General features: G+C 59.8%; 55 protein-coding genes and 1 pseudogene (1 of these 56 cut by a window edge). 26 read left to right on the forward strand and 30 right to left on the reverse strand.

What is annotated here, in order from left to right:
- Positions 1-37 precede the first annotated feature (37 nt).
- The gene (locus tag AC30D7_RS13495) at positions 38-235 is read right to left on the reverse strand and encodes a YbdD/YjiX family protein (RefSeq protein ID WP_490134388.1); all 198 of its coding nucleotides are present in this window, start codon (positions 233-235) and stop codon (positions 38-40) included.
- Positions 236-250: 15 nt separating this feature from the next.
- Entirely contained in the window at positions 251-2317 is a 2067-nt protein-coding gene (locus AC30D7_RS13500; RefSeq protein WP_490134389.1) for a carbon starvation CstA family protein, read from the reverse strand.
- 160 nt (positions 2318-2477) lie between these two features.
- Here AC30D7_RS13500 and AC30D7_RS13505 point away from each other — a divergent pair, with 160 nt between their 5' ends.
- A complete protein-coding gene (locus tag AC30D7_RS13505) occupies positions 2478-2846 on the forward strand; it encodes a PilZ domain-containing protein (protein WP_064620492.1) in 369 nt (122 codons plus the stop codon).
- A 67-nt stretch (positions 2847-2913) separates the two neighbouring features.
- Here AC30D7_RS13505 and radA read toward each other — a convergent pair whose 3' ends face one another.
- The 3 genes from radA to katB are packed head-to-tail and all read right to left on the reverse strand — an operon-like array spanning position 2914 to position 6480.
- Positions 2914-4281, reverse strand: coding sequence for a DNA repair protein RadA (gene radA / locus AC30D7_RS13510; protein ID WP_019581287.1), 1368 nt, complete (start codon positions 4279-4281; stop codon positions 2914-2916).
- Positions 4282-4326: 45 nt separating this feature from the next.
- Positions 4327-4881 (reverse strand): ankyrin repeat domain-containing protein, encoded by a 555-nt coding sequence (locus AC30D7_RS13515; RefSeq protein ID WP_490134390.1) that lies wholly within the window; start codon positions 4879-4881, stop codon positions 4327-4329.
- Between the two features lie 57 nt (positions 4882-4938).
- Complete coding sequence (gene katB / locus AC30D7_RS13520; protein WP_490134391.1) at positions 4939-6480, reverse strand: catalase KatB; 1542 nt, start codon at positions 6478-6480, stop codon at positions 4939-4941.
- A 285-nt stretch (positions 6481-6765) separates the two neighbouring features.
- Here katB and mscL point away from each other — a divergent pair, with 285 nt between their 5' ends.
- Positions 6766-7179 (forward strand): large-conductance mechanosensitive channel protein MscL, encoded by a 414-nt coding sequence (mscL, locus tag AC30D7_RS13525; protein WP_019581290.1) that lies wholly within the window; start codon positions 6766-6768, stop codon positions 7177-7179.
- A 44-nt stretch (positions 7180-7223) separates the two neighbouring features.
- Here the strand turns inward: mscL and AC30D7_RS13530 are convergent, their stop codons facing one another.
- Positions 7224-8000 carry a ferredoxin--NADP reductase gene (locus AC30D7_RS13530; protein WP_490134392.1) on the reverse strand — a complete coding sequence of 259 codons (777 nt, stop codon included), beginning with the start codon at positions 7998-8000 and terminating at the stop codon, positions 7224-7226.
- Between the two features lie 296 nt (positions 8001-8296).
- On the opposite strand from AC30D7_RS13530, the gene AC30D7_RS13535 reads away from it, so the two are divergent.
- Together AC30D7_RS13535 and AC30D7_RS13540 are read left to right on the forward strand one after the other, a co-directional pair.
- Positions 8297-9007 carry an autoinducer binding domain-containing protein gene (locus AC30D7_RS13535; RefSeq protein ID WP_490134393.1) on the forward strand — a complete coding sequence of 237 codons (711 nt, stop codon included), beginning with the start codon at positions 8297-8299 and terminating at the stop codon, positions 9005-9007.
- A gap of 173 nt (positions 9008-9180) precedes the next feature.
- Entirely contained in the window at positions 9181-10305 is a 1125-nt protein-coding gene (locus AC30D7_RS13540; protein WP_490134394.1) for a methyltransferase, read from the forward strand.
- 71 nt (positions 10306-10376) lie between these two features.
- Here AC30D7_RS13540 and AC30D7_RS13545 read toward each other — a convergent pair whose 3' ends face one another.
- Genes AC30D7_RS13545 through AC30D7_RS13555 form a run of 3 tightly spaced genes read right to left on the reverse strand, consistent with a single transcriptional unit; the run spans position 10377 to position 13052 of the window.
- Positions 10377-10544, reverse strand: a complete 168-nt coding sequence (locus tag AC30D7_RS13545) for a DUF2474 domain-containing protein (protein WP_490134395.1) — start codon at positions 10542-10544, stop codon at positions 10377-10379.
- A gap of 57 nt (positions 10545-10601) precedes the next feature.
- Entirely contained in the window at positions 10602-11609 is a 1008-nt protein-coding gene (cydB, locus tag AC30D7_RS13550) for a cytochrome d ubiquinol oxidase subunit II (protein ID WP_105343715.1), read from the reverse strand.
- A gap of 3 nt (positions 11610-11612) precedes the next feature.
- A complete protein-coding gene (locus AC30D7_RS13555) occupies positions 11613-13052 on the reverse strand; it encodes a cytochrome ubiquinol oxidase subunit I (protein WP_490134396.1) in 1440 nt (479 codons plus the stop codon).
- Between the two features lie 527 nt (positions 13053-13579).
- Between AC30D7_RS13555 and AC30D7_RS13560 the strand changes: the two genes are divergently transcribed.
- The 3 genes from AC30D7_RS13560 to AC30D7_RS13570 all read left to right on the forward strand — a co-directional run bounded on the left by AC30D7_RS13560 (position 13580) and on the right by AC30D7_RS13570 (position 15542).
- On the forward strand, positions 13580-14824 hold the full coding sequence (locus AC30D7_RS13560) for an MFS transporter (protein WP_490134397.1): 1245 nt from the start codon (positions 13580-13582) through the stop codon (positions 14822-14824).
- A gap of 137 nt (positions 14825-14961) precedes the next feature.
- Entirely contained in the window at positions 14962-15240 is a 279-nt protein-coding gene (locus tag AC30D7_RS13565; RefSeq protein ID WP_019581298.1) for a type II toxin-antitoxin system RelE/ParE family toxin, read from the forward strand.
- 14 nt (positions 15241-15254) lie between these two features.
- On the forward strand, positions 15255-15542 hold the full coding sequence (locus tag AC30D7_RS13570) for a HigA family addiction module antitoxin (protein ID WP_019581299.1): 288 nt from the start codon (positions 15255-15257) through the stop codon (positions 15540-15542).
- 5 nt (positions 15543-15547) lie between these two features.
- Here AC30D7_RS13570 and AC30D7_RS13575 read toward each other — a convergent pair whose 3' ends face one another.
- Together AC30D7_RS13575 and AC30D7_RS13580 are read right to left on the reverse strand one after the other, a co-directional pair.
- Positions 15548-16099, reverse strand: a complete 552-nt coding sequence (locus AC30D7_RS13575) for a DJ-1 family glyoxalase III (protein WP_490134398.1) — start codon at positions 16097-16099, stop codon at positions 15548-15550.
- A gap of 67 nt (positions 16100-16166) precedes the next feature.
- Complete coding sequence (locus AC30D7_RS13580; RefSeq protein ID WP_490134399.1) at positions 16167-16622, reverse strand: DUF4879 domain-containing protein; 456 nt, start codon at positions 16620-16622, stop codon at positions 16167-16169.
- Between the two features lie 225 nt (positions 16623-16847).
- Between AC30D7_RS13580 and AC30D7_RS13585 the strand changes: the two genes are divergently transcribed.
- Complete coding sequence (locus tag AC30D7_RS13585) at positions 16848-18143, forward strand: NCS2 family permease (protein ID WP_105343705.1); 1296 nt, start codon at positions 16848-16850, stop codon at positions 18141-18143.
- Entirely contained in the window at positions 18140-19219 is a 1080-nt protein-coding gene (gene trmA / locus AC30D7_RS13590) for a tRNA (uridine(54)-C5)-methyltransferase TrmA (RefSeq protein WP_305410214.1), read from the forward strand. The genes AC30D7_RS13585 and trmA overlap by 4 nt, the downstream gene beginning before the upstream one ends.
- Before the next feature lie 52 nt (positions 19220-19271).
- Here the strand turns inward: trmA and AC30D7_RS13595 are convergent, their stop codons facing one another.
- Positions 19272-19718, reverse strand: coding sequence for a DUF2442 domain-containing protein (locus AC30D7_RS13595; RefSeq protein ID WP_490134400.1), 447 nt, complete (start codon positions 19716-19718; stop codon positions 19272-19274).
- Positions 19719-20180: 462 nt separating this feature from the next.
- On the opposite strand from AC30D7_RS13595, the gene AC30D7_RS13600 reads away from it, so the two are divergent.
- The 3 genes from AC30D7_RS13600 (at position 20181) to AC30D7_RS13610 (ending at position 22523) form a co-directional block, all read left to right on the forward strand.
- Positions 20181-21092, forward strand: a complete 912-nt coding sequence (locus tag AC30D7_RS13600) for a LysR family transcriptional regulator (RefSeq protein ID WP_490134401.1) — start codon at positions 20181-20183, stop codon at positions 21090-21092.
- A 130-nt stretch (positions 21093-21222) separates the two neighbouring features.
- Positions 21223-21663, forward strand: a complete 441-nt coding sequence (aroQ, locus tag AC30D7_RS13605; protein ID WP_007937291.1) for a type II 3-dehydroquinate dehydratase — start codon at positions 21223-21225, stop codon at positions 21661-21663.
- A 5-nt stretch (positions 21664-21668) separates the two neighbouring features.
- Complete coding sequence (locus AC30D7_RS13610) at positions 21669-22523, forward strand: shikimate dehydrogenase (RefSeq protein WP_490134402.1); 855 nt, start codon at positions 21669-21671, stop codon at positions 22521-22523.
- A 109-nt stretch (positions 22524-22632) separates the two neighbouring features.
- On the opposite strand, the gene AC30D7_RS13615 is transcribed toward AC30D7_RS13610, so the two are convergent.
- Both AC30D7_RS13615 and quiC read right to left on the reverse strand, forming a co-directional pair.
- Positions 22633-23310, reverse strand: a complete 678-nt coding sequence (locus AC30D7_RS13615; RefSeq protein ID WP_019581305.1) for a TetR/AcrR family transcriptional regulator — start codon at positions 23308-23310, stop codon at positions 22633-22635.
- Between the two features lie 103 nt (positions 23311-23413).
- Positions 23414-25315: a 3-dehydroshikimate dehydratase QuiC gene (gene quiC, locus AC30D7_RS13620; RefSeq protein WP_490134403.1), complete on the reverse strand. Its 1902-nt coding sequence runs from the start codon at positions 25313-25315 to the stop codon at positions 23414-23416.
- 491 nt (positions 25316-25806) lie between these two features.
- Between quiC and AC30D7_RS13625 the strand changes: the two genes are divergently transcribed.
- Together AC30D7_RS13625 and AC30D7_RS13630 are read left to right on the forward strand one after the other, a co-directional pair.
- On the forward strand, positions 25807-27144 hold the full coding sequence (locus AC30D7_RS13625; protein WP_490134404.1) for an MFS transporter: 1338 nt from the start codon (positions 25807-25809) through the stop codon (positions 27142-27144).
- 96 nt (positions 27145-27240) lie between these two features.
- Positions 27241-28863, forward strand: a complete 1623-nt coding sequence (locus AC30D7_RS13630) for a methyl-accepting chemotaxis protein (protein ID WP_490134405.1) — start codon at positions 27241-27243, stop codon at positions 28861-28863.
- 6 nt (positions 28864-28869) lie between these two features.
- On the opposite strand, the gene AC30D7_RS13635 is transcribed toward AC30D7_RS13630, so the two are convergent.
- From AC30D7_RS13635 to AC30D7_RS13650, 4 genes are all read right to left on the reverse strand, one after another.
- Entirely contained in the window at positions 28870-29748 is an 879-nt protein-coding gene (locus AC30D7_RS13635) for a DMT family transporter (protein ID WP_064620533.1), read from the reverse strand.
- Between the two features lie 117 nt (positions 29749-29865).
- On the reverse strand, positions 29866-30681 hold the full coding sequence (locus tag AC30D7_RS13640; protein WP_490134406.1) for a sugar phosphate isomerase/epimerase family protein: 816 nt from the start codon (positions 30679-30681) through the stop codon (positions 29866-29868).
- A gap of 2 nt (positions 30682-30683) precedes the next feature.
- Positions 30684-31739 (reverse strand): Gfo/Idh/MocA family protein, encoded by a 1056-nt coding sequence (locus tag AC30D7_RS13645; protein ID WP_490134407.1) that lies wholly within the window; start codon positions 31737-31739, stop codon positions 30684-30686.
- A 245-nt stretch (positions 31740-31984) separates the two neighbouring features.
- Positions 31985-32761 (reverse strand): IclR family transcriptional regulator, encoded by a 777-nt coding sequence (locus AC30D7_RS13650; protein ID WP_018925796.1) that lies wholly within the window; start codon positions 32759-32761, stop codon positions 31985-31987.
- Positions 32762-32933: 172 nt separating this feature from the next.
- Here AC30D7_RS13650 and AC30D7_RS13655 point away from each other — a divergent pair.
- The 3 genes and pseudogenes from AC30D7_RS13655 to AC30D7_RS13665 all read left to right on the forward strand — a co-directional run.
- A pseudogene (locus tag AC30D7_RS13655) lies at positions 32934-34640 on the forward strand (FAD-dependent oxidoreductase); the annotation flags it as partial.
- Positions 34641-34824: 184 nt separating this feature from the next.
- On the forward strand, positions 34825-35718 hold the full coding sequence (gene ypfJ / locus AC30D7_RS13660) for a KPN_02809 family neutral zinc metallopeptidase (RefSeq protein WP_096479511.1): 894 nt from the start codon (positions 34825-34827) through the stop codon (positions 35716-35718).
- Complete coding sequence (locus AC30D7_RS13665) at positions 35718-36680, forward strand: alpha/beta fold hydrolase (RefSeq protein WP_490134408.1); 963 nt, start codon at positions 35718-35720, stop codon at positions 36678-36680. The genes ypfJ and AC30D7_RS13665 overlap by 1 nt, the downstream gene beginning before the upstream one ends.
- 32 nt (positions 36681-36712) lie before the next feature.
- Here the strand turns inward: AC30D7_RS13665 and AC30D7_RS13670 are convergent, their stop codons facing one another.
- The 3 genes from AC30D7_RS13670 to AC30D7_RS13680 all read right to left on the reverse strand — a co-directional run bounded on the left by AC30D7_RS13670 (position 36713) and on the right by AC30D7_RS13680 (position 38851).
- Complete coding sequence (locus AC30D7_RS13670; RefSeq protein ID WP_018925792.1) at positions 36713-37306, reverse strand: HAD family hydrolase; 594 nt, start codon at positions 37304-37306, stop codon at positions 36713-36715.
- The gene (gene tesB, locus AC30D7_RS13675; RefSeq protein WP_019581316.1) at positions 37303-38172 is read right to left on the reverse strand and encodes an acyl-CoA thioesterase II; all 870 of its coding nucleotides are present in this window, start codon (positions 38170-38172) and stop codon (positions 37303-37305) included. The genes AC30D7_RS13670 and tesB overlap by 4 nt, the downstream gene beginning before the upstream one ends.
- A 109-nt stretch (positions 38173-38281) precedes the next feature.
- Positions 38282-38851, reverse strand: coding sequence for a GNAT family N-acetyltransferase (locus tag AC30D7_RS13680; protein WP_490134409.1), 570 nt, complete (start codon positions 38849-38851; stop codon positions 38282-38284).
- 90 nt (positions 38852-38941) lie between these two features.
- Here AC30D7_RS13680 and AC30D7_RS13685 point away from each other — a divergent pair, with 90 nt between their 5' ends.
- Both AC30D7_RS13685 and AC30D7_RS13690 read left to right on the forward strand, forming a co-directional pair.
- A complete protein-coding gene (locus tag AC30D7_RS13685) occupies positions 38942-39862 on the forward strand; it encodes a histone deacetylase family protein (protein ID WP_490134410.1) in 921 nt (306 codons plus the stop codon).
- Positions 39863-40143: 281 nt separating this feature from the next.
- A complete protein-coding gene (locus AC30D7_RS13690) occupies positions 40144-41385 on the forward strand; it encodes a TIGR03862 family flavoprotein (protein ID WP_490134411.1) in 1242 nt (413 codons plus the stop codon).
- 134 nt (positions 41386-41519) lie between these two features.
- Here AC30D7_RS13690 and rhlE1 read toward each other — a convergent pair whose 3' ends face one another.
- Positions 41520-42854 (reverse strand): RNA helicase RhlE1, encoded by a 1335-nt coding sequence (rhlE1, locus tag AC30D7_RS13695; RefSeq protein WP_086945927.1) that lies wholly within the window; start codon positions 42852-42854, stop codon positions 41520-41522.
- Between the two features lie 65 nt (positions 42855-42919).
- Positions 42920-43852, reverse strand: coding sequence for a drug/metabolite exporter YedA (gene yedA / locus AC30D7_RS13700; protein ID WP_490134412.1), 933 nt, complete (start codon positions 43850-43852; stop codon positions 42920-42922).
- A gap of 163 nt (positions 43853-44015) precedes the next feature.
- Here yedA and AC30D7_RS13705 point away from each other — a divergent pair, with 163 nt between their 5' ends.
- Entirely contained in the window at positions 44016-44462 is a 447-nt protein-coding gene (locus tag AC30D7_RS13705; RefSeq protein ID WP_019581322.1) for an Lrp/AsnC family transcriptional regulator, read from the forward strand.
- A 131-nt stretch (positions 44463-44593) separates the two neighbouring features.
- On the opposite strand, the gene AC30D7_RS13710 is transcribed toward AC30D7_RS13705, so the two are convergent.
- The 3 genes from AC30D7_RS13710 to AC30D7_RS13720 form a co-directional block, all read right to left on the reverse strand.
- A complete protein-coding gene (locus tag AC30D7_RS13710; RefSeq protein WP_490134413.1) occupies positions 44594-45205 on the reverse strand; it encodes a 3'-5' exonuclease in 612 nt (203 codons plus the stop codon).
- 22 nt (positions 45206-45227) lie between these two features.
- Positions 45228-45707 (reverse strand): LabA-like NYN domain-containing protein, encoded by a 480-nt coding sequence (locus tag AC30D7_RS13715; protein ID WP_490134414.1) that lies wholly within the window; start codon positions 45705-45707, stop codon positions 45228-45230.
- 159 nt (positions 45708-45866) lie between these two features.
- Positions 45867-46640, reverse strand: a complete 774-nt coding sequence (locus AC30D7_RS13720; RefSeq protein WP_490134415.1) for a DUF2076 domain-containing protein — start codon at positions 46638-46640, stop codon at positions 45867-45869.
- 177 nt (positions 46641-46817) lie between these two features.
- On the opposite strand from AC30D7_RS13720, the gene AC30D7_RS13725 reads away from it, so the two are divergent.
- Positions 46818-47492 (forward strand): YciC family protein, encoded by a 675-nt coding sequence (locus AC30D7_RS13725; protein ID WP_490134416.1) that lies wholly within the window; start codon positions 46818-46820, stop codon positions 47490-47492.
- Between the two features lie 75 nt (positions 47493-47567).
- Positions 47568-48647 (forward strand): endonuclease/exonuclease/phosphatase family protein, encoded by a 1080-nt coding sequence (locus AC30D7_RS13730; RefSeq protein WP_490134417.1) that lies wholly within the window; start codon positions 47568-47570, stop codon positions 48645-48647.
- A gap of 149 nt (positions 48648-48796) precedes the next feature.
- Here AC30D7_RS13730 and hrpB read toward each other — a convergent pair whose 3' ends face one another.
- The gene (hrpB, locus tag AC30D7_RS13735; RefSeq protein WP_490134418.1) at positions 48797-51313 is read right to left on the reverse strand and encodes an ATP-dependent helicase HrpB; all 2517 of its coding nucleotides are present in this window, start codon (positions 51311-51313) and stop codon (positions 48797-48799) included.
- A 97-nt stretch (positions 51314-51410) separates the two neighbouring features.
- On the opposite strand from hrpB, the gene AC30D7_RS13740 reads away from it, so the two are divergent.
- Both AC30D7_RS13740 and AC30D7_RS13745 read left to right on the forward strand, forming a co-directional pair.
- The gene (locus AC30D7_RS13740; protein WP_019581328.1) at positions 51411-51830 is read left to right on the forward strand and encodes a hypothetical protein; all 420 of its coding nucleotides are present in this window, start codon (positions 51411-51413) and stop codon (positions 51828-51830) included.
- A gap of 29 nt (positions 51831-51859) precedes the next feature.
- Positions 51860-52756: a cation diffusion facilitator family transporter gene (locus AC30D7_RS13745; protein ID WP_019581329.1), complete on the forward strand. Its 897-nt coding sequence runs from the start codon at positions 51860-51862 to the stop codon at positions 52754-52756.
- On the opposite strand, the gene AC30D7_RS13750 is transcribed toward AC30D7_RS13745, so the two are convergent.
- Positions 52750-53892, reverse strand: a complete 1143-nt coding sequence (locus tag AC30D7_RS13750) for a DUF6515 family protein (protein ID WP_028938846.1) — start codon at positions 53890-53892, stop codon at positions 52750-52752. The genes AC30D7_RS13745 and AC30D7_RS13750 overlap by 7 nt on opposite strands.
- Before the next feature lie 448 nt (positions 53893-54340).
- On the opposite strand from AC30D7_RS13750, the gene AC30D7_RS13755 reads away from it, so the two are divergent.
- Together AC30D7_RS13755 and AC30D7_RS13760 are read left to right on the forward strand one after the other, a co-directional pair.
- Positions 54341-54820, forward strand: coding sequence for an Lrp/AsnC family transcriptional regulator (locus AC30D7_RS13755; protein ID WP_007937367.1), 480 nt, complete (start codon positions 54341-54343; stop codon positions 54818-54820).
- A 209-nt stretch (positions 54821-55029) separates the two neighbouring features.
- Positions 55030-55239 carry a DUF2788 domain-containing protein gene (locus AC30D7_RS13760; RefSeq protein WP_007937369.1) on the forward strand — a complete coding sequence of 70 codons (210 nt, stop codon included), beginning with the start codon at positions 55030-55032 and terminating at the stop codon, positions 55237-55239.
- On the opposite strand, the gene AC30D7_RS13765 is transcribed toward AC30D7_RS13760, so the two are convergent.
- Positions 55234-55869: a pseudouridine synthase gene (locus tag AC30D7_RS13765; protein ID WP_490134419.1), complete on the reverse strand. Its 636-nt coding sequence runs from the start codon at positions 55867-55869 to the stop codon at positions 55234-55236. The two genes, AC30D7_RS13760 and AC30D7_RS13765, sit on opposite strands and share 6 nt — an antisense overlap.
- 71 nt (positions 55870-55940) lie before the next feature.
- On the reverse strand, positions 55941-55960 hold the final stretch of the coding sequence (gene amn / locus AC30D7_RS13770; protein WP_490134420.1) for an AMP nucleosidase. Its footprint extends 1480 nt past the window's final position; the window shows 20 of its 1500 coding nt (coding positions 1481-1500); the start codon falls outside the window, past its right edge; it ends in the stop codon at positions 55941-55943.

The raw sequence follows: 55960 nt of genomic DNA on the forward strand, positions 1-55960 counted from the left end.
GTGCCCCTACAGTGGTGTGTTGCCTAAACCGCAAACATCAACAGCACTTCGGTCCACCCTTGCCACCGTAACGAGCCTCCTGGCGCTCGCGAAAGAACGCCTCGTAACTCATCACCGGTTTGTCCGGGTGTTTGGTTCGCATATGCTCGACGTAAGTGTCGTAGTCGGGCATGCCGACCATCAGGCGCGCGGCCTGACCGAGGTATTTACCGAGGCGACTCAGGTCATTGAACATGGTGCAATCCTCAGGTTACGCATCCGGCTGAGCCTGGAATGGCGACTCTTTATCCGTGCGTTCTTTGGTGCCCCAGGCGGCAATGCCGACCTTGAGCGCATAGAACAGGATGCTGAACACCACGAACAGGAACAGTGCGGTCAGCGTTGCGTTGGTATAAGCGTTGTAGATCACGTGCTGCATCTGCTCGATGCTCTTGGCAGGCGCAAGGATCTGCCCACCGGCCAGGGCATCGCTGTACTTCTTCGCCAGCGACAGGAAACCGATCGCCGGGTTGGCATCGAACAGCTTGATGAAGCCTGCGGTGGTGGTGCAGATCAGCAGCCACACGGCTGGCAGCATGGTGACCCAGATGTAGCGTTGGCGTTTCATTTTGATCAGCACGACAGTTGCCAGCATCAACGCGATACCAGCCAGCATCTGGTTGGAGATACCGAACAGCGGCCACAAGGTGTTGATGCCACCCAGCGGATCGATCACGCCTTGGTACAGCAGGTAGCCCCACATCGCCACACAACCGGCGGTGGCGATCAGGTTGGCGGTCCAGGATTCGGTGCGTCTCAGCGCCGGTACGAAGGAGCCGAGCAAGTCCTGCAGCATGAAACGTCCGGCACGGGTACCGGCGTCGACCGCGGTGAGGATGAACAGCGCTTCGAACAGGATCGCAAAGTGGTACCAGAACGCCATGGTGTTTTCACCCGGCAGCACGCTGTGCAGAATCTGCGCGATACCGACCGCCAGCGTCGGCGCACCACCGGCACGGGCCAGGACGGTGGTTTCACCGATGTCCTTGGCCACTGCTTGCAGGGCTTCCGGAGTAATCGCAAAACCCCAGTTGCTGACGGCTTGTGCCACCGCCACCACATCACCGCCGACGACCGCCGCCGGACTGTTCATGGCGAAGTACACGCCCGGTTCGATCACCGAAGCGGCCACCATCGCCATGATCGCCACGAAGGATTCCATCAGCATGCCGCCGTAACCGATGTAGCGAGCGTTGACTTCGTTATCCAGCAGCTTCGGCGTGGTGCCGGAGGAGATCAGCGCATGGAAACCCGACACTGCGCCACAGGCGATGGTGATGAACAGGAACGGGAACAGCCCACCCTTCCACACCGGCCCGGTGCCGTCGATGAACTGGGTCAATGCCGGCATTTTCAGCTCGGGCATGGTGATCAGAATACCGATCGCCAGTGCGACGATGGTGCCGATTTTGAGGAAGGTCGACAGGTAGTCACGTGGCGCCAGAATCAACCACACCGGCAACACCGCCGCCACGAAGCCGTAGCCGATCAGCATCCAGGTGATTTGCACGCCGGTAAAGCTGAACGCCTTGGCCCAGACCGGGTCAGCGGCGATCTGCCCGCCCAGCCAGATCGAACCCAGCAGCAAAAGCACGCCGATCACCGAGATTTCACCGATGCGGCCCGGGCGGATGTAGCGCATGTAGATGCCCATGAACATCGCGATCGGAATGGTCGCCATCACCGTGAAGATGCCCCAAGGGCTTTCGGCCAGTGCCTTGACCACGATCAGCGCCAGCACCGCGAGGATGATGATCATGATCAGGAAGCAGCCAAACAGCGCGATGGTCCCGGGGATGCGGCCCATTTCTTCACGGACCATGTCGCCCAGGGAACGGCCGTTGCGGCGGGTGGACATGAACAGGACCATGAAGTCCTGAACCGCACCGGCCAACACCACGCCGGCAATCAGCCACAGCGTACCGGGCAGATACCCCATCTGCGCCGCCAACACCGGACCGACCAGCGGCCCCGCGCCGGCGATGGCTGCGAAGTGGTGACCGAAAAGGATGTGTTTGTTGGTCGGCACGTAGTCCAGACCATCATTATTGAGCACGGCGGGGGTAGCCCGACGCGAATCGAGTTGCATCACATTGTTAGCGATGAACAGGCTGTAGTAGCGATACGCGACCAGATAAATGGCCACGGCGGCGACCACGATCCACAAGGCGTTGATCGCCTCGCCTCGACGCAATGCCACTACGCCCAGGGCGCACGCTCCTACGACTGCCAGCAGCAGCCAGGGTAAGTGGCGTAGCGGGCTATTATTATTTTTCATTTTATGATTCCAGCCAGAGTGGACAAGAAAGACAGCCATCTCGAGTTTAGCGCTACTGGCGGCAAAGACCATAGTTCGACATCAGTCTAGAGCCATCACTGTGCTGGCAGCCTTCGGCAATGCAGGTCTATAGTCAGCGAACCTTTACGAGGATTGCGCCATGAGCGAACAACCTGCCGATCGCCGCCGCTTCAGACGTATTGCGTTCGATGCACGAACCGAGCTGAGCCAAGGGGAATTCACCTGGCCGGTGCGGCTGATTGACCTGTCGCTCAAGGGACTGCTGGTCGAGAAGCCCGAGCCATGGCTGGGTAATCGGGAATGGCATTTTTTGGTCGACATTCATCTCAACGATGACCTCGCCATCAAGATGGATGTGCAACTGACCCACGATGACCATGGCCAGCTCGGGTTCGTCTGCAAACACATCAGCCTGGAATCCATCGAGCGCCTGCGGCGGTTGATTGAGTTCAACCTGGGCGATCCCCGGGAACTAGAGCGCGAATTGGGTGCCCTGATCGAAGCCTGAAGGCCTCCCCCTTCCATTGTGGGAGCGAGCCTGCTCGCTCCCACAGGGTTTGTGTCCCGTTTACGGTTTATTCGAACAGTGCGTCGAGGGCCTGTTCCAGGCGCGTCACGGCGATAATCTGCAACCCCGGCGGCGGCTCTTTCGGCGCGTTGCCCTTGGGTACGATGGCGCGTTTGAAGCCGTGCTTGGCCGCCTCTTTCAAGCGCTCCTGGCCACTCGGTACCGGGCGTACTTCACCCGACAACCCGACTTCGCCAAACACCAGCAGATCGTGCGGCAGCGGCCGGTTGCGCAAACTGGACATGACCGCCGCCATCAGCGCCAGATCAGAAGCGGTTTCCAGGACCTTCACTCCGCCGACCACGTTGAGGAACACGTCCTGATCGTGGGTCGGGATGCCGCCGTGGCGGTGCAAAACCGCCAACAACATGGCCAGGCGATTCTGATCCAGACCGAGCGTCACCCGACGCGGGTTGGCCAGATGGCTGTCGTCCACCAGCGCCTGGACTTCCACTAGCATCGGCCGGGTGCCTTCCCACGTGGCCATGACCACGCTGCCCGGGACTTCTTCCTGGGCGCGTGTCAGGAAAATCGCTGAAGGGTTGGAGACTTCTTTCAGGCCTTTGTCGGTCATGCCGAACACGCCCAATTCGTTGACCGCGCCGAACCGGTTTTTCACCGCCCGCAGCAAACGCAGGCGCCCATCGGATTCGCCTTCGAAATACAGAACGGTGTCGACCATGTGCTCCAGCACTCGGGGGCCGGCCAGCGCACCTTCTTTAGTGACATGGCCCACGAGGAAAATCGCCGTGCCGCTTTGCTTGGCATAACGCACCAGCAATGCCGCACTTTCGCGCACCTGGGAGACACCACCCGGTGCCGACTGCAGTTGCTCGGTGAAGATCGTTTGAATCGAGTCGATCACCATCACCTTGGGCTTTTCCTGCCGGGCGGTGGCAATGATGGTTTCAATGCAGGTTTCAGTCATCACCCGCAGTTGATCCTGAGGCAAGCCCAGCCGCCGGGCACGCATGGCCACTTGTTGCTGGGACTCTTCGCCGGTGACATACAACGCCGGCATGCTCTTGGCGAGGTTACACAAGGTTTGCAACAAAATGGTCGATTTGCCGATGCCAGGGTCACCACCGATCAGCACCACCGAGCCATCCACCAAGCCGCCGCCCAAAACACGATCCAGCTCACTGGACGCCGTGGAGAAACGCGGAATCTCTTCGACGCTGACTTCGGCCAGGGTTTTGATCTGCGCCTGCTGGCCGGTCCAACCGGTGCGACCGCTGGGGGCTGCGGCGCCGCCACTCTCCACCATGGTTTCGGTCAGCGTGTTCCAGGCCCCGCATTCGCCGCACTGGCCGGCCCACTTGGGGAAGGTTGAGCCACACTCGGTGCAGCCGTACATGCGCTTGGCCTTGGCCATCTGAACTCCCGGCAAAAACCGCGATGATAGCTCAGCTGACGCGGATCAGCGCGGCGCCGCCGTGCGGATTTCACCGCTGGCCAGACGCGCGGCACTGTTGCCCAACGGATCCTCGGCGTTCAGGTCCGCCCCTTTGGCCTTGAGTGCGTCGAGCAACTCGACGCGCTTGAACAACCCGGCATACATTGCGGCAGTCTGCCCGGCGCCGTTGCGTTGGTCGGGGCTGCAATTGGCGGCCAGCAGGGTACGAGCGATCTGCACTTCGCCTTTGAAAATCGCGCCCATCAGCGCGGTATTGCCGCGTTGATCCTGAGCGCAGGCGTCCGCACCAGCCGCGAGCAAGCGCTCCACGGCGGCACTCTGGCCGTGATAAGCGGCCAGAATCAGCGCGGTGTACCCCTTGCTGTCGCGGGTGTCGAGGGGATAGCCGGCCTCGATGAAGGTCTCGAGCATCGGCACATCCCCCCTTCGGGCGGCATCGAAATAGTAATCCTGTAATTGCGCTTTCAGCGCCTCGGGGTCCTTCGAGACTTGCGCGTCAGGCCCGGCAAATACACCGAACGACACGCACGCCAGAAACACAGACAGATAAAAACGCATGGCGGGACTCCTTGGTCAGACGGGACCCCGTACGAGGCCCCGCTTCAGGCAGATAGATCAGTCGACCAGTTTGGCCGCCAACGCCTTGACCCGGGCCAGATCACCCTTGGCCACTTTGGTTACGCCTGTCCCGTATTCCGGGTCGGCCTTGTACAGGAAGGACAGGATGATGTGCTTGCTCTCGTCATCGGTGGTGGCCAGCGAGCCGCCGAAGCTGTCGATCAGGTCCTGACGTTCCTTCTGGTTGAACGAGCGATACAGATCGCCGGCCTGCTTGAAGTTCTGCTCACGCTGAATCTTCGCCTGCTGCGTGCTGCCCGACAGGGTCGACTGGCTGTAACGCGCGGTTTGCGGCTCCTCACGGGGCAGCAGACGGCTCGGCTGGTAATTCACCCCCGTGCTGCTGGCGCCGATGTTCATCGCACCATCCTGATTACCGTTGTTCACGGCGATTTTCGGTGCGTTGATCGGCAACTGCAGAGCATTGGCTCCCAGGCGATACAGTTGGGTATCGGCATACGAAAACACTCGCCCCTGCAATAAGCGGTCTTCCGAAGGTTCAATACCCGGAACCAAGTTGGCCGGCGCCATCGCCACTTGTTCGGTTTCCTGGAATACATTCGCCGGATTACGGTTCAACACCATTTGTCCAACTTTTCGCTCAGGAACACCCGGCCAGACTTTAGTGGCGTCCAATGGATCGAAATCAAACCTGGACAAATCTTGAGGATTTATAACCTGGACGTACAAGTCCCACTTCGGAAAGTCCCCCTTGTTAATATGGGCGACCAAGTCATTGGTCATATGACTGTAGTCTTTACCTTGAACGCTGCTAACTTCCTTGGGATCGAGATTTTTTATCCCCTGCAAACTTTTCCAGTGAAATTTCACATAGTGAACATCACCTTTGGCATTAACCAACTTGTAGGCATGTACACCGTTGCCGTCCATCTCCCGATAACTGGCCGGGGTGCCGGAGTTGGAATACAGCTCGGTCAAGGTGCGAGTGGCTTCAGGAACATGAGAGAAGAAATCGAAACGACGGGAGTCGTCGTCAAGGTTGGTGCGCGGGTCCGGCTTGAAGGCATGGACCATGTCCGGGAACTTGATGGCGTCCCGGATGAAGAAGGTCGGGAAATTGTTGCCGACCAGGTCCCAGTTACCGTCCGCGGTGTAGAACTTGGTGGCGAACCCCCGTGGGTCACGCAGGGTTTCCGGCGAATGGTTGCCATGGACCACCGCGGAGAAGCGCACAAATACCGGCGTGCTCTGGCCGCCGGCGAATACTTTGGCCTTGGTCAAGTCACTGAGATCGTCGGTCACGGTAAACGTGCCATGGGCGCCGGTGCCACGGGCGTGCACCACGCGCTCGGGAATGCGTTCACGGTCGAAACGCTGGAGCTTCTGGATCAACTGTACGTCTTGCAACAGCACCGGCCCGGTCGCGCCGGCGGTTTGCGAGTTCTGGTTGTCGCCGACAGCGGCACCGTTATCACGGGTCAATGTCGCAGCATTGATGGAGAAGGACAGCAGGCTGACGGTCAGAACGCCGAAGGTTCGACGGAGGGGAAAAGCCCCGAGGCCAAGGGGAGTTGTCATGGAAGTTTCCTCTGGTTTTATTAAGCGCATCCTGGTGCGCACCACAGAGGCTAGTGACCCAAAGGCCAAAACATAAATAGAAATCCAGTACCGGGGCGATAGCCAAAAGGTTCTGGAAAGCCCGGTCTAGAGCGGGTAGACGCGCGCGAATAGTGGCATTTTGTAAACTAATTGCTGGAAGATGTGTCGATAGACACGGGCATTGTAAGAAGGCGTTTCAAGCAAGGGACGTTTTGCTGATTTACACTGCGTTCACCAACCTCATCTGTAACAAGGAAATAACCTATGGGCGTGATAAGTGAGTTCAAGGCCTTCGCGGTCAAAGGTAATGTGGTCGACATGGCCGTCGGTATCATCATCGGCGCTGCCTTCGGCAAAATCGTTTCTTCGTTTGTCGGCGATGTGGTGATGCCGCCAATCGGCTTGCTGATCGGTGGGGTGGACTTCAGTGACCTGGCCATTACGCTCAAGGCTGCCAACGGTAATGTCCCGGCAGTGGTGCTGGCGTACGGCAAGTTCATCCAGAGCATGATCGACTTCATCATCGTTGCCTTCGCGATCTTCATGGGCGTCAAGGCTATCAACCGTCTGAAACGCGAAGAGGCCGTTGCGCCAACCCTGCCGCCGGTTCCGACCAAGGAAGAAGAACTGCTGAGCGAGATCCGCGATCTGCTCAAGGCTCAGAACAATCGGCCCTGATCGCTGATTGCCCAGAGAAACGGCGCCTTCGGGGCGCCGTTTGTTTACCAGTAGGTTTCCACCGCCACTTGGCCAGGTCGGCGGCTAAGGCTCAAGTGCATGTCCCGCTGTTTCAATAGCTTGCGCGTCTCATCGATCATCTGTGGGTTACCGCAGAGCATCACCCGTGAATGCTCGGCTGTCAGCGCTACACCGGCCGTCTGTTCCAGTTCGCCATTTTCCAGGAGTCTGGTGATCCGCCCATTCAAGGCACCCGGATGCTGTTCGCGGGTGACGGTGGGAATGAATTGCAGTTTGTGCACGTACTCGGTGAGATAGTCGCGCTGCACCAGCCCCGCAATCAGTTCCTGGTACGCAAGCTCCCGCGCTTCGCGCACGCTGTAGACCAGGATGATTCGTTCGAATTTTTCCCACACTTCGAAATCCTGCAGGATCGACAGAAACGGCGCCACGCCCGTGCCTGTGGATAACAACCAGAGATCACGGCCATCGACGAAGCGATCCAGCGTCAGATAACCGAAGGCCTGACGGTCGACCAGCAGCGTAGCGCCAGCTTCCAGCCGACTCAGTTCACTGGTGAATTCCCCTCCCGGTACAACAATAGAGAAGAATTCGAGGAACTCGTCATAGGGCGAAGAGACCATGGAATAAGCCCGCCACACCGTGCTGCCGTCTGCTTTGGTCACGCCCAAACGGGCAAATTGCCCAGCGCGAAAACGAAAGCCCGGATCCCTTGTGGTCCGCAGAGTAAACAGATTGGGAGTCAATGGCTGGACGTCAAGCAGCGTCTGGCGAGTGAATTTTTCTGCACTGGCAGTCATGGGTCGCTCCATTCAACAGATAACGCCAGTGTCCCGCAAAGCAGGCGGTGTAAACACCGATGATTTGTAATGTCTTTCATCCAAGTTATAAAACTTGTACAACAATTAAAACAAACACATGAAGGTTGGGACTTTGTCTTTGCACATAAAATAGCTAAGACCCGTTATGCCGCTCCACGCTTTTTTAAAGAACAAAATAGTTCAGCATCCATGTAAGAATTCTCCTACACTCTGGGACGTGCCGGATCTTGGATCCAATCGGCACCCCCCCAAGAAAGTCCGCCTGGAGTTACCAAATGAAAGCGTGGAAGGAGTCACAGATAACACAGCTTTCTTGTGCTCAAAAAATAGAGACCGCGTACGAGATATCGCTTAACCTCGTTAAAAATATGGGCTTTAAATTTTGTGCATTTTCAATAACATCCCCAACAACAGGAGCACACCTCCATAAGATAAATCTGAATAATTACCCTAGTGAATGGAACACGAAATATCAAAACGAGCATTACGATGCGATTGATCCAATACTAGCCCACTGCCATGAGTCCGAAGTGCCGATTCTCTGGCAAGAAGAAAGCTATTCAAAAACACCCAGGCTGTGGCAAGCGCAAAAAAGCCAGGGGTTGCACTACGGTTGGTCCCAATCCGTTCATGATAAGAACGGGCTTTGCAGCATGCTGAGCGTGGCCAGAACCCATTGCCCGATTACCGCATATGAACTGTACAAAAATCTGGGCTACGCGATGTTTATTGGCCGTCATCTGCACGGTCTTGTCGCGAAAGACCTGCGTGCGCCCTCGCAGAAGCCGGTCACGGTGCATTTATCATGCAGAGAAGTCGAAGTGCTGAAATATTCAGCCGTCGGCAAGACGGCATGCGAGATCGCAATCATCCTCAGGCTGAGTGAAAGCACAGTAAATTTCCATATAAAGGGCGCTATCCGCAAATTTGGCGTCAACAACAAGATTGCAGCGGTGATCAGCGCAGCAAGATCGGGGGTTATCTGAAACTGTTCGAATGAGAGAATCCCTGCGAGTAATCCGGACGAAAAAAACGTACCATTGCGATCCGTTCTGAGTGATGCCGTGGAAAGTTCCACGACGCTGTCCGCTCGGATGGTTCCGCCCGCTACAACGCCCCGAAGCGGCGGCCCCCCGTTGATTACCAGAGCCACCGCCTCATGCCCCTGCTCCAAACACCCTTCGCTCAACTCGACCTGATCCGCCAGCCAGAACAGCAGAGCGAACCGCTGCAAGCGTTTGATGCTGCGGACGAATACCTGCTCAATCATCTGGCCGAGCAACTACCGACAGCAGATACTCGCGTACTGGTACTCAACGACAGCTTCGGCGCATTGGCCGCCAGCCTGGCGGGCAAGGTCCGGGTGACCAGCAGCGGCGATTCATTCCTGGCCTTTCAGGGGCTCGAAAAGAACCTCATGCGCAACGACCAGCCGTTTGATGCGGTCCCGAAGGTGCCTGCCAGCGAAGCGTTCATCGGGCCGTTTGACCGGGTATTGATTCGAGTACCGAAAACCCTGGCGCTGCTGGAAGAGCAACTGATCCGGCTACACGGTCAATTGGCTCCCGGTGCTCAAGTGATTGCCGCCGCGATGGTCAAGCATCTGCCACGCGCCGCGGGTGATCTGCTGGAGCGCTACATCGGCCCGGTGCAAGCCTCACTGGCCGTGAAGAAGGCGCGGCTGCTGATCGCCACGCCAGAAGCCAAAGCACCTGCTGTGTCTCCCTATCCGACCCGCTATCGGCTCGACGAACCTGCCATCGAACTGCTCAATCATGCCAATGTGTTCTGCCGCGAAGGGCTGGATATCGGCACGCGGGCCTTTTTGCCGCACCTGCCGAAGAACCTGGGCGCAGCTCGGGTCGCCGATCTGGGGTGTGGCAACGGCGTGTTGGCGATCGCCAGTGCCCTGCAGAATCCTGAGGCCCGCTACACACTGGTGGACGAGTCGTTCATGGCCGTGCAATCGGCGGCTGAAAACTGGCGCGCGGCGCTGGGTGATCGTGACGTGATCGTGCGTGCTGGCGATGGTTTGGCGGGGCAGGAACCCCAATCCCTCGACGTGGTGCTGTGCAATCCGCCATTCCACCAACAGCAAGTGGTCGGCGATTTCCTGGCCTGGCGGATGTTCCAGCAAGCGCGCGAAGCGCTGGTGGTGGGCGGCGCGCTGTACATCGTCGGCAACCGTCATCTGGGCTATCACAGCAAGCTTGCGCGGCTGTTCCGCGGCGTCGAACAAGTAGCCGCTACTCCCAAGTTCGTGATTCTCAAGGCACGCAAATAAAAGCAGGCAAAAAAAACCCTCCGTCGCAGGAGGGTTAAAAATCCGTGCCGCAAGGCAACGGGATGGGAATTTCAGTGGGTGCTCAGGCCCGCGGCATTCATGAACATGCGCATCAGCGTGGCCACGATGAACAGTGCCCCAACGCTGCCGGCCCAGATCAACGCCAGCCAGCCGAGTCGTTGCCAAAGCGGCTTTTTCTCTGCGGCTTCGATTTCCTGCAAATCAGGTCTGCCAGCCATCATCGCGTTCTCCTCTGCAACGGCGCAGGTATCAACCTTGCGCCGTATTCGTATGGGCTAGTGGTAACCGTCTTCATGGGTGACCTTGCCGCGGAACACGTAGTAGCTCCAGAAGGTGTAACCCAGGATGAACGGGATGATGAACAGCGTGCCCACCAGCATGAAGCCCTGGCTCTGCGGCGGTGCGGCAGCGTCCCAGATCGAGATCGACGGCGGCACGATGTTCGGCCACAGGCTGATACCCAGACCGCTGTAGCCGAGGAAGATCAGCACCAGGGTCAACAGGAATGGCGTGTAATGCGCATTGCGAGCCACCGCGCGAATCAGACCGTACAAAGTTACCAGCACCAGAATCGGCACCGGCAGGAACCAGAACAGATTAGGCAGGGTGAACCAGCGTGCGGCGATCTCGGCGTGGGCCAACGGCGTCCAGATGCTGACGATGCCAATCACCGCCAGCAACACGAAGGCCAATGGTCGTGCCAGGTCATGCATCTGTTCCTGCAGCTTGCCCTCGGTCTTCATGATCAGCCAGGTGCAGCCGAGCAATGCGTAAGCCACCACCAGCGCCGCGCCACAGAACATCGTGAACGGTGTCAGCCAGTCAAGTGAGCCACCGGCAAACTGCCGATTGACCACCGGCAGCCCATCAATGAACGCACCCAATGCCACACCCTGGAAGAAGGTGGCGGCGATCGAGCCACCGATGAATGCCTTGTCCCATAGATGGCGCTTGGCGTCCTTGGCCTTGAAGCGGAACTCAAAGGCCACGCCACGGAAAATCAACCCGATCAGCATGAAAATCAGCGGCAGGTACAACGCCGAGAGCACCACCGAATAGGCCAGCGGGAAGGCGCCGAACAATGCCGCGCCACCCAATACCAACCAGGTTTCGTTGCCGTCCCAGACCGGGGCGACGGTGTTCATCATCACGTCACGGTCGGTCTTGCCCTTGATGAACGGGAAGAGAATCCCGATCCCCAGGTCGAAACCGTCCATGACCACGTACATCATGATGCCGAAGATGATGATCACGGCCCAGATCAGCGGAAGATCAATACCCATGATTCAAATCTCCTTGGTCAGGCTGTTGTTGTGATCAGCGTCACCATTGTCGTCGGCAGCGGACAGCGGACGGGCCGGCGTGCGTTTCTGGCCAGGACCACCCTCGTTGGTTTCTTTGCCTTCGTCGATCTTCGGCCCTTTGCGCACCAGGCGCATCATGTAGCCAAGACCGGCACCGAACAGCGCGAAATACACCACAACGAACATGATCAAGGTGATGCTCATCTGCACGAAACTGTGCCCGGAGGACGCATCCGCCGTGCGCATCAAGCCGTAGACCACCCACGGCTGGCGGCCAATCTCAGTGGTGAACCAGCCGGCGAGAATCGCGATCAGGCCGGATGGGCCCATCCACAGCGCCAGGTACAGGAACGGACGCGAGGTATACAGCGTGTCGCGCTTGCGCAGCCACAGGCTCCACAAACCGGTGAAGATCATCAGGAAACCCAGGCCGACCATGACCCGGAACGACCAGAACACGATGGTCGAATTCGGCCGGTCTTCAGGCGGGAACTCCTTGAGCGCCGGCACTTGTTTGTCCAGGGTGTGGGTCAGGATCAAGCTGCCCAGGTACGGAATCTCGACCGCAAATTTGGTCTTTTCGGCTTTCATGTCCGGCCAGCCGAACAGGATCAATGGGGTCGGTTCATCGCCGACATTTTCCCAGTGACCTTCAATCGCAGCGATTTTCGCCGGCTGGTGCTCGAGGGTATTGAGGCCGTGGAAGTCACCGATGACGGCTTGGATCGGCGCCACGATCAGCGCCATCCACATGGCCATCGAGAGCATGGTGCGGATGGCCGGGTTGTCCTTGCCGCGCAACAAATGCCAGGCCGCCGACGAACCAACGAAGAAGGCGGTAGCGACGAACGCCGCCGTAGCCATGTGCATCAACCGGTAGGGGAACGACGGGTTGAAGATAATCGCCAGCCAGTCCACTGGAATGACTTGGCCGTTGACGATTTCGTAGCCCTGCGGGGTCTGCATCCAGCTGTTGGAGGCGAGAATCCAGAAGGTGGAAATCAGGGTACCGATGGCGACCATGACCGTGGCGAAGAAGTGCAGCTTGCGCCCGACCCTGTTCCAGCCAAACAGCATAACGCCGAGGAAACCGGCTTCGAGGAAGAACGCGGTGAGTACCTCGTAGGTCAGCAACGGCCCGGTCACGGAACCGGCGAAATCCGAGAAGCGGCTCCAGTTGGTGCCGAACTGATAGGCCATGACCAGGCCGGACACCACACCCATGCCGAAGTTGACGGCAAAGATCTTCGACCAGAAATGGTACAGATCGCGGTAAGTGTCGTTGTGCGTCTTCAGCCACAGGCCTTCGAGTACCGCCAGGTAACTCGCCAGACCAATGGTGATGGCCGGGAACAGGATGTGGAACGAAATGGTGAACGCGAACTGAATCCGGGCGAGATCAAGTGCCTCCAAACCGAACATAAGTCTTCCTCTGTCAGGTAATACTGGCTGAAGGCTTGCGGCCTGCACCCACTGCCCCCACGGTTATGGAGTGTGGCGAATTTGAACTCGTTCTTTTTCTACCATCATCACAACGTAGGGAATCTGGCCATCTGGCCACCGGATCATTTCCACGAAGGGTCTTGATCTGGATCAAGCAACGTTGAAAGAGTAGTCGCATTTTTGCCGATGGACGGTGTGGTCTATTGCCGCGTGACAGGTTGCCTCACGGGTTTGGTCATGCGCTGCAATGCATTCCCTGTGGCGAGGGAGCTTGCTCCCGCTCGGCTGCGCAGCAGTCGTAAAACGGGGTAACGCGATGTGCCTGTGGTATGGGGTAGCAGGTTCGGGGCTGCTTCGCATCCCAGCGGGAGCAAGCTCCCTCACCACAGAGAGATTTGTATGTTCTGTGGGATCGGTGTCTAGCTAACTAAATTTTCCGTGCTCGCAACTCCCGGTTACAGGTTGGTGATAATCTCGCCCTTCCCCTCACCCAGACTTGCCTTCAGATGCCCAGCCAAGCGCCCCTGCTGTTACGTCATCACCGCCCTTTTATCGCGTTCTGGCTGGCTCGGGTATTTACCGCCAGCGGTTTTCAAATGCTGACCGTGGCCATCGGCTGGAATCTGTATCAACTGACCGGCAATGTGCTCGATCTGGGTCTGGTGGGTCTGGTGGAATTTGCCCCGCGGGTGTTGTTCATGCTGCACACCGGGCATGTCGCGGATCGCTATGACCGGCGCAAGGTCGCGGCGATCTGTCAGTCTGTGCAAGCGCTGATCGCCCTGTCGCTGGCCATCGGCAGCGCGACTGACCATGTCACCCGGGAGATGATCTTCATCCTCGCATTCCTGCTCGGCGCCGCCCGCTCCTTCGAGATGCCAACCACCCAGGCCTTGCTGCCGAGCATCGTGCCCAGTGCTTTATTCCCGCGCGCGGTTGCTGCCGCGCAATCTGCGCAGCAATCGGCCACCATCGTTGCCCCGGCGCTGGGCGGTTTGCTTTACGCCTTCGGCAGCGTCTGGGTGTATGGCCCGACGGTGATCCTCTACCTCATCGCCTGTGCGCTGATGCTTAACCTACCGGCTCGGCAGACACCGTTGAACAAGGGCAAGGCGACCCTGGATTCGCTGCTCGCAGGCATCCGCTTCATTCGCAGCCGTCCGGATATTCTCGGGGCGATTTCCCTGGATCTGTTTGCCGTCTTGCTGGGTGGCGCGACTGCGCTGCTGCCGGTGTTCGCCAAAGATATTCTGCTGACCGGCCCTTGGGGTCTGGGCCTGCTGCGTTCGGCCCCTGCGGTGGGCGCACTGCTGATGTCGCTGCTTCTGGCGCGATTTGCCGTGGAACGCAACGTCGGACGGGTGATGTTCACCGCCGTAGGCGTATTCGGTGTGGCGACCATCGCTTTCGGCCTGTCGACTTCGTTCTGGTTTTCCCTCGCCGTGCTGGTGGTATTGGGTGCGGCGGACATGATCAGCATGGTGATCCGTGCCTCGTTTGTGCAGTTGGAAACCCCCGACGAGATGCGCGGTCGGGTCAGTGCCGTGAATGGTTTATTCATCGGTGCTTCGAATCAGCTCGGCGAATTCGAATCTGGCTTGACGGCCCACTGGTTCGGCACCGTACCGGCCGTGGTGATGGGCGGCATCGGCACACTGATGGTGACCGGGGCCTGGGTCAAACTGTTCCCGACCCTGGCCAACCGCGACCGTATGCATGTACCGGGACCGGTGGAAGAAGTCAGGGCCTGAAGCTGATCAGGGGGGACAGGAATGTCCCACACCTGCATCCAAAAAAGGCCGGCAATCAGCACCAAGCATAAATTCTCCGACCAAGTGCAATACATAGATAGTGCATCAAGTGTAATGTATCGCCTTACACTCTGAGCATGATCAAATCCTTTCAGCACAAAGGCCTTCGTGGCTTCTACGAAACCGGTTCGACTCGTGGGATTCGAGCAGATCATGCGAAGCGTCTGGCTCGCATGCTGCAGTTTATGGATCGCGCAGCGACTCCCGACGACCTCGACCTTCCGGGGTGGCGATTACATCCGCTCAAGGGCGATCTGGTCGAATATTGGTCACTCAGTGTTTCGGGGAACTGGCGGGTTATTTTTCGTTTTATTGGTTCGGATATCGAACTGGTCGACTATCTGGACTATCACTGACAGGAGGCAGGACCATGCCCATGCACAACCCGCCACACCCTGGCGAAACACTTTTGATGGATGTATTGCCCGAGCTTGGCATCAGCGTCACCGAACTGGCCCGACACCTTGGATTCGCCCGCCCGCATCTTTCGCGAGTGCTGCACGGCCATGCGCCCATCAGTCCGGATCTGGCGGTACGCCTGGAGCGGGCTGGAATCGGTAAAGCTCGTATGTGGTTAGGCGTTCAGACCGACTACGATCTCTGGCAGGCGGAGCAGCGTGAGCAACCGCTCATCGAGCCGATTGCTGTCCACGCCTGATATTTCTAAACAAGCAATTCCCCCGCCACCGCCGACCGCGTGGCTTTGCCGCAGAGTTGCTCCACCAGCGTCAGCGCAAACTCCAGCGCGGCACCCGAACCCTGGGCGGTGATGCAATTGCCATCGACCACCACCGGTTGATCGACGAAGTTGCAGCCCGACAATTGATGGCTGACGGAGGGCAGGCAGGTCATGCGCCGCTGACGCAGCACGCCAAAAATTTGCAGCGCCAACGCCGGCGCTTCGGCAATGCCGGCGAACAAGCGTCCGGCGGCGACTTGGTCCTTGATCAATTGTTGCAGGGGTTGGTGGGCTGCCAAATGCTGCGCCCCTACGGCGCCGCCGGGCAAAACGATCAAGTCGAAGGGTTGGGCCAGCAAATCCACCAGCATCGCATCGGCGGTCAGGCGGGTGCCGCGCGCGCAGGTCAGCATGCGCCGCGACTCGATACTGGCCACCACCACTTCAACCTTGGCGCGGCGCAGTACATCGATCAGGGTCACGGTTTGCAGATCGTCGATGCCCTCGGCGAGGGTAATCAGGGCTCTAAAGGTCATGGGCGCGGTCCAGAGAATGATCTTTAAAGCGTAGTCAGCTTTCCTGACCCTTGTTCGAGCCTGGCCGTTACTTGATGTAAAGCTGCGTCGACATCGTGTTGCCCGGCGCGTTGATCGAGGTGTTGCGGAACGTGAAGATGCCGTCCTGCTTGCCTGCCAGGTTGAAGATGTACAGATAGCCGACAGTTTTTTTCCCGACTGAGCACTCGGTCAGGTTGCCGGTATCAAAAGCACAGACTGGGGTCCGGGTACCATCCACCTCGAAACCGTCCAGGGCAACATGGGCTTCGCGACCGTAGCCGACTTCCAGCACATACACCTTGATGTTCGGCCCCTGGTGATCGCAACGAGTCTGCTCCTGCTTGTCCGCAATATCTTCAAAGCCACAGTTGGGCGACTCGACCTTGAGCACCTTGACCTGACTCAGTGGTGGAGCCGTCGCTGCCAAGGCGGTTTGGGCACCCAGGAACAACGCGATCAACATTGCGAATGCGGCAACCACGCGCGTGCTCATGTACTTCATATTCCGTCCTTCCCTGCCCTAAAAAACAGCGCGCAGTATGGCGCAGTTCCCTTTTTGGCAAAACATCGACGACGATCGCTGCCATAAGCAGCCATGGCTCTACGCTGCTGGTATGATGCGCGGCTTTTTCCGACCCACAGAAAATTCCCAGGCGCCTACGGCGGTCTGTGCTTTGCTGTTGAGGTCGATACATTCACGGCGCCGGGCGCGCCACGGGGAGCAGACATGCTGGAAAGGCTGTTTCAACTCAAGGCACACAACACCAACGTGCGGACCGAGATTCTGGCGGGCGTCACGACCTTTTTGGCCATGGCCTACATTCTGTTCGTCAACCCGAGCATCCTCGGCGAGACCGGCATGGACAAGGGCGCGGTGTTTGTCGCCACCTGTCTGGCCGCCGCCATCGGCTCGACGACCATGGGCCTGATCGCCAACTACCCGATCGCCCTGGCACCGGGCATGGGCCTGAACGCCTTCTTCACCTATACCGTGGTCCTGCACATGGGCCATACCTGGCAAGTGGCGCTGGGTGCGGTGTTCCTCTCGGCGGTGATGTTTTTCCTGCTGTCGATCTTCCGCATCCGTGAATGGATCATCAACAGCATCCCGTTGGCGCTACGTTCGGCGATTGCCGCCGGCATCGGCCTGTTCCTGGCACTGATCGCCCTGCACAACGCTGGCATCGTCGTCAGCAACCCGGCGACCATGGTCGGCCTCGGCGACCTGAAGCAACCGGCGCCGATCCTCGCAACCCTGGGCTTTGCCCTGATCGTTGCCCTGGAGGCCCTGAAAGTGCGCGGTGCGGTGCTGATCGGCATTCTGTCGGTGACCATCGTTTCCATCCTGCTGGGCTTCAGCCCGTTCGGCGGCGTGATGTCGATGCCACCGTCGCTGGCGCCAACCTTCCTGCAACTGGACATCAAAGGCGCACTGGACATTGGTCTGGTCAGCGTGATCTTCGCCTTCCTGTTCGTCGATCTGTTCGATAACTCCGGCACCCTGATCGGCGTCGCCAAGCGCGCCGGCCTGATGGGCAAGGACGGCCACATGCCGAAAATGGGTCGTGCCCTGATCGCCGACAGCACCGCGGCCATGGCCGGCTCGTTGCTGGGCACCTCGACCACCACCAGCTATATCGAATCCGCAGCCGGCGTGAGTGCCGGTGGCCGCACCGGCCTGACCGCCGTCGTGGTGGCGATTCTGTTCCTGCTGGCGCTGTTCTTCTCGCCACTGGCCGCCAGCGTACCGGCCTTCGCCACCGCACCTGCCTTGCTGTTCGTCGCCGTATTGATGACCTCGGGGCTGGCGGAAATAGACTGGGACGACATCACCGTTGCCGCGCCAGTGGTAGTCACTGCGCTGGCTATGCCATTCACTTACTCCATCGCCAACGGTATCGCGTTCGGATTCATTTCCTGGACCGCCATCAAGTTGCTGTCCGGCCGTGGCCGTGAGCTGAACTCGGCGTTGGTGGTTCTGTCGATTCTGTTCGTGATCAAGTTAGGTTGGTTCAACGCATGACTTTTGATTCCCAGGCCTACGCCGTTCAGCTCGAAGAAAAGGTCACGCGCCTGCGTGATCTGCTGGCCCCGTTCGGTGCGCCCGAGCCTGCGGTGTTCGATTCGCCGCTGAAAAACTTCCGCCTGCGTGCCGAATTCCGCCTGTGGCGTGAAGCCGGCGAGCGCCACTACGCAATGTTTTCCCAGGAAGACAAACGCACGCCGATCCTGATCGAAGAGTTCCCGATCGCAAGCCTGCGCATCAACCAGTTGATGCCGCAGCTCAAGGCGGCGTGGCAAGCGAGTGCAGCCCTGAGCCACAAGCTGTTCCAAGTGGAGTTCCTGACCACGCTGGCCGGCGATGCGATGATCACCCTGTGCTACCACCGCCCGCTGGACGAGCACTGGCACGCGGCGGCGTCGAAGCTGGCAGCCGACCTGAACGTCAGCATCATCGGTCGCTCGAAGGGCAAACGCGAAGTGATAGGTCACGATTACGTGGTCGAGCAACTTGAAGTCGGCGGCCGTACCTTCAGCTATCGCCAGCCGGAAGGCGCGTTCACCCAACCCAACGGCACGGTGAACCAGAAGATGCTCAACTGGGCGTATGACGCCCTTGGCGATCGCCCGGATGATCTGCTGGAGCTGTATTGCGGCAATGGCAACTTCACTTTGCCGCTCGCTACCCGCGTGCGCAAAGTGCTGGCCACCGAAATCAGCAAGACCTCGGTCAACGCGGCACTCAGCAACCTGAGCGAAAACGCGGTGGATAACGTCACGCTGGTGCGTCTGTCTGCCGAAGAATTGACCGAAGCCCTGAACGAAGTTCGCCCGTTCCGTCGCCTGCACGGCATCGACCTCAAGAGCTACGAGTTCGGTAGCGTGTTCGTCGATCCGCCCCGCGCCGGCATGGACCCGGATACTTGCGAACTGACCCGGCGCTTCGACAACATCCTCTACATTTCCTGCAACCCGGAAACCCTCGCGGCCAACATCGCCCAACTGAACGACACTCACCGCATTACTCAATGCGCGATGTTCGACCAGTTCCCGTGGACCCATCACATGGAATCCGGAGTGTTGTTGACCCGTCGTTGATTGCAGCCGTTACACAGATCAGCCGTCCTTGGGACGGCTTTTTTGTGGGCGATCAAAGAGCCGTATCGACCTTGCGTGGGCGACCGCCCTTCTTGCCGTTGGCCCGAGCTGCCTCGGCTTTGGCGGCGCTACTCTGACGACCGTTGCGCGAGGCGATCACCGAGGCCGCCATAGCCATCAGCGGTTCGCTCGCCGAAATCAAACCGGCGATGGAGACCTGCAGATCCTTGTCTTCATGAAAAAGCGCGGCTCCGGCGAAACCGATTTTCAAACCGGCGAAATCCTCGGTCTCAAAACCATCGAACTCTGGATAGTTTTTCACTGGCAACAACACGCCGCTGCCATCCTCGAAACCGACGGCGAGACATGGATCAAGAAAGATCACCGTCGTTGCATTCAATCCACTGCGACGGCGCAATTCACCACTTTCAATTGCTTCATCCAGAGCGCCTTCGGTCACTGGATGATCCACCTGCATTTTTGCGCTTATCGTTTTCATAACTCGATCTCCACATCCTCCGGCGCTCCCATCAGGGCCAGCAAGGTCTTGTTGCTTTCTGGCTCATAGCGAGCCGAACCAATCATGTAAGTCGTGCTGGCAATCCTCTTCATCACGACCACTTCATTGCCCTGCCAAACATGACCACCAGTGATAAGCCTTTGTAGCGGCATACATTCATGCTAACCCATCAGTTAGGTTATAGAATTCAGAGATTCGCCATTCCTTGAAGAATCCGACAACTGGCGCTGATCGCTCGATCAACTGGCCACGTTTGAGCCTAGCGCCTCAGGTCGATCGGGCTCTGCTGATCAGGGCAAAAAGAGTAAGCAATCCTTTCACCGACAATACTTGGCCGGAGGTGAGTTCGGCATTGGCGGTTAAAACGTGCCCTGTATTTGTGCGCCCATCTTTGATAAACACCACCTCAGGCCTTTTATTTGATTCTTGGTGTAATCAATCATGCAGCGACATTTCGACGATCTTCAGCTCGGCAGCATCGAACTGTTTTGCCTGGCCGCCGAGGCCGGCAGCTTTACCGCCGCAGCCCTGGTGGCGGGTGTGACCCCGGCTGCGGTCAGCCGCTCGGTGTCGCGGATGGAAGAACGCCTGGGTGTGCGGCTGTTCGCGCGTACCACCCGCAGCGTCAAGCTGACCGACAGTGGTCGGCGCTATTTCGAGGAGTGTCGCCTGGCCCTTGCGCAATTGGTCGAGGCTCAACGCGAGGTCATGGGCCAACAGCAGGAACCCTCCGGCACCTTGCGTATCAGCATTCCCACCACCTATGCCCACCACCGCATCCTGCCGCTGCTACCAGCGTTTCGGGCGCGCTTTCCTGCTGTGAAAGTCGAGGTGCACATCAGCAATCGCAACATCGATTTCGTCGGCGAAGGCTATGACATGGCCATCCGTGTGCGGGCGATTCCCGACTCCGGGCTGATTGCCCGGCCGCTGGAGGACGCCGCGCTGGTGATGATTGCCAGCCCTGACTATCTCAAGCGTGCCGGCACACCACAGACCCTCGACGATCTGGAGCACCACGAATGCATCCAGTTCGAGCTACCCAGCAGCGGGCGGCGGATTGCCTGGCTGTTCAACGATAACGGCGTGCCTTTGGAGATTCTGGCCGAGGGCAATTACTGCTGCTCCGATGACGTACTGGGCGGCGTGACGCTAGCGAAACACGGTGCCGGGCTGTTTCAAACCTATCGCTTCATCGTCGAAAACGAACTGGCGGATGGCTCGCTGGTGGAAGTGCTCAAGCCCTATGGCGGACGCTCCCGCCCCTTCACGTTGCTGTATCCGCAAAGCCGCCATGTGCCGTTGCGGCTCAGGGCGTTTATCGATTTTCTGGTTGAGCGCCTTCCGCGCTGAATGTTCGATCACCGCACAGATAATCCCGGGCCGACGCCTCTTCAATTGACCTTATTAACCAGTTAGTACAATTTATCTCCACAGGCTGAGACCCTCGGCCAATGCCAAAAATAATAAGTGGAGAGACCCGATGTCCCCTATCGTTCTGGTGCTCAACGGCCCGAACCTGAACCTGCTCGGCACCCGTGAACCGGCGACTTATGGCCACGAAACCCTGGCGGATATTTCAGCGCTGTGCGGTCGCGCCGCTGAAGAGTTCGGCCTGAAGGTGGAGTTTCGCCAGACCAACCATGAAGGCGAACTGCTCGACTGGATTCATGCCGCCCGTGGCCGCTGCGCCGGGATCGTCATCAATCCGGCTGCCTGGACCCACACCTCGGTCGCCATTCGCGATGCGTTGGTCGCCAGCGAACTGCCAGTGATCGAAGTGCACCTGTCCAACGTCCATGCCCGCGAACCCTTCCGGCATCACTCCTTTGTCTCGTCCATCGCCACGGCGGTGATGTGCGGTTTCGGCAGCCACGGCTATCGTTTGGCGCTGGAGCATTTCAGCCAACGTTTGAAAGGTTAAGCGTGATGACACAGAACACCGTGGTATTGGCCGGGCTGATCGGCGCCGGCATTCAGGCTTCCCGCACTCCGGCGCTGCACGAGCACGAAGGCGATGCGCAGGGTCTGCGCTACCTGTATCGACTGATCGATCTGGATCAGCTGAAACTCGACAGCGGCGCCCTGCCCGACCTGCTGATGGCCGCCGAGCGGATGAATTTCACCGGGCTGAACATCACCTTCCCGTGCAAGCAGACAATCATCCCGTTGCTCGACGAATTGTCGCCGGAAGCCCGCGGCATTGGCGCGGTGAACACGGTGGTGTTGAAGGACGGGAAACGCATCGGCCACAACACCGATTGCCTGGGTTTTGCCGAAGGGTTTCGTCGCGGCCTGCAGGACGTTGCCCGTGAGCGTGTGGTGCAAATGGGCGCCGGTGGCGCAGGCGCAGCGGTGGCCCACGCGTTATTGAGCGAAGGCGTACAGCTGCTGAGCATTTTTGATGTGGATCACAGCCGGGCTCAGTCGCTGGCGAACAACCTCAATCAGCATTTCGGTTTTGGCCGCGCCGTGGCCGGTCAGGACTTGCCGGGCACGCTGGGTCAGGCTGATGGCCTGGTGAATACCACGCCCATGGGCATGAAAAAACTGCCAGGCATGCCGGTGCCGGTAGAGCTGCTTCGGGCGCAGTTGTGGGTGGCGGAGATCGTTTACTTCCCGCTGGAAACCGAACTGCTGCGCAACGCTCGCGCGCTGGGTTGCCGAACCCTGGACGGCGGCAACATGGCGGTGTTTCAGGCGGTGAAGGCGTTTGAATTATTCAGCGGCGTGGTGCCGGATGCCAAGCGGATGCTGGAGCATTTTCAAAGCATGAATGGTTGAAATGCAAAAGATCGCAGCCTCGTTTCACTCGACAGCTCCTACAGGGGTATGGGTACTTGTAGGAGCTGTCGAGTGAAACGAGGCTGCGATCTTTTAAGGACCCTGCAAATCAGGCCTGCAGATACCGCAACACCGACTCACAGATCATTTCCCGATGACGCTGCTTGATACTTTCGTCCGGCAAGTCGATCTGAAAGATCTCACCGAAGGTATGACGGTTCGACACGCGATAGAAGCAAAACGAACTGATCAGCAGGTGCACATCCAGCGGATCGAGACCGGCGCGGAATACACCCTCTGCGGCCCCGCGACGCAAAATCTCGCCCAGTGAATCGAGGATGGTGTTGTTCATCGCCTTGATCGCATCGGAGCGCTTCACATACTCGGCGTTGTGAATGTTCTCGATGCAGACGATACGCACGAAATCAACGTTGCGATCATGGTGATCGAAGGTGAATTCCACCAACCGCCGAATCGCCTCCACCGGTGCCAACTCGGCCAGGTGCAAGCGACTTTCGGTGCTGCGGATATCCCCGTAGAGCTTCTCCAGCACCTCGACGTAGAGCTGTTCCTTACTGCCGAAGTAGTAATAGATCATGCGTTTGGAGGTGTGGATGCGCTCGGCGATCGCATCGACGCGCGCACCGGAAAGCCCCTGCTGGACGAACTCGACAATAGCCTCTTGAAGGATGTTCTCGCGGGTTTTTTCCGGGTTGTTCTTGCGACTCTTGCGAGGCTCGGCAATTGGCTTTTCGGGCGCTACGGGGAGTTCTGAAATTATTGTCATTGCGGGCTCACGGCCATCACTGCACAAGTAGGCGATTATGGGCCGCCGCGCACAGTGAAGGAAGCCACGCGGCAGCGGTTTTGTACCCGTGTTTACGATTTTCCTACAACTTTGTCTGACGTACGCCACCACTTCGGGATTTGGCCATGGCCGCCAATCGCACGGCTACGTTGGCCGCGCCGTAACCCGCGTAGCCGTTTTTGCGCTGGATGACTTCAAAGAAAAACCGCCCTTCGAACGGCTCGGTGTACACGTGAAACAGCTCGCCGCCCTGGGCATCGCGGTCGTAGAGCACGTTGAAATACGCCAGCTCGCTGAGGAACTCGTCGTCGAAATCGAAGCGTGCGGCGAGGTCATCGTAGTAGTTGAGCGGGATATCCAGCAGCGGCACGCCCGCCTCCTTGGCGCGGCTGACTTCGGCAAAGATGTCGTCGCAATCGAAAGCGATGTGATGCACGCCAGAACCGCGATAACTCGACAACGCGTGTGAGATCGCGGTGTTGCGGTTCTCGGAAATGTTCAGCGGCAGGCGGATCGAACTGCAACGGCTGCGCAAGGCACGGCTCTTCACCAGACCATACGGGTCGGGCAGCACCACTTCATCGTCGGCTTCGAAATCCAGCAAGCTTTTGTAGAACAGCACCCAACTGTCGAGGCTGTCGGCGGGCAGTGCCATGGCCATGTGGTCGATGCGCTTGAGGCCACCGCTGGCCACGGCCGCCGGTTGCAGATTGAAGTCGGTGCCATAGACGTCGGCGTCCTGGTCCACCAGGTAAATCAGACTGCCGTCCGGCGCACGCACGGCGGCGAGTTCCAGCTCATTGGGGCCTACCAGCCCGCGATACGGCTGGCCTTTGTAAGCCACGGCTCGGGCCAACGCACTGGTGCTGTCCTTGACCCGCACGGCGGTGGCGCACAGCGATGGCCCATGGGCCTCGAAGAAACTGTGGGCGAAGGAATAAGGTTCGGAGTTGAGGATCAGGTTGATATCGCCCTGACGCAACAGGCTGACACTCTTGGAACGGTGTTGCCCGGCCTTGACGAAACCCAGTCGCTCCAGCCAATGGGACAGCTTGGCGCCGAGGCTTTCGTCCACCGCAAACTCAAGAAACTCGATGCCGTTGTATTCGCTGGCGCCTGGGGTGTCGAACAGAATGTCGCGATTGGCCACAGGCGTGGCTTCCTGCTCCAGACGCTCGCGGGTTTTCTCTTCCAGGTACAGCAACGAACGCAAGCCGTCGGCGGCGTTGGCCCGGGGTGGCGCGGCGCGGAAACCGTCGTTGAAGATCTCCAGCGACAGCGGGCCGGTATATCCGCTCTTGATGATCGGCGCGAGGAACCCCGGCAGATCGAACTCGCCCTGGCCGGGGAAACAACGGAAATGCCGGCTCCACTCCAGCACGTCCATGGCCAGGATCGGTGCATCGGCCATTTGCACGAAGAAGATCTTGTCACCGGGAATCTCGGCGATCGCCGTCGGGTCGCCCTTGAGCGACAGCGTATGGAAACTGTCCAGCAACACGCCGAGGTTCGGATGATCGGCCTGGCGAACGATGTTCCACACCTGTTGGTACGTGTTCACGTGGCGGCCCCAGGCCAGCGCTTCGTAACCGATCCGCAAGCCACGAGCGCCGGCCCGTTCGGCGAGCAGGCGCAAATCGTCAACCAGGATCTGCTCATCGCCGATGGAGTCGGCCGAGGCGTTGCTGCACACCAGCACCAGGTCGGTGCCCAGCTCCTGCATCAAATCGAACTTGCGCTCGGCCCGCTCCAGATTGCGCGGCAGACGATCGCGGCGGCAACCTTCGAAATCCCGAAAGGGTTGGAACAGTGTGATGGCGATACCGAGATCGGCGCACATCTGCCTGATTTCACGCGGGCTGCCGTCGTAGTAGAGAAGGTCGTTTTCGAAAATTTCTACCCCGTCAAAACCGGCGGCGGCGATGGCTTCCAGTTTTTCCGGCAGGGTACCGCTCAAGGAAACGGTGGCAATGGAACGCTGCATATATCGACTCCCGGTGGTGGGGACATTCTTGTTGGGCAAATTATTGGCTTGACGAATCCGCACAGCAATTCAAAGTGTACTACCCGGTTAGTTTTGCGGGCGATTATCGAACACAATGGCGGTTGGCGAATTGACGATATTTCGTCCACTGCGCAACATCGACTACACATTGAGTCTGGTCGCAAACCACCGGACCCCAATTACCAAAGACCCTGAACACCACATAAAAATTTCAAAAAACGGGTACACGCTCATGCGCTCATTCAACGCCTTGTTTACTTGCTCCACCGTCTTCACGCCTGGCCTGGCGTCCATCCGAACCTTGCGCTCCCTCGGCAAAACCGTGCCGCTCACTGAATAACACGTTGTCGTCAGCTGACGAGAACACCTCAGTCGATCAATCTCACCTGCGCCCGTCGCCATCGATTGATCACGCGCCCTTGAAGTCCCGACAAGCCTCGCTTGTCAGTCATTGAACGGATGGCACACACATGTTTCCTTCTCAAAGCTCTCGCGTGGCTTCGGCCCAAAGCGTCGCCACTGGCGGTATCGGCGACAAAATCCGCGGCGCCATGGCCGTCGGCAAAACCCGTTGGGGAATGCTGGCGCTGGTGTTTTTCGCCACCACCCTGAACTACATCGACCGCGCCGCCCTGGGCGTGATGCAACCGATTCTGGCCAAGGAAATGAGCTGGACGGCGATGGACTACGCCAACATCAACTTCTGGTTTCAGGTTGGCTACGCTGTCGGCTTCGTGCTGCAGGGCCGATTGATTGACCGGGTCGGCGTGAAGCGCGTGTTCTTCTTCGCCGTACTGCTCTGGAGCCTGGCCACCGGCGCTCATGGCCTGGCCACTTCGGCGGCGGGCTTCATGGTCTGCCGGTTCATTCTCGGCCTGACTGAAGCCGCCAACTACCCGGCCTGCGTGAAAACCACCCGGTTGTGGTTCCCAGCTGGCGAGCGCGCCGTGGCCACCGGTATTTTCAACGCCGGGACCAACGTCGGTGCGATGTTCACACCGATGCTGCTGCCACTGATTCTTCACGCCTGGGGCTGGCAGGCAGCGTTCCTGTGCATGGCGGCGCTGGGCGGCATCTGGTTGCTGTTCTGGGGCCTGAAGTACTTCAACCCGGAAGATCACCCGAGCGTTAAACAATCGGAACTGGACTACATCCAGAAGGAAGTCGAACCGGAACAATCCCGCGTACCGTTCTCGCGAATCCTGCGCATGCGTGGCACCTGGGCCTTCGCCCTCGCCTACTCGATCACTGCGCCAGTGTTCTGGTTCTACCTGTACTGGCTGCCACCGTTCCTCAATCAGCAATACAACCTGGGGATCAACGTGACCCAGATGGGTATTCCGCTGATCATCATCTACCTCACGGCTGACTTCGGCAGCGTCGGCGGCGGGATCCTGTCTTCGTTCCTGATTGGCCGCGGGATCAACCCGATCAAGGCGCGGTTGATGTCCATGTTCCTGTTCGCCTGCTGCATCATCGGCGTGGTCATGGCCGCCGGTTCGAGCAGCCTGTGGCTCGCGGTATTCGCCATCTCCCTGGCCATCGGCGCGCACCAGGCCTGGACCGCGAACATCTGGAGCCTGGTGATGGACTACACGCCTAAACACATGATGAGTACGGTGTTCGGCTTCGGCGGCATGTGCGCGGCGATCGGCGGGATGTTCATGACCCAGTTGGTCGGCCACATTCTGACCGTCACCAACAACAACTACACCGTGCTGTTCACCATGATTCCGGCGATGTACTTCATCGCGCTGACCTGGATGTACTTCATGGCACCGCGCAAGATTCCGACCGTAAAAGATTGATACACCGCAAACGCAGGCCTGATCCCGGGCCTGCGTTTTTTTATGGCCGCGATTTATCCATTTCACCCTTTTTTCTCAAAGCCACAGAGGCACAACATGTCGCCAGGTAACTTGAGCATCGCCAAGCGTGCCGTGATCAGCTTCGGCGTCATCGCCCTGCTGGTCCTGTTGCAGGGGCTGTTCGCCCTTAAACAGGTCGCGCAGGTCCGCGCCACCGGCCAGCACACTGAAAACGTCTCCCTGCCCAGCATTCGCCACCTGGGTGAAATCCGCGACTACATCCTGAGCATTCGCGTGCTCAGCCTGCGCATGGCGCTCAACCGCGATCCAAAGGTGCTCGATGCCACCGTCACACGTCTGCACCAAGTGCAGGGTTGGCTTGCAGAGACGCTGGAAAAATTCACTCCGCTGGTCGGTGATTACAACCGGGGGCCGTACGAAAAGTTCGTCACCACCGTCACCAGTTACCGCCAGGCGCTGGCGCAATACGAAGCGCTGTCGCGGGAAAACCGCAGCGAAGAAATGACCGCGTTGCTCAATGGAAAAATCCAGGACTACTCGACCCAGACCGGTGACCAGTTCGCCGAGTTGATGGCGCTTTGCGCCAACGAAGTCAGCCTCTCGGCCAACCAGGCTGACTCACTCTACAACCAGGTAAAAATCACCGTGATCGGTGCGCTGATAGCCGTCGCGCTCCTGACCCTGTGCCTTGCCTGGCTGTTGATACGCAGCATCGTCATGCCGATCCGTCAGGCGGTCGACGTGGCCGAGCAAGTGGCCGCCGGTGACCTGAGTCAACCGATCCGCAGCCACGGCGCCGATGAAACCGCACGCTTGCTCAAGGCCCTGTCGGCCATGCAGACCAGCCTGCGGGAAACCCTGCAACTGATCAGCGGCACGTCGACTCAACTGGCGGCCGCCGCTCTGCAGATGAATCAGAGCACTCAGCAGGATTCCAGTCGGCTGCAACAGCAACACAATGAAATCGAGCAAGCCGCCACGGCCGTCAACGAAATGACCGTCGCGGTGGAAGAAGTGGCACGCAACGCGGTGTCAACTTCCGACAGCACCAGACAGTCCACACAGCAAGCCAACCAGGGCCAGACGCGAGTGATGGAAACCCTGGATTCGATTCAGGCGATGAGCAGCAATGCGGGTGTCGCGCTGCAACAGGTTCAGACCCTGGCCGAACAGTCCCGGGAAATCGGCAAGGTGCTGGACGTGATCCGCGCCATCGCCGAACAGACCAATCTGCTCGCGCTCAATGCCGCCATCGAGGCCGCGCGGGCCGGGGAAGCCGGGCGTGGTTTCGCGGTGGTGGCCGATGAAGTTCGGGCGCTGGCGCATCGCACTCAGCAATCAACCCGGGAGATCGAACAGATCATCGGCCGGGTTCAGGGCGATACCAACGGTGTGGTGATGTCGATGCACGACAACAGTCAGCGTGTCGCCGAAACCTTGTCGATTGCTGAACAAGCCGGGCTGGCACTGGCAGAAATCACCCGGGCGATGGAGCAGATCCATGAACGTAACCTGGTGATCGCCAGCGCCTCGGAAGAACAGGCGCAGGTGGCCCGTGAGGTGGATCGTAATCTGCTGAACATCCGCGACCTGTCGCTGGAAAGCGCCGACGCCGCAACCCGGACCAGCGCCACCAGCCAGGAGTTGTCGCGACTGGCGGCGGGCCTGCAAAACCTGGTGGTGCGTTTCAAATTTTGACCGGGTTCAGCGGCGGCTTTGTTGCCACGCCGCCGCCAACCCGCTGCAGCAAATCACGGCGATCCCGACCACCGTGGTCAGGGTCGGCGTGTGAGAAAACAACAACCAGCCGAGCAAACCGGCAAAGACAATCTGGCAATAGCCGAACGGTGCCAGCAGCGCGGGGGCGGCATGGCGGAACGCCTGGGTCAGAAACAGGTGCGCCGTCATCCCGCAGGCGCCCAGTGCAACCATCATCAATCCATGCCCAAGGCTTGGCACTTTCCAGAAGAACGGCACCAGTGCGCTCATCACCAGGGTGTTGCACAGGCCGGCGAAGAAGTTACTGGTGGTCGGGCTATCGATTTCACTGAGCTTGCGGGTGAGCAATTGATAAAAGCAGAAAAACAGCGCCGAGCAGAGCGGCAGCAAGACTGCTGGCGTGAACAGATCACCGCCGGGGTGGACGATGATCAATACGCCGACAAATCCACAAATCACCGCGATCCATTGGCCACGGGTGACCCGCTCACGCAGCAGTGGCACCGACAGCGCAGTGACCAGAACCGGAGCGAGAAAGTTGACCGCCGTGGCTTCGGCCAATGGGATGTACTGCAAACCGGTGGTGAAGAACAAACTGGTGCCCAACAGGCACAACGCCCTGAACAACTGCAGCAACGGACGTTTGGTGCGCAGGACTCGCAACCCCGATTGCGGCAGGAAAATCCCGGCCATCAGCAAGGTGTGAACCACATAACGGGCCCAGACCACCATGACGATCGGATAGAACCCCGATAGATATTTCGACAAGGCGTCGTGACTGGAAAACAGAAAGGTCGCGACGACAATCAGCAGAATCCCCTTGAAGGGTTGGTTTACGCCGGAGAGCGGGGTGCTGATGGTCATTAGCGATCCTTTTTTTTGCATCAAAAATCAAAAACTTCGCGGGCAAGCCTCGTTCCTGCATGAACACCGGATAACCTGTGGGAGCGTGGCTTGCCCGCGATAGGTGCGCAGCACCGCTTACCGCCGCGCCAACAATTCCCGAGTCTTATCCAACGCCATCTGCGCCCGCTGCAACCCGCTCACACCCTGCTCCAGCAACTTCACGGTGGGAATCTCCAGGCTTAACGGGATATCGGCCGGCAAACACTGCAACAACCCCGCCAGATCACAATCGCCATCGCCCGGAAAACGTCGCTCGTTACGCGCCTGACGCAAGATCTCCGCCATGTCCGTTGGCCGTGGCCCCGCGACATCGCATAACTGTGTGTACCGTAACCGTGACGGAGCAACTTTGGCCAGATCTTCCAGCCGCGAACCCGATCGGTCGAAATGGAATGCGTCCACCAACACCGCGCCGTTTTCACGGTCAGCATTTTCGACGATGCGCACCGCTTGTTCGAGATTGCGTGCATCGGTCCACGGCATGAACTCCAGGTGCGGATGCAACCCGTAAGGTGCCGCCAGATCACACAGCCGGGCGAAGTTCTCGGTGAGTCGTTGTTCGTCAGAATCGTTACCGGCCACCAGCAATTCGCTGGCACCAAATTCCGCTCCGACCGCCAGAATCTTCTCGAAGTCGGCGACGACGGTTTGCGGTTTAAGGCGCAGGATTTCAACATCTAGCACACGAATGCCGGTGTCGTGCAGCCGCGCCAGCGTCTCACGCCGTAAACCGACATCGGCTACCAGCGCAAAGTGATGTTCTTCGGGTGTCGCAGGTTCAAGGCGTAGTCCGACATGGCTGTATCCGGCCCGTGCTGCGACTTCGACCATCTCCGGCGGAGACAACTCCAGCACGGTCAGGCTGGCCAGGGAAAAGATCCGCTCACTCATGTTCATTCCTCGATCAACATCGGGGTGCAGGCACGACCGGTTTCGGCGGCCTCGCGAATCGCTTCAACCAGCGCCAGGGTGCGCGCGGCATCGGCAGCGCTCACCAATGGTTCGACTTCCCGACGCGCCACGCGCACGAAATGCTGCAACTGCAAACGCAATGCTTCATCGGCGCTGAAACTTTCCTGCTCCGCCAGCAAGGGCTCATGCCATCCACCGTCGACGTCGGCGTAGTGCCAGCGCTTGAGCTGCGGAATGCTCAATGCACCGCCCGTCCCGGCCAGCAAGTAACAGGGTTGATCGGCCTGGCGCGGATAGACCGGGTTCTCCCCGGAATCCAGCTCCCAACTCCAGGGCGCCGCCACCGCGTCGGAACCGGTCAGGCTGCCCAGCGCACCGCTGTCGAATTGCAGCAGCACTGCCACGCAATCTTCGTTGGCAAACCCGCGCACCGCATTGCTGGTGATTGCCTGCACCTGGCGCACTTCGCCGCACAGATGGCGCAGCAGGTCGAGGTCGTGAATCAGGTTGGTCAGCAACATCCCCGCACCGGGCTCGCGGCGCCATGGCGTTTCGAAATAGCTGTCGGGTTTACGCAGCTGCCAGAGCGCCGTCACCGTCGTCAGTTGCCCCAAAGCGCCACCCCGCACCAGTTCATGGGCGCGGACGATCAACGGATTGTGCCGGCGATGATGGCCGACCAGCACGGGAACTCCGGTGGCTTTCGATGCAGCCACCAGTTCGCGCGCTTCATCCAGGCGCACACCCACCGGTTTTTCCAGTAGCACCGGCACACCGGCGGCGAGGCAATCGAGCGCAGTACTGACGTGGAGCATGTTCGGGTTGGCGACGATGACCGCGTCTGGCTTCACTTGCTCCAGCATCTGACGGTAATCGGAGAAATACCCCACGCCCCATTCGCCCGCGAGGCCTGCCGCTTGTGGCCCGGGATCGGCTACCACACACAGCGTCGCTTGCGTCAGGGTTTGCAGATGTCGGTAATGCTGCTGACCCATATTGCCGGCACCGATCAGGGCGATGCGAAGGGGCAAAGTCATGGTGCGGTTCTCTTGTGATTATTGTCGGAAGGATGAATTCCGATAATTTAGAACCAAGTTCCAGATTCTTACACAAGCGAACCGCAAAATCGTGCGAACAGCGCACAACTTTTCAGGAGCGAAAGCAGATCAAAATGTGTGCGAGCTTGCTCGCGAAAGCGGTGCGCCATACAGCATTGATGTCGACTCATACACCGTCTTCGCGAGCAAGCCCGCTCCCACACTGGGTTTTGTGCGGGCTGAATTTAAACGAACAACTCCGAAGCCAGACTTGCGGCAGACAGCTCTTCAGTGAACTTCAACAACAGCGGCGCCAGTTCATGCAACCGCGCCCCCGGCATCCGCGCGCTTGGCCCGGCAATGCTCAGCACACCGATCACTCGCCCATCGCCAGGGTGGCGCACCACCGCCGCAATCGCCGAGGTGCCCACGGCCGAACTCTCTTCGACCCAGGCGTAGCCCTGCTCACGCGCCAGACGCAGGCGTTCCAGTAACTCAATGTTGGAACGCGGCGCGTTCGGCCCCAGGTCTTTCGGCCGTTCGCTCCCCTGACGCTCCACCAGCGACAACGCTTCGGCATCGCTCATGCACGCCAGCCATGCGTGGCCCGAAGCGGTATAGAACAACGGCGCGTCACGGCCCATGTCCGGGTCGTAACGCAGGCCCGAGCGGGCACCCTGAGACTTGGCGATCCAGACCTGGCGCTCGCCTTCAATAACGCCAAGGCGCACCAGCTCACCGGTTTCCTCGGCCAGGCGATCGAGCACCGGTTGCACAATATCGGCGCCGCTGCTCGACAGGTAACGGAAACCCATCGCCACCAGTTTGGTCGACAGGTGATAGCGCAGGTTTTCCGGATTCTGTCGCACGTAACCCAGCCGAATCAGCTCGGTGAGCAGACGGTGGGTCGCGCTTTTGGGGATGTCCAGTTGCTCCGCCAACGTCTGCATCGGCAGGCCGCGAGGGTCACTGGTGAGGCTTTCCAGCACGCTGAAAACACGTTCGATCTGACTGCCGGCCATGGGGGGTTCCACTCGAAATTTTGCCGATTCTAGAAGACAAACCACGTAATGCGAAATCTGGAACCCGCTGTCCGATAACCGCCCTCTTTACGCAGTGAATGGTTGCCGGGATCAATCAAGCCTTTATATTTTCTGGAATCAAATTCCAAAAACAACCTGGAGCTTTTAAACGATGCCTGCCGACTCTCCCCTCCTTGCGGACATCGAATGCGATGTGCTGATCGTCGGCTCCGGTGCGGCCGGATTGTCCGCAGCTGTAACCGCAGCCTGGCATGGCTTGAAAGTGATCGTGGTCGAGAAAGACCCGGTGTTCGGCGGCGCCACGGCGTGGTCCGGCGGATGGGCCTGGGTGCCGTGCAATCCTCTGGCGCGTCGTGCCGGCATCGTTGAAGACGTCGAGCAACCGCGCACTTACCTGAAGCACGAATTGGGTGAGCGTTACGATCCGGCGATGATCGACGCGTTCCTTGAGGCTGGCCCGCGAATGGTCGCGTTCTTCGAGCAGCACACCTCCCTGCAATTCGCCGACGGCAACGCCATCGCCGACATTCATGGCGACACGCCGGGTGCCGGCACTGGCGGACGGTCGGTGATCGCTGCGCCTTATGACGGGCGAAAAGTCGGCAAGCTACTGAAGCGTCTTCGCAAAACCATGCGGGAAACTTCGTTCATGGGCATGCCGATCATGGCGGGGGCGGACCTGAGCGCATTTCTCAACCTGACGCGCTCTTTGCCCGCTGCATGGCACGTGACCCGGCGCTTCACCCGGCACTTGTTCGACCTCGTTGTTCATGGTCGGGCGATGCAACTGGTCAACGGCGTGGCGCTGGTTGCGCGGTTGGCAAAGTCTGCCGAAGACCTTGGCGTACTGCTCTGGGAATCGGCACCGGTGACCAAGTTGCTTCGCGAAGGCGATCAGGTGCAAGGCGCGATCGTCAGTACCGCCAAAGGCAATATCCGCATCCATGCACGCAAGGCTGTGGTGCTCGCGGCCGGCGGGTTTGCCAATGACATCCAGCGGCGCAAGGCGCTGTTCCCTCGCACACCGACCGGCAACGAACACCTGGCGCTGCCGCCTCTGGGCGTCGCCGGTGATGGTTTGCGATTGGGCGAAAGCGCCGGTGCGCGGGTCAACACCGACATGGCATCGCCCGTGGCCTGGGCGCCGGTTTCGCAAGTGCCGCACAGTGACGGCAGCATCGGCCACTTCCCGCACATCATCGAACGCGGCAAACCGGGGATTATCGGCGTATTGAGCAACGGCCAGCGCTTCGTCAACGAAGCCGACGGCTACTACGACTACGTGACGGCCATGGTCGCCACCGCACCGCTGGGCGAACAAGTCGCCTCCTGGCTGATCTGCACCCATGGTTTCCAGCGGCGTTATGGCTTGGGAATTTCTCGGCCGTTTCCGGTGCCACTGTCATCCTTTATCCGCAGCGGTTATCTGAAAACCGGCAACACTGTCGAGGAATTGGCCCTGGCCTGCGGCATCGACCCAAACGGATTGCGCAGCACGGTGGATGATTACAACCGGCATGCGCGCAACGGCGAAGATCCGTTGTTCGGTCGTGGCTCGACGCCCTACAACCGCAAACAGGGCGATGCGTTGCAGCAACCCAACCCGTGCGTCGCGCCGATTGAACAAGGCCCGTTCTACGCCGTGAAGGTTCAGCCTGGCTGCTTTGGCACCTTTGCCGGGCTCAAGGTCAACGAACATGCACAAGTTCTCGATGAATCGGCGCAGGCGATCGCCGGGTTGTATGCGGCGGGCGGCGACATGGCAAGCATCATGGGCGGGCACTATCCCGCCGGCGGTATCAATCTCGGTCCGGCGCTGACCTTCGGCTACATCGCTGCCCGGCATATCGCCGGTGTGGGACCGCCGGTGTGGGACGGACTTGATCCGATAAAAAACCATCGTCTGAGGGAATTCGACGGGCGATCCATGTTCAATACAAGTCTGAAATATTTCGAGCCGAGTAAAAGACAGACGACCGGACTGGCGCCGCTCTCACTGACCAGCAACACTCATCACCATATTCAAACGAGGATTCCCCCCCATGCTATGGAAAAAAGGCCGACGCAGCGACAACGTGGTCGATGCCCGTGGCGATGATGTCGGCGGTGGGGGTGGCGGGATGCGCTTCGGCGGGGGCAAGGGCCTGAGCCTGACGGCGATCCTGTTGATCGTCGGGATCGGCTGGATCACCGGCCAGGACCCGATGCAGATCCTCGGCCAATTGACCGGACAGATGAGCGAGCAATCGGCCCCGGCCACCACCCACACCCGCAAGGCACCGCCGGCCAATGATGAAAACGCCGAATTCGTGCGCTCGATCCTCGGCGACACCGAAGACACCTGGGGCCAGATTTTCCAGCAGGCCGGTCGGCAATATAAAGACCCGACCCTGGTGCTGTTCAGCAATCAGGTGAACTCGGCGTGCGGATTGGCGACGTCGGCGACCGGTCCGTTCTATTGCCCGGCAGACCAGAAGGTCTATCTGGACATGAGTTTCTTCCAGGAAATGTCGCAACGCTTTTCCGCCGCCGGTGATTTCGCCCAGGCCTACGTGATCGCTCACGAAGTCGGACACCATGTGCAGACCTTGCTCGGCGTTTCGGCGAAGATTCAGACCGCTCGACAGCAGGGCCGGCAAATGGAGGGCGACGGTGGTTTGTTGGTGCGGCAAGAGCTACAAGCCGATTGCCTGGCCGGGGTCTGGGCCAACATTGCGCAGAAGCGCCTGAACTGGCTGGAACCCGGTGACATCGAAGAAGCCTTGAACGCCGCCAACGCCATCGGCGATGACCGCTTGCAGCAGCAAGGTCAGGGCCGCGTGGTACCGGACTCGTTCACTCATGGTACGTCAGCGCAAAGGGTGCGCTGGTTCAAAGCCGGATTTGCACAAGGCCAGGTTGGCCAGTGCGATACCTTTGCCGCGAAGAATCTGTAATGCACAAGTGGTTGTTAGCTCTGTTAATCACCTGCACAAGCGCCCAGGCTGCCGAGCAGGGGGTCAAGGAGATCAGTTCCGGGCGCCTGCTGTTGAGCGCCGGCGAAATCGCGGTGGGCATCGGCCCGACACCGGCGAAAAACATCGAACGGGTGCTGATCATCATTCATGGTCGTTTGCGCAACGCTGAAACCTACCGCCAGAGCGCCGAACACGCGGCCGAGCAAGCCGGGCAAAGCGATAACACCCTGGTGCTCGCCCCGCAGTTTCTCAATGAAACCGACATCGCGAGCCACCCGGTGCCTGACAGCGTTTTACGCTGGCAGGGCAATGACTGGATGGCCGGCGGCTTATCCACCGCGCCGTTTACGCTGAGTTCCTATGCGGCGCTGGACGAAATCGTCGCTCGCCTGGGTGATCGGCGACAGTTTCCGGACGTGAAGCAAATCGTCATTGCCGGTCACTCGGGCGGCGCTCAGGTAGTTCAGCGTTACGCCATGTTGAGCCACCCTCAGCCAGCCCTCGACACAGCGGGGGTGAAGGTGCGCTATGTGATCGCCAATCCTTCGTCGTATGCCTATTTCAATGAGCAACGGCCGGTGGCGTTCAGTCATGCGGGGTGTCCGAACTTCAATCGCTGGAAGTATGGACTGGCGGACTTGCCCGCCTATGCCGATGGACAAACGCCTGCGCAGCTGGAAGAAAACTACGTCAAACGTGACATCGTTTATTTGCTCGGGCAGCAGGACATCGACCCGAATCACCCGGCGCTGGATAAAAGTTGCGAAGCCAAAGCCCAGGGCGCTTCTCGTTTGATTCGCGGGCGCAATTATTTCAATTATCTGAAACGGCGCCATCCTCAAGGATTGAGTCAGCAGCTGATCGAAGTGCCCGGCGTCGGGCACGATGGGGACGGGATGTTTACCTCGCCCGAGGGGCAAAAGGCGTTGTTCGGGCAGTGAGTTTTGGGGCGTCTGATCGGACGCCCAATCTCTCAAGCCGAAAGCAGCTGCCGCAACTCCACGCAATCGCGCGCATGCCAATCGGTCAATTCCGGCCACGGATTATCCGGCAGGTTCACCAGCACCGTCCGTGTCCCCGCCGCCCGACCACAATCCAGATCGAAGCGGTAATCACCGACCATTACCATTTCACTCGCCGGCACCTTCCAGGCTTCGGCCAGTTTCAGTAAACCACCAGGATGCGGTTTGGGCGGCGCTTCATCGCGACCCAGTACATCCTCCACCGCAAAGCAATCGGCCAGGCCAATCGCCTCCAGCGTGACATGCGCCAGCTCACGAGCATTGCGCGTAAGAATGCCCAGACGATAACCGCGCCCGGCCAACTCACGCACCAGTTCCACCGCGCCCGGAGCCGGTTTCGAACCCAGCGCCAGATCCCGCTCGTGTTCCAGCAGCCACGCATGTTTGGCCGACGCTTCTTCGGCCGGCAGCCCAGCGAGGTGAGTGAGGATGTCGTGTTCTGCAGGAATCGCCAACGCCACGCGGATCGCCGCGAAGTCATGCACGGCCACGGTCAGGGTGCCGTCCATGTCGAACACCCAGTGCCGCACTTCGGCCAGGCTCATGCCCAATCCTTGCGATGGCGAATCAGGCCTTCCTGAGTGACCGAGGCCACCAGTTGCCCGGCACGGTTGAACACGCTGCCACGGGAGAATCCACGCGAGTTGCCGGCCCACGGGCTGTCCATGGCGTACAGCAACCAGTCATCGGCGCGCAGGTCGGCGTGGAACCACAACGCGTGATCAAGGCTGGCGACCTGCATGTCTTTCTGCCAGACCGATTTGCCATGGGGCAGCATCGAGGTGGTCAGCAGGCCGAAGTCCGACGCATAGGCCAGCAGGTATTTGTGCAGCGCTGGAGTGTCAGCCAACGCACCATCGGCGCGGAACCAGACGTATTTGACCGGATCGGCAGGCTGCGGGTTGTAGGGATCTTTCTCGGTCACCGGGCGGAATTCGATCGGTTTCGGGCACAGCAGCTTTTCGCGCATGTGCTCTGGGATGAGGTGCGCCCGTTGCTGGGTGAGCTCCAATTCTGACGGCAGATTTTCCGGGCCGACCACTTGCGGCATTTCGCTCTGATGCTGGAAGCCCTCTTCGTCGTACTGGAACGAGGCGCTGCAGGTGAAAATCGGGTTGCCCTTCTGGATCGCCGTCACCCGGCGCGTGCTGAAACTGCCGCCATCGCGCACCCGATCGACCTGATACACCACCGGCAACTTCGCATCGCCCGGACGCAGGAAGTAACCGTGCATCGAGTGCACATGGCGCGTCTCTTCGACTGTCTGACTGGCCGCCGACAGGGACTGGCCGAGCACCTGGCCGCCGAACAACTGACGGAAACCCAGGTCCTGGCTGCGGCCACGGAACAGGTTTTCTTCAATCGGTTCCAGGGTCAGCAGGTCTACCAGATCTTCCAACACTTGGCTCATTCAGACTCTCCTCACACAGAGCAATAATGCCGCGCAGTCTTGGCTGCGGCGGTCGATTCAGTTTATGGCCCGGTTCAACATGAGGGCCATTGTAAACGTCCGTGCCTGCTTATCCATGCAAGGTTTGCAGCCATTGCTCACGGGTGATGCGATACAACACGTGCGGGCGCAGCGGATGATCCTCTGCAAGCCGCGGGTGCTCGAAGTCATCAACGGGATCATGCTGCATGCCGATCGCCTGCATGACTTTTTGCGAAGGCAGGTTGGTTTCGGTGGTGAACGCCACGACCTCTTGCAGCGCCAAGCGATCAAACCCGCAACGCAGAGCGGTCCAAGCCGCCTCGCTGGCATAACCCAGGCCCCAGTGCTCGCGCGCCAGGCGCCAGCCGATTTCGATGGCTGGCGTGAACGGTGCGTCAAAGCCGACCACACTCAGCCCGGTAAACCCGATGAACGCTCCGGTGTCCTTGCGCTCCAGTGCCCAGAGGCCGAAACCATGCTCGGCAAAGTGCCCGCGAACCCGCCCGATCAGCGCGGCACTTTCCAGCCGACTCAAGGGCGCCGGAAAATAACGCATCACCTGTGGATCGGCGCACATCGCCGCAAACGCCGGCAAATCCTCATCGCGCCACTGCCGTAATGACAGTCGTGCGCTTTCGAGTTCCAGTATCGGCTCCATCGTGCCCCTCCCCTCGGTTTCCATGCCGCAAGTCTACATCGCTGGTAGGATCGTTCACTCATTCCTACAGGCTTCCCCGATAAATCAGCCATGCCCCTGCCCCTGATCTACCACGAAGACTACAGTCCCGAGTTCCCGGCGGATCACCGCTTCCCCATGGACAAGTTTCGCCTGCTGCGCGATCACTTGGTGGACAGTGGCCTGACCCGTGACATCGACCTGCTGCGCCCGGACCTGTGCCCGGCGGATATTCTCGCCCTCGCCCATGACCCTGCGTATATCGAACGCTACATGGATGGCGAGTTGTCCCGCGAAGACCAGCGGCGCCTCGGCCTGCCCTGGAGCGAAGCACTGGCCCGGCGCACGGTGCGGGCGGTCGGTGGTTCGCTGCTGGCGGCCGAGCAGGCGCTGGAACATGGTTTGGCTTGTCACCTGGCCGGCGGTACACACCACGCGCATTACGATCACCCTGCCGGGTTCTGCATCTTCAATGACCTGGCGGTGATCAGCCATTACCTGCTGGAAAGTGGCCGGGTGAATCGGGTGTTGATCTTCGATTGCGATGTGCATCAGGGCGACGGGACTGCACGAATCCTGCACAACACCCCAGAAGCGGTGACCGTTTCCCTGCACTGCGAAAAGAATTTTCCTGCACGCAAAGCCGAAAGCGACTGGGACATCCCGTTGCCGATGGGCATGGGCGATGCCGATTACCTGAAGGTGGTGGAAGATGCGCTCAACTATTTGCTGCCGCTCTATCAACCGGATCTGGTGCTGTACGACGCCGGTGTCGACGTGCACAAGGATGACGCCCTGGGTTATCTGAAGCTGACCGACGAAGGCGTCGCCGCTCGTGATGAAAGCGTGATGCGCCATTGCCTGGGCCGGGATATTCCGGTGGTCGGCGTGATCGGCGGCGGCTACAGCAAGGACCGCAAGGCCCTGGCGCGCCGTCATGGCATCCTCCATCACAGCGCCCAACGGGTGTGGCAGTCATCAGGTTGTCATTGATGTGTGAGTCTTTACCCACAATGCCTGTGGAACCGCCTGTGGATAACCTGAGTGAAAGGGCCTGCAGCCCATGGGGGGTATAGGCTACAGAGCGGTGGTTGTTTTTTAACCAGCACTTGAACACACCAATGATCCCTGTGGGAGCGGGCTTGCCCGCGATGAAGCCGGCACATTCAACATCGTTGTTGCCTGACAGTCCGCTATCGCGGGCAAGCCCGCTCCCACAGTTATCGTGCACTGCTAGAATGCGCGGCTTATTCCGCCACGCCGCAGCTCTCGCCATGACCCAGCCCTCCACTTCCCTCCCCCATCACGTTGCCATCATCGGCGGCGGCCCCGCCGGCTTGATGGCGGCTGAAGTGTTGAGCCAAGCCGGGATCAAGGTCGATCTGTACGACGGCATGCCTTCAGTGGGGCGAAAATTCCTACTCGCCGGGGTCGGCGGCATGAACATCACCCACTCCGAGGCCTACCCGGCATTTCTCTCACGCTATGCCGAACGGGCGCCGCAGATTGCCCCGCTGTTACGCTCGTTTGGCGCCGAAGCCTTGTGCCAATGGATTCATGATTTGGGAATCGAAACCTTTGTCGGCAGCTCCGGCCGGGTGTTTCCCACCGACATGAAAGCCGCGCCCCTGTTGCGTGCCTGGCTCAAACGCCTGCGCGATGCCGGCGTAGTTATCCACACCCGCCATCGCTGGCTCGGTTGGGATAACAACGGTGATTTGCGCATCGACAGCCCCGAAGGCGAAAAAACCGTTCACGCGGATGCGAGCCTGCTGGCACTCGGCGGCGGAAGCTGGTCGCGTCTCGGCTCGGACGGTGCCTGGATGCTGCCGCTGGAACAGCGTGGTGTAGGGCTGGCGCCATTGCAACCGAGCAATTGCGGCTTCGAAGTGCAGGCCTGGAGCGAATTGATGGTCAGCAAATTCGCCGGCAGCCCGCTGAAAAACATCGCCATCGGCCTCAATGACGACGTGCCGCGACTCGGCGAGTGTGTGATCACTGCCACGGGGATTGAAGGCAGTTTGATCTACGCCCTGTCGGCACCGATCCGTGAAGCGATCAATCAACATGGCTCGGCAATTGTTCACCTCGACCTGTTGCCGGGCAAGCCTGTGGATAAAGTCCAGGCAGCGCTGAGCAAACCGCGCGGCTCACGCTCCATGGCCAAACACCTGCACAGTCAGCTTGGGCTTGATGGCGTGAAAGCAGCATTGTTGCGGGAACTGATACCGGCTGAATGTTTTGCCGACCCGGCATTGCTGGCCAAGGCGATCAAGGCATTGCCACTGACGTTGGTAAAAACCCGGCCATTGGACGAGGCCATCAGCAGCGCCGGGGGCGTGATGTTCGAGTCGTTGGATGAACGGTTGATGCTCAAGCAACTACCCGGCGTGTTCTGCGCAGGGGAAATGCTTGATTGGGAAGCGCCGACCGGCGGCTATCTGCTGACCGCGTGTTTCGCCAGTGGGCGAGCGGCGGGGTTGGGGATGGTGGAGTGGTTGAAGCGCAAGTGCTGAAGACCGTGTCGCGCCCATCGCGGGCAAGCCCGCTCCCACATTTGATCTCTGTTTTACACAAATGCTGTGTTCACTGAAGATCCCTGTGGGAGCGGGCTTGCCCGCGATGACGGTCTAACCGGCGCAGCGTTTAATCAAGGCTTACGCTTACGCGGCCCGGTATTGAATACCGGCACTTTACGCACAGGCTTGATCGAAGGCTCCGGCGCGGACGCCTCACCACTCTCGACCCATTTACCCAGGTTGCGCTTGCCGCCACCGGAGGTTTTGGGCTTCTTCGGTTTTTTCGGCTTCTTGATCACCTGACCGCTGGCATCGGTATCCGGCACGCGGTGTTCAGGTTCGAAGTCCGGCTCCATCTGGCGAGTCAACGTCTGACGGGTCAGCATCTCGATGGCTGACAGCTGATTCACTTCATCGGCGCAGACCAGCGAAATAGCCTGCCCGGTTGCGCCCGCACGGCCGGTACGACCGATGCGGTGGATGTAGTCCTCAGCCACGATCGGCAGGTCGAAGTTGACCACTAACGGCAAATCTTCGATATCCAGACCACGGGCAGCCACGTCGGTGGCCACAAGGATCTGCACTTCGCTGGCCTTGAAACGATCCAGCGCCCGCTGACGGGTCGCCTGAGGTTTATCGCCGTGGATGCCGTCGGCATTGACGCCCAGGCCCTGGAGTTTTTCCACCAACGCGTCCACGCCGTTACGGGTCTTGGCGAACACCAGCACCTGCTTCCACTTGCCCTTGCGCATCAAGTGAATGAACAACTCCGGCTTGCGCTTTTTGTCCACCGTCACCACCCATTGCTTGACTGTGTTGGCGGCCACGTTGCGCGGGCTGACTTCGATGCTCAGCGGGTCGTTGAGCATTTGCCCGGCCAGCATGCGGATCGCATCGGAGAAGGTCGCGGAGAACAGCAGCGTCTGACGTCTCGAAGGCAGGGCTTTATAGATATTCCCCAGCTCCTCGGAAAAGCCCAGATCGAGCATGCGATCGGCTTCGTCCAGCACCAGGGTTTGCAGCTGGTTGAACTTGAGCGCGTTCTGACGGAACAGGTCGAGCAAACGGCCCGGGGTCGCCACCAACAGGTCGACGCCTTTGCGCAGTTTCATCATTTGCGGGTTGATGCTGACGCCGCCGTAAACCGCGTAGGTGCTCAACGGCAGGTTCTCGGCATACTGGCGCACAGCTTCGTGAACCTGCTCGGCCAGTTCGCGGGTCGGCACCAGGATCAGTGCGCGCACAGAGTTGGCACTGACTTTCGGCCCTTCCATGGCCAGCAATTGCAGCAGCGGCAAGGCGAAACCGGCAGTTTTGCCGGTGCCGGTCTGGGCCGCGGCCATCAGGTCGCGACCGGCCAGCACCGCCGGAATCGCTTGCGCCTGAACCGGCGTCGGGGTCTGGTAGCCGAGCGTCTCAAGGGCGCGCAGCAAGGGTTCGATCAGGCCAAGGGTGGCGAAAGTCATGGGAGTACCGTAGGAAAAATCAGCGCGTTTGTGCGACACAAGTGTGCAATGGCGCGCAGTTTACCCTAATTCGCGCGGGATTCTGTCGGCACCGCTACGGCAGGGGCAGGCCGATCTGTGCCACGGCGCCACTGTGGCATCCCGATCAACACCACGGCACTGATGATCACCGCCATGGCCAGCGCTTCCTCGACACCGATGGTCTCGCCAACGAATACGATCCCCAGCAACACCGCCACCGCCGGGTTGACGTAGGCATAACTGGTGGCTGCGGCCGGCCGCACGTGTTTCAGCAGGTACATGTAGGCGTTGAAGGCGATGATCGAGCCGAAAAGGATCAGGTACGCCAGCGCCGCCCAGCCTTCGATCGGCGGCAGACTTTCCAGACGCTCGCCACTCACCGCACTGCCGATCAGCAACACCACGCCGCCCACCAGCATTTCCACGGCACTGGCCATCGCGCCCTGAGGCAACGGCAAGTGTTTGCTCCACACCGAGCCGAAGGCCCAGGACGCCGCCGCGAACACCAGCAACGCTGCGCCCAACGGGCTCGATTGCAGGTTGGAGCCGAGGTTGAGCATGGCAATACCGATCAGCCCGAGCACAATCCCGGCCCATTCGAGACGGGTATTACGCGCGCCCCAGAAATATCCGCACAACAAGGTAAACAGCGGCACCGTCGCCACCGCCAACGCGGCCACGCCAGAGGCCACGCCCGTGTGTTCGGCGACGCTCACCGCACCGTTACCGCATGTCAGCAGCAAAATCCCGATGATCCCCGCCGCTTTCCACTGCGCCCAGGTCGGTGCCGGCGCCCCGCGCCAGCGCAGGTACGCGTACATCAACGTCCCGGCGATCACAAAGCGGATACCCGCGAGCAGCAACGGCGGCCAGTACTGCACGCCGATGCGAATCACCAGGTAGGTCGACCCCCAAATCACGTACAACGCGAAAAAAGCAGCGATCAGCGGTAAGGAAAAACGGCGTAGACCAGGCATGGGCAGCTCGATGAACAAGACAAGGAGAACCGCTATTCTAGAAAGGCCAACAGCGGAAAATAAGCTACAAAACCTGTTTATAGCGCCGGTACACTTTTCAAAACACGGAGTTCGACGCTATAAACCATGCTTTCGTAAGTCAGTCGTTTTCAGGTAGGCCACGATGGATAAATACGACCGCATGCTCCTCAGCGCCCTGCTGGAAAACGGTCGTGCGTCCTACGCCGATCTGGCGCGCAAGGTGAACCTGTCCGCTCCGGCGGTGGCCGAACGCGTTGCCAAACTTGAAGCCTGCGGGGTGATCACTGGTTACCAGGCGAAAGTCGACATGTCCAAAATCGGCCTGCCGATCCAGTGCGTCATCGAACTGCGCCTGAACCAGCACGGTAAACAGAAAACCTACGACGAACTGATCAAAATCCCACAGCTCACCGAATGCCATCGCGTCACCGGCGACCCGTGCGTGATCATGCAAGCGGCGGTGGGCTCGATGCCGGAGCTGGAAGAGTTGATCAACCGGATCGCCACGTTCGGGTTCAGCAAGACCTCGATTGTGTTGTCGAGCGCCATCGAAAAACGCGTGCCGTTGGGTCAACTGGAGGGGAAATAGTGAGGCGACTGACGCCTTCGCGGGCAAGCCTCGCTCCTACGGTTTTTGAGGCGACCCCAATGTCGGGGCGCCCATAAATCCGTAGGAGCGAGGCTTGCCCGCGAAGAGGCCAGTAGAAACACTACAAGACCTTAAAACCCGCGATACCGCTTCAAATGCTCATTGATCTTCGCCGCCGGCACTTTCTGCAGGCTGCACAACAGATCATGGGACAACTCGCGCAATCCATGCTTTTGCCGCAGCTCTTGCGCCAGATGCGCCGTCAGGTTGGCGGCCATTTCCGCATCGGCCATGGCCCGGTGAGCCTTGCCGGTATTGGGCAGGCTGGCGAAAGTGGTGAGGGTGCCGAGTTTGTGGTTTGGCGCGGCGGGCATCAGGCGGCGGGCGAGTAACAGTGAGCAGGCAAAGTTCTGCAAGCGTGTACGTTTGATTCGCCCAAGCTCGTAGTCCCAGAACTTCTGGTCGAACGCAGCGTTGTGCGCCAGCAGCGGCGTGATGCCGACGAATTCGTTGACCTCGTTCATCACCTGCTCGGCCGAGGGTGCGGTGCGCAGCATGGCGTTGCTGATGCCGGTCAGTTGTTCGATGAACGCTGGCACCCGCACGCCGGCATTCATCAGGCTTTGGTAACGCTCGACGATGTGCCCCTGTTCAAGAATCACCACGGCAATTTCCGTGGCCCGGCAGCTGCTGCTCGGGGAGATCCCGGTGGTTTCAAAGTCGATGACTGCTATGCGTTCCAAACCTGTTTCAACTCCGTAAAAATCAATTCTTGAGCAGCAACGCGCCTTCGATCGGTACGTAACGACTGGCGGCGCGGATCAGCGAGTTGGCCGTCAGGCCCGGCACGCCGTAGGCCACCGCCTGCACGCCGTGCTTGGCGATGATGCGCTCCAGCAGCATGTCGAAATCACCGTCGCCGGAGGCCAGCACCACTTCGTCGACATGGTCGGCGGCGTCCATGATGTCGAGGGTGATGCCCACGTCCCAGTCGCCTTTGGCAGAACCGTCGCTGCGCTGGATGTAGGGCTTGAGCTTTACGGTGAAACCAAGGTTGCGCAGGATCTGCTGGAACTGCTGCTGTTTGCTGTCGCCACGATCGATCGCATAGGCATAGGCCTCGACGATCTGCCCCTGTTTGCTAATGTCTGCCCACAACGCGGCGTAGTTGAAGTGGCAACCATAGGCCTGACGCACGGTGTAATAGAGGTTCTGGACATCGACGAACACTGCGATTTTTTTCACCGCACATCCTCTCAGCGCGCTGGCGCGCGGGGTCTTGGCGCACAGACGCGCGGGCTGGATCAGGCTCCAGGCCCGAAAAGTCGCCCAGTATGCCAGCCCGAAGGATTGTTCCGCGAATAATCGGCCCGGAGCGCCATAGCGCTCCGGACGAATGGTGCATCAGACGAAAGAATCGTCGTCGTCACCGCCGAAGAACGATGAACTGTCATCGTCGTAATCCGCATCGGTGAAACCGCCCTGATCGCTGGAGTTGTCAGCCACGCGCTGATCATTGCCCCAACCGCTGCTATCGCTCTGATCGTTGACCTTGGCCGGTTCTTCCTTGATGACTTCAACCACTTCCGGCTGCTGATTGTGATGGAACAGGCTGCTGATGCCTTGCGCCAGCATCACGCCACCGGCCACACCCGCTGCCGTTTTCAATGCACCTCCGAGGAAACCGCTGCCGACAGGCTGTTGCGGTGCGTAATTCTGCTGAGGTGGCGCTCCGAAATTCTGCTGAGCAGGCGGTGCACCGAAGTTTTGCTGCGGCTGCGAGTTGAACGACGGCCGTCCTGGTTCACGCCAGCCGCCATTCGAGGGGGCTGCGCTTTGAGTCGGCGCAGGCTGCGGATCACGGGAAGCGCCGCCGAAAATGCTCGACAAAAAGCCGCCGCTTGGCGCCGGTGCCGTTGCCTGCGCCTTGGCTTGTTGCAGTTCGGCCTGCAATTGCTGGACTTGCTGGGTCAGTTGCTTGTTCTGTTCATCGAGGCTCTTGATGGCTGCCTCTTGCACCAGAATCGCCTGGGTCATGAAATAGCCCGCCGCTGGTTGGCGAGTCAGGTGTTCCTTGATCCGCGCCTCGGCCTGGGCGTCGCGCGGGGCTGAGTCCGTTTCGGCCTGTTGCAGCCGGGAAAACAGTCCATCGATCAGGGTTTGTTCTTCGCTGTTCATGGCGACCTCGTAGATTGCCGGGAATATCATTGCCCTCACCCACAGTGGATAAGGTGCTCACCAGTAATGGGGCTGATACAGGATGTTTCAATGACCTTTACCGAACGTTTACGTTTGCGCCCCGAAGGGGTTGATCGGTTAAAGTGAGGCACTGCTTCCAACCTGCGATACCGACTGATGAATTCGTTCGATGTACTGCGTGACTCTCTGTATTTCTTCAAACGCAATCTGGGCCAGATCGTGCAGCTATGCCTGCCGCTGGTGATTGTCGAGGCGCTGCTGCAACAAGTGGTCGACCACTCGACCGGGCCGGACAGTTTCGCCGGCATCAGTGTGATTGTCGGCTTGCTGGTGTATCCGCTGTACACCGCCGCGCTGATCCTTTTTCTCGATGCCCGCAGCCGCGGCGAATCGCCGCGCACCCGTGACCTGTTGGCCGCCGCGGCGTCTCTTTGGCCGCGCTTCGCCGTACTGACCGCCCTCAATACATTGCTGATCCTGATCGGCCTGTCGCTGTATTTCCTGCCGGGCATCTGGCTGATGGTGACGCTGGCGTTCGGCGAGTACCTGTTGGTGTTGCGTGGTCTGGCACCACTGGCGGCGATGAAGGAAAGCCTGCGCCTTACCCGTGGGCATTTCATGCGCATTCTGGTGTGCATTCTGTGTGTAATGGGTCCGCTATGGGTACTCAAGGGCGCAACGCTGGCGGTTTATCCTGAGCCACAAAACCCGGTGATCTCGCTGCTGATCGACAGCGCTCACAGCTTCCTGCAGTTGTTCACCAGCGTGGTGCTGTTCCGCTTGTTCATGCTGATCGCCGACGCGCCCGAGAAAGCTGACGGAGCGCTCTGACCGCTCTACTCTTGGGCTTTGGCGCTGCTCTCGGTTATGCTCGGGGTCAACTTTGTAACGCTATAAGTCGAGCCCATGCCCCGTCTACTGCGCTACACCCTGCTGGGCCTGCTGATCGCCATCAGCCTGATTGGATTGCTGATCTACAGCCTGACCTGGCGCCCCGACGCCAAGGAAGCGCTGCCAGTCAGTTGCAACACCCAGGCGCCGACGCTGGTGCCCGGCCAGGCGTTGAAGGTGATGACCTGGAACGTCCAGTACCTGGCCGGCAAGCGCTATGTGTTCTGGAATGACCTGGCTGCGGGAAATGACGAACAGCCTACCCCTGAAGACATGGCCTTCAGCCTCGACGAAGTGGCGCGGGTGATTCGCGACGAGCAACCGGACATCGTACTGTTGCAGGAACTCGATGACGGCGCCAAAGCCAGCGACTACCAGAACCAGTTCAAACTGCTTCGGGATCGGCTCACCGACCTGTATCCATGCACCGCTCAGGCCTTCGACTGGAAGGCTGACTTCGTGCCTGAACCGCATATTTTCGGCAGCGTCGGCCGGCAACTGGCGACCCTGAGCCGCTACCGGATCGAACACGCCGAACGCCTGCAATTGCCGGTCGCCCCAGCCAATGTCATCAGTCGTCAATTCAAACCGAAAAACGCCTTGCTGGTCACGTACCTGCCATTGAACGACGGCGGCCAGATTGCCGTGCTCAACACCCATCTGGACCGCGCCAGTCAACTCGACGAAACCTTGCAAACCCAGGTAACCGCCGTGGCCAAGGTGCTCGACAAGTTCGAAAGCCAAGGCACGCCGTGGTTGATCGGTGGTGATTTCAATCTATTGCCACTGGGCCAGTATCAACGCCTGCCCGCCGAGCAACGCACGCCCTACTCTGCCGACAGCGCGCTGCATGTGCTGTGGGACAAATACCCGATGATCCCCACCAACAACGAAGCCAGCGGTATCGACCGGGCGCAATGGTTGACCCATTACCCGAACGATCCAGGCTTGAACGGGCCGGACCGGACCGTCGACTACCTGTTTTACAGCCCGCGCATCAAACGGGTCGAAGCACGGGTGCGGCAGGACGATACCTTGCGCATTTCCGATCATTTGCCGGTGATTGCGCGGTTTCTGTTGCCGGCCGCGCCGTAAAACACCTGTGGCGAGGGAGCTTGCTCCCGCTCGACTGCGCAGCGGTCGTAAACCGATTGACGCCACGCACCTGAAAAATGATGTGACAGATTTTGGGGCTGCTTTGCAGCCCAACGGGAGCAAGCTCCCTCGCCACAAAAATCCGTGCCTTACTTACGAGGCTTAACCCGCGCCGTCGCCTCGGCCACCAGCGGATCATCCGGCCAGTAGTGCTTCGGATACCGCCCCTTCAAATCCTTCTTCACCTCGGCATACGTACTGCGCCAAAAGTTCGCCAAATCCTGAGTCACCTGCACCGGCCGCCGCGCCGGGGATAGCAGATGCAGTTTCACCACTTGCCGGCCACCGGCAATCCGCGGGGTCTCGGCCAGGCCGAACAACTCCTGCAACCGCACCGCCAGAATCGGCGGCTGCTCGCTGTAATCCAGACGAATCGATGAACCGGACGGCACGCTCAAATGATGCGGCGCCAGCTCATCCAGCCGTTGCGGCAATGGCCACGGCAGCAGGTTGTGAACGATGCTCGACAGGTCCAGATTGGCGAAGTGACTGAGCCGCGAGACTTTGCCCAGGTACGGCATCAGCCAGTGTTCGAGGCTTTTGAGCAATGTTGCGTCGCTGACATCCGGCCATTCGCTCTCGCCTTTACCCACGAGATCCAACTGCCGCAACAACGCCACCCGCGCCTGCCACTGACGCAGCTCTGGCGTCCAGGGCAACAGCTCCAGACCTTTACGCCGCACCAGATTCACCAACGCCTGACTGCGAGCACTTTCATCGAGCCCGGTCAGCGGTTCGCGGCTGAGGATCAACTCGCCGACCTTGCGCTGACGCTCGGCCCGCAGCACACCTTCGCGCTCATCCCAATCCAGTTGATCGACGCACCGCACCTGTTCGGCCAGCACGGAGTCGAACAGCGCCGGATCAAAATCCGTCGCCAGATAAATCCGTTCTTCACGCTGGCCCTGACGACTGCCCAGATCGGCGATCACCAGCCACGGTTGTTTCATCAAACTGTCGGCTTCGGCGAACAGTGCTGCGCGACCGTTGGCCAGGCGATATTCAGCGCCACCGGCCCGCCGCTGTTGGGCGACCCGATCGGGATAAGCCAATGCCAGCAGCGCACCGAGCCAACGCGGATGTTCGGGATCGTTGACCGGCTCCGACGCTTTGCCGCGCAAATAACCGCGATACTGCCGCGCCAGTTGCCGGGCCCGTTGAACACCGCCCTGCGCACCGCGAGCGGCTCGCTCTTCACCGGATAACAGCACCAGTCGGCTGTGCAGGTCCGCGCCAGCACCACGCAAGATATCGCGCTCACCAAGCAGTGCCGCGACATCACAGGCCATGTCGGCCAGACCGAGCGCCTGGCCACGCAACAGCAAATGGGCGATCCGTGGATGGGCCGGCAGTTCGGCCATGGCCTGACCATGACGGGTCAGCGCTTCGCCCTCCAGCGCACCCAAACGCTCAAGCAGATCCTGGGCCTGTGCATAAGCCGCTGCCGGAGGCACATCGAGCCAAACCAACTGCCCCGGCGTCACGCCCCAACGACCGAGTTGCAAGGCCAGCCCGGCAAGGTCCGCCGAGAGTATTTCCGCACTGGCGTAAGCCGCCAGTTGCTCGTGCTGATCCTGCGACCACAAGCGATAACACACGCCGGGCTCCAAACGCCCGGCCCGGCCCGCGCGCTGCGTGGCACTGGCTTTGGAAATGCGTTGGGTATCCAGGCGAGTCATGCCGCTGCCGGGGTCGAAACGCGGCACGCGCGCCAACCCGGCATCGATCACCACGCGCACGCCATTGATGGTCAGGCTGGTTTCGGCGATGTTGGTGGCCAGCACCACTTTGCGCTTGCCCGCAGGCGCCGGATCAATCGCCGCCCGCTGCGCCGCCAGGTCCAGCTCGCCGTGCAGCGGGCACAGCAACACCGGCGTGCCCTCGCCCAAGGCATCGGCCAATTGTTGATGCACCCGCCGAATTTCCGCCTGCCCCGGCAGGAACACCAGCAGGCTGCCGGTTTCATCGTTCAGCGCGTCGAGGATGGTCTGCACCACCTTTGGCTCGATGAACTCACCGGGCTGAAACGGCCGGCCCCAGCGCATCGTCACCGGGTACATGCGACCTTCGCTGCGCAGGATTGGCGCGTCATCCAGCAACCCGGCCAGGCGTTCGCCTTCCAGGGTTGCCGACATCAAGAGGATTTTCAGCGGTTGATCGTCGCGGAACAGTTCCCGGCCATTCAGGCTCAGGGCCAGCGCCAGGTCGGCATCGAGGCTGCGCTCGTGGAATTCATCGAAAATCAGCAAGCCCACGCCTTCCAGCGCCGGGTCATCCTGCAGGCGCCGGGTGAGGATGCCTTCGGTGACCACTTCGATGCGGGTATTGGGGCCGACCTTGCTGTCGAGACGAATGCGATAGCCCACGGTTTCGCCGACCTTCTCCCCCAATTCACTGGCCAAGCGCTCCGCCGCCGCCCGCGCTGCCAATCGGCGCGGTTCGAGCATTAGAATGGTCTGCCCGGCCAGCCACGGCTCATCAAGCAAGGCCAACGGTACCCGGGTGGTTTTACCGGCACCGGGCGGTGCTTCGAGCACAGCTTCGTGGCGTGTAGCGAGGGCTTCACGCAGGGCGGGTAAAACTTCATCAATCGGCAAAGAAATCATGCTGGCTCCCAAACAGAGCGGCGAGTATAACGGCGTTCAGCGCGGTCCTAATTCATATCGACGATGCTTCGTTCCTAGATAACCCAGGAGATTTCAAATGCGTGCTCCCTTTCGCTTGATCGGCGGTGTATTGATCGCGTCCTTGCTGACCCAAATGACTGCCTGCGGCTCGATTTTTTACCCGGATCGTCGCGGCCAGATTGACGGCAAGATCGACCCGGCCATCGCCGCTCTGGATGCCGTGGGCCTGCTGTTCTATATCATCCCCGGCCTGATTGCCTTTGCAGTGGACTTCGCCACGGGTGCCATTTACTTCGAGCCCGGCCGGACCGCTCAGGTGGCCCCGGAAAAACTCAAGGAAGCGATCGGCGCCGACGGCAAGGTCGATAACCACAAGTTGCAGACTATTCTCGAAAGTGAACTGGGCCGCAGCTTCCCGCTGGACGATCCGCGCCTGATCCAGCACAAGGGCAGCGCCCAGCAACTGGCTATGTTCGGCCTGCAACCGGCTGCATAATTCGTGCATTTGAAGGAACCACAGCACTGATGACTACCCCTACCGACCACGCCCGCCTGCTGCGGCTGGCGACGCGCGCCTCGGTGGCGGTCGCGTGCATATTGATCATCGCCAAAGCCATCGCCTGGTGGCTGAGCGGCTCGGTGAGCATGCTCGCCGGGTTGACCGACTCGGCGCTCGACGGCGTCAGCTCGCTGCTCAATCTGATGGCCGTGCATTACGCCTTGCGCCCGGCCGATGACGATCATCGTTATGGGCACGGCAAGGCCGAATCATTGGCGGGCATGGCTCAGGCGCTGTTCATTGGTGGCAGTGCCGTGCTGATTGCCCTGCAGGCGATCGAACGGTTAAAACATCCGGAACCGATAGGCGCGGCGTGGCTCAGCATCGGGGTGATTGTGTTCTCCCTCGTCCTGACCGTGGCCCTGCTGATGTTGCAGCACCGGGTAATCAAGGCGACCGGCTCCAACGCGGTGAATGCCGACTCCTTGCATTACCGCTCGGACCTGCTGCTCAACGGCGGCATTCTCGTAGCGCTGGTGCTGGCAGGGTTTGGCTGGCAGCAAGTCGACCCGTGGTTCGGCCTGGGGATCGCTGCTTATATCCTCTGGAGCGCGATTCAAATCGCCCGGGAAAGTTTTGCAGTGCTTATGGATGAAGAGTTGCCGACCGATGTCAGTCAGCACATGCTCGAACTGGCCTGCAGCGTACCCGGCGTTCTGGGTGCCCACGACTTGCGCACACGGATTTCCGGCAACCAGTGGTTCGTGCAATTGCATCTGGAATTGCCGGGAGACTTGACCCTGTCAGTCGCCCACGGCATCAGCGATCAAGCCGCCGATGCGATTCATGCCGTCTACCCGCGAGCCGAAGTGCTGGTGCACGCCGACCCGCAGGAAGTGGTGAAGGCCGCCAGGGCTCAGTAACTCACCTGATAACCGCGACTGCTCAGGCAGTTGCCCTGAGCCTGTCGGTAAGCTTGCACCACCGACGGATCCGGTTGGTAGGTGGCGGTACGTGGATCGAAACCGCTCTGTTGCACGGCCCAGCGATAACATTCATAAGCGTCCCGGCTGACTTCCTCCGGCGACTGGCCGTTGGCCGGGTACGCCACCACGTCATAACCATTGCTCACCGGTTGCGGCTGCACGGGCGGTTCGACCACGACGTAATCTTGAGTGCTCTCCTGGTAGGCGTAATACGCGCCGGCCGCCAGGAACAGCAGCGTGCCGCCGATCCACACTTCACGGGCGTAATCGGGCAAGTAGCTGACACGAATCCCGCGAGGCGGCTGAACCACCACATAACGCGGGCCTTGCGGGCGATACCAGTAACCACCGGAATAGAAATAATCCTGGCCACGATACGGCACACGGAAGTGACGCTCCTCCGGGAAGCGGTCGATCACGTACCCAGGACGATACTGCGGACCGGGGCCCCAGCCTGTGCCGTGCCCCTCCGGGCGACCGGGCCAGCGACGGTCATCGTGACGCGGCTCCCGCCCCCCGGTCTGCCATGGCTGGTTGCGATTGTTACGCCACGGTTCGTCCTGATAGTAGCCACGCCGCGGTTCCTGGGTCTGGCGCACGGTATCGGGCCGACTCTGGATTGGCAGATTATTACTCGGTTGTTGCGGCGCTCGCTCCTGAACGTTGGAGTCGTGCAGTGTACGGTTCTGCCACTGGCCACCCTGAACGTTTGGATCGTGTAGCGGACGGTTCTGCCACTGGCCGCCCTGAACGCTGGAGTCGTGCGGCGTACGGTTCTGCCACTGACCGCCCTGATTGTTGGACTCGTGCGGCGCCCGGTTCTGCCACTGGCCGCCCTGATTCTGGTCGTGGAGTTCAAACTTGCGGCTGTTGTCGCCACGAATGATTTCGTTGTTCTGCGGGCGTGGCTGATTGCTGCCGCCACGGCCCTGGCCCTGGTCATTGCCACGATGATCAGGCCCATGTTGCCCGCCATCGGGGCCGCGGTTCTGCGGTTCATCGGCAAGCGATTGTGCAGTGACACTCACACACAGCAAACCAACACCGGCCAAACGCCAGATGCGCGATTTCATTCTTTTCCTCACGGCGGGTTAGGGCCTGTACGTAAGACTGGGAAAGCGCAGGCCGGTTCTGCAACAGGTTATCAGTCACGTAACTTTTTTATTGAGCGGCTCTTTATTAAGGGCATGCCAAATTGCGGGCAAGAAAAAAGGGAGACCCGTCGGCCTCCCTTTGAGAACTTCGTCCGTGCTCGACGCTTATGACGTCGGCTCACCTCACGCCGTCTTCTGGACAGTGTGTAGCTCGGGGGCCGACGCATCCCCGGTGGGGGTGGCGACCGCAGCTGACCTGATTGGGCGAGCCGCACTGGACTGTTTGTCCGAGCAGTGATTCTGGTGATAAGAATAGGCCTGGAGCGCCGGCAGAGGATTGCGAAGATTGCTCAAATAAACATCACTTGCGCAATTTTTAACTCAGGATAGATAATCTGTCGCAATAGTTATGACAAAGGCCTGATTGATGAGCAAACTCGACCGATACGACTTGAGCATTTTGGCGGAATTGCAGCGCGACGCACGCATCTCCAATCAGGAGCTGGCCGAACGCATCGGCCTGTCGCCTTCGCCTTGCTCGCGGCGGGTCAAGCAACTGGAAGACGACGGCTATATCTCCCGCCAGGTCGCCTTGCTGGACCGCAAGATGCTCGGCCTGAGCCTGACTGCCTACGTGTTGATCGGCATGGACCGCCATACTCCCGAGCGTTTCGAGAACTTCGAAGCCGCCATTCGCACATTACCGCAAGTGCTGGAATGCAGCCTGGTGACGGGGATGGATGCAGATTATCAGCTCAAGGTGGTGGTGCCGGACATGGATCACTATCAGAAATTGCTGCTGGGGCATCTGACCCGGATTGAAGGGGTGACGAGTGTACGGTCGAGTTTTGTGTTGAACCAGGTGCTCAACAGCACTGAACTGCCTCTAACCCATCTGCGCAGCTGAAGACGTCATCGCGGGCAAGCCCGCTCCCACAGGCCAGGCGTCGTGCCTGAACCTTAAGGCCGACACAAAATCAGTGGGAGCGAGCTCGCGATGGGGCCGGCACAGGCGACGAATGACTGCGACACACCGACGCAGGTCAATGCTCCATCAAACTGCCATCGCGTATACTCCCACCGCCCTTTTAGCCCCGCCCGCGCTGGAGATGTTCGATGGATCCTGCAGTTTTCGAAGAGTGGATGATGACTGGCCTGGTCAGCATCCTGATCATTTTCATGGGTTTCATCGTCTGGGATCTGGCAAAAAAATCCAAGGCCGGGCGCTTCGGCTCGTTCATCTTGTTCTTTGTATTGGGACTCGGCGTGGCCGCATTCGTGATCAAAAGCGTGGTCATCGGCCTGATCGAATCCGGCACGCTATAAACGCGCCGACACTTCCTTCCACTGGCCCTGATCGAGCCCTTCGATCGACCAGTCACCGATTTTGACCCGCACCAGGCGCAACGTCGGCAAGCCGACCGCCGCGGTCATGCGCCGCACCTGACGGTTGCGCCCCTCGCGAATCACCAACTCCAGCCAACTGGTGGGCACGCTTTTGCGAAAACGCACAGGCGGATTGCGCGGCCACAGCTCAGGCTCATCAAGCTGCCGCGCCTCGGCGGGCAAGGTCATACCGTCGTTCAGCTCGACGCCCTCGCGCAACCGCTGCAACTGCTCGGCGGTTGGCTCGCCTTCCACTTGCACCCAGTAAGTCTTGGCCAGTTTGTGTTTCGGGTCGGCAATCCGCGCCTGAAGCTGGCCGTCGTTGGTCAGCAGCAACAAGCCTTCGCTGTCACGGTCCAGCCGTCCTGCCGGGTAAATCCCCGGGATCTCGATAAAGTCCTTGAGCGTCGCCCGCCCTTCGCCGTCGCTGAATTGCGTCAGCACATCGAAAGGTTTGTTGAACAGAATCAGCCTCGGCTCGGCCGGTGGCGCTTTGGCGACACGGCGTGGGGCGGCAGGAGATGGCTTCGCACCAGGACGGCGGGAAACAGGACGTGAAGGACGGGACATGGCAAGAAGAACATCTAACGGTCAGGGCTGCTAATGCTAGTGCCCTGACCGCCAAATGACCATGAGAACAATCAGCGGAACGGCGGCTCGT

The organism is Pseudomonas sp. DF5 (genome assembly GCF_058148225.1).

Bases quoted from the DNA above. Each gene is read 5' to 3' on its own strand.
- AC30D7_RS13615 (WP_019581305.1), bottom strand. From the start codon at position 23,310: ATGACAATAATTTCAGAACTCCCCGTAGCGCCCGAAAAGCCAATTGCC.
- AC30D7_RS13575 (WP_490134398.1), bottom strand. From the start codon at position 16,099: ATGACCTTTAGAGCCCTGATTACCCTCGCCGAGGGCATCGACGATCTG.
- AC30D7_RS13645 (WP_490134407.1), bottom strand. From the start codon at position 31,739: ATGACTTTGCCCCTTCGCATCGCCCTGATCGGTGCCGGCAATATGGGT.
- AC30D7_RS13670 (WP_018925792.1), bottom strand. From the start codon at position 37,306: ATGAGCCTGGCCGAAGTGCGGCACTGGGTGTTCGACATGGACGGCACC.
- AC30D7_RS13555 (WP_490134396.1), bottom strand. From the start codon at position 13,052: ATGTTCGGTTTGGAGGCACTTGATCTCGCCCGGATTCAGTTCGCGTTC.
- AC30D7_RS13595 (WP_490134400.1), bottom strand. From the start codon at position 19,718: ATGAAAACGATAAGCGCAAAAATGCAGGTGGATCATCCAGTGACCGAA.
- AC30D7_RS13625 (WP_490134404.1), top strand. From the start codon at position 25,807: ATGTTTCCTTCTCAAAGCTCTCGCGTGGCTTCGGCCCAAAGCGTCGCC.
- AC30D7_RS13705 (WP_019581322.1), top strand. From the start codon at position 44,016: ATGGATAAATACGACCGCATGCTCCTCAGCGCCCTGCTGGAAAACGGT.
- AC30D7_RS13750 (WP_028938846.1), bottom strand. From the start codon at position 53,892: ATGAAATCGCGCATCTGGCGTTTGGCCGGTGTTGGTTTGCTGTGTGTG.
- hrpB (WP_490134418.1), bottom strand. From the start codon at position 51,313: ATGATTTCTTTGCCGATTGATGAAGTTTTACCCGCCCTGCGTGAAGCC.
- AC30D7_RS13690 (WP_490134411.1), top strand. From the start codon at position 40,144: ATGACCCAGCCCTCCACTTCCCTCCCCCATCACGTTGCCATCATCGGC.
- yedA (WP_490134412.1), bottom strand. From the start codon at position 43,852: ATGCCTGGTCTACGCCGTTTTTCCTTACCGCTGATCGCTGCTTTTTTC.
- AC30D7_RS13640 (WP_490134406.1), bottom strand. From the start codon at position 30,681: ATGAGTGAGCGGATCTTTTCCCTGGCCAGCCTGACCGTGCTGGAGTTG.
- AC30D7_RS13730 (WP_490134417.1), top strand. From the start codon at position 47,568: ATGCCCCGTCTACTGCGCTACACCCTGCTGGGCCTGCTGATCGCCATC.
- mscL (WP_019581290.1), top strand. From the start codon at position 6,766: ATGGGCGTGATAAGTGAGTTCAAGGCCTTCGCGGTCAAAGGTAATGTG.
- AC30D7_RS13720 (WP_490134415.1), bottom strand. From the start codon at position 46,640: ATGAACAGCGAAGAACAAACCCTGATCGATGGACTGTTTTCCCGGCTG.
- AC30D7_RS13635 (WP_064620533.1), bottom strand. From the start codon at position 29,748: ATGACCATCAGCACCCCGCTCTCCGGCGTAAACCAACCCTTCAAGGGG.
- AC30D7_RS13545 (WP_490134395.1), bottom strand. From the start codon at position 10,544: ATGGCTGGCAGACCTGATTTGCAGGAAATCGAAGCCGCAGAGAAAAAG.
- AC30D7_RS13610 (WP_490134402.1), top strand. From the start codon at position 21,669: ATGACACAGAACACCGTGGTATTGGCCGGGCTGATCGGCGCCGGCATT.
- ypfJ (WP_096479511.1), top strand. From the start codon at position 34,825: ATGCTATGGAAAAAAGGCCGACGCAGCGACAACGTGGTCGATGCCCGT.
- AC30D7_RS13600 (WP_490134401.1), top strand. From the start codon at position 20,181: ATGCAGCGACATTTCGACGATCTTCAGCTCGGCAGCATCGAACTGTTT.
- AC30D7_RS13495 (WP_490134388.1), bottom strand. From the start codon at position 235: ATGTTCAATGACCTGAGTCGCCTCGGTAAATACCTCGGTCAGGCCGCG.
- cydB (WP_105343715.1), bottom strand. From the start codon at position 11,609: ATGGGTATTGATCTTCCGCTGATCTGGGCCGTGATCATCATCTTCGGC.
- AC30D7_RS13665 (WP_490134408.1), top strand. From the start codon at position 35,718: ATGCACAAGTGGTTGTTAGCTCTGTTAATCACCTGCACAAGCGCCCAG.
- AC30D7_RS13535 (WP_490134393.1), top strand. From the start codon at position 8,297: ATGAAAGCGTGGAAGGAGTCACAGATAACACAGCTTTCTTGTGCTCAA.
- aroQ (WP_007937291.1), top strand. From the start codon at position 21,223: ATGTCCCCTATCGTTCTGGTGCTCAACGGCCCGAACCTGAACCTGCTC.
- AC30D7_RS13725 (WP_490134416.1), top strand. From the start codon at position 46,818: ATGAATTCGTTCGATGTACTGCGTGACTCTCTGTATTTCTTCAAACGC.
- quiC (WP_490134403.1), bottom strand. From the start codon at position 25,315: ATGCAGCGTTCCATTGCCACCGTTTCCTTGAGCGGTACCCTGCCGGAA.
- AC30D7_RS13765 (WP_490134419.1), bottom strand. From the start codon at position 55,869: ATGTCCCGTCCTTCACGTCCTGTTTCCCGCCGTCCTGGTGCGAAGCCA.
- katB (WP_490134391.1), bottom strand. From the start codon at position 6,480: ATGACAACTCCCCTTGGCCTCGGGGCTTTTCCCCTCCGTCGAACCTTC.
- AC30D7_RS13680 (WP_490134409.1), bottom strand. From the start codon at position 38,851: ATGGAGCCGATACTGGAACTCGAAAGCGCACGACTGTCATTACGGCAG.
- AC30D7_RS13650 (WP_018925796.1), bottom strand. From the start codon at position 32,761: ATGGCCGGCAGTCAGATCGAACGTGTTTTCAGCGTGCTGGAAAGCCTC.
- AC30D7_RS13560 (WP_490134397.1), top strand. From the start codon at position 13,580: ATGCCCAGCCAAGCGCCCCTGCTGTTACGTCATCACCGCCCTTTTATC.
- AC30D7_RS13570 (WP_019581299.1), top strand. From the start codon at position 15,255: ATGCCCATGCACAACCCGCCACACCCTGGCGAAACACTTTTGATGGAT.
- AC30D7_RS13505 (WP_064620492.1), top strand. From the start codon at position 2,478: ATGAGCGAACAACCTGCCGATCGCCGCCGCTTCAGACGTATTGCGTTC.
- AC30D7_RS13540 (WP_490134394.1), top strand. From the start codon at position 9,181: ATGCCCCTGCTCCAAACACCCTTCGCTCAACTCGACCTGATCCGCCAG.
- radA (WP_019581287.1), bottom strand. From the start codon at position 4,281: ATGGCCAAGGCCAAGCGCATGTACGGCTGCACCGAGTGTGGCTCAACC.
- AC30D7_RS13530 (WP_490134392.1), bottom strand. From the start codon at position 8,000: ATGACTGCCAGTGCAGAAAAATTCACTCGCCAGACGCTGCTTGACGTC.
- AC30D7_RS13745 (WP_019581329.1), top strand. From the start codon at position 51,860: ATGACTACCCCTACCGACCACGCCCGCCTGCTGCGGCTGGCGACGCGC.
- trmA (WP_305410214.1), top strand. From the start codon at position 18,140: ATGACTTTTGATTCCCAGGCCTACGCCGTTCAGCTCGAAGAAAAGGTC.
- AC30D7_RS13580 (WP_490134399.1), bottom strand. From the start codon at position 16,622: ATGAAGTACATGAGCACGCGCGTGGTTGCCGCATTCGCAATGTTGATC.
- AC30D7_RS13740 (WP_019581328.1), top strand. From the start codon at position 51,411: ATGCGTGCTCCCTTTCGCTTGATCGGCGGTGTATTGATCGCGTCCTTG.
- AC30D7_RS13755 (WP_007937367.1), top strand. From the start codon at position 54,341: ATGAGCAAACTCGACCGATACGACTTGAGCATTTTGGCGGAATTGCAG.
- rhlE1 (WP_086945927.1), bottom strand. From the start codon at position 42,854: ATGACTTTCGCCACCCTTGGCCTGATCGAACCCTTGCTGCGCGCCCTT.
- AC30D7_RS13565 (WP_019581298.1), top strand. From the start codon at position 14,962: ATGATCAAATCCTTTCAGCACAAAGGCCTTCGTGGCTTCTACGAAACC.
- tesB (WP_019581316.1), bottom strand. From the start codon at position 38,172: ATGAGCCAAGTGTTGGAAGATCTGGTAGACCTGCTGACCCTGGAACCG.
- AC30D7_RS13585 (WP_105343705.1), top strand. From the start codon at position 16,848: ATGCTGGAAAGGCTGTTTCAACTCAAGGCACACAACACCAACGTGCGG.
- AC30D7_RS13500 (WP_490134389.1), bottom strand. From the start codon at position 2,317: ATGAAAAATAATAATAGCCCGCTACGCCACTTACCCTGGCTGCTGCTG.
- AC30D7_RS13515 (WP_490134390.1), bottom strand. From the start codon at position 4,881: ATGCGTTTTTATCTGTCTGTGTTTCTGGCGTGCGTGTCGTTCGGTGTA.
- AC30D7_RS13760 (WP_007937369.1), top strand. From the start codon at position 55,030: ATGGATCCTGCAGTTTTCGAAGAGTGGATGATGACTGGCCTGGTCAGC.
- AC30D7_RS13685 (WP_490134410.1), top strand. From the start codon at position 38,942: ATGCCCCTGCCCCTGATCTACCACGAAGACTACAGTCCCGAGTTCCCG.
- AC30D7_RS13630 (WP_490134405.1), top strand. From the start codon at position 27,241: ATGTCGCCAGGTAACTTGAGCATCGCCAAGCGTGCCGTGATCAGCTTC.